At 60.3% G+C, this 57,671-nt stretch carries 48 protein-coding genes, 1 other RNA gene, 1 pseudogene and 1 riboswitch (2 of these 51 only partly in view); of the genes and pseudogenes, 21 read left to right on the top strand and 29 right to left on the bottom strand.

Features of this window, described 5'->3' with window-relative positions; genetic code table 11:
* Together HDE79_RS03950 and HDE79_RS03955 are read right to left on the bottom strand one after the other, a co-directional pair.
* Window positions 1-816, bottom strand: the 5' portion of a protein-coding gene (locus tag HDE79_RS03950) for an ectonucleotide pyrophosphatase/phosphodiesterase (RefSeq protein ID WP_184600596.1). 549 nt of this gene lie to the left of the window's left edge; only the first 816 of its 1,365 coding nucleotides appear in the window; its start codon is at window positions 814-816; the stop codon falls past the left edge of the window.
* Between the two features lie 115 nt (window positions 817-931).
* Window positions 932-2,866 (bottom strand): ATP-binding cassette domain-containing protein, encoded by a 1,935-nt coding sequence (locus HDE79_RS03955; protein WP_184600597.1) that lies wholly within the window; start codon window positions 2,864-2,866, stop codon window positions 932-934.
* A gap of 146 nt (window positions 2,867-3,012) precedes the next feature.
* Between HDE79_RS03955 and HDE79_RS03960 the strand changes: the two are divergent.
* From HDE79_RS03960 to HDE79_RS03970, 3 genes and pseudogenes are all read left to right on the top strand, one after another.
* Window positions 3,013-4,164: pseudogene (locus HDE79_RS03960) on the top strand (Fic family protein).
* Between the two features lie 118 nt (window positions 4,165-4,282).
* Window positions 4,283-4,831 (top strand): hypothetical protein, encoded by a 549-nt coding sequence (locus HDE79_RS03965; protein WP_184600598.1) that lies wholly within the window; start codon window positions 4,283-4,285, stop codon window positions 4,829-4,831.
* A 225-nt stretch (window positions 4,832-5,056) separates the two neighbouring features.
* Window positions 5,057-6,274: a D-alanyl-D-alanine carboxypeptidase family protein gene (locus tag HDE79_RS03970; protein ID WP_255488229.1), complete on the top strand. Its 1,218-nt coding sequence runs from the start codon at window positions 5,057-5,059 to the stop codon at window positions 6,272-6,274.
* A 123-nt stretch (window positions 6,275-6,397) separates the two neighbouring features.
* Here the strand turns inward: HDE79_RS03970 and metK are convergent, their stop codons facing one another.
* The 4 genes from metK to dusB all read right to left on the bottom strand — a co-directional run bounded on the left by metK (window position 6,398) and on the right by dusB (window position 12,703).
* Window positions 6,398-7,624 carry a methionine adenosyltransferase gene (gene metK, locus HDE79_RS03975; RefSeq protein WP_184600599.1) on the bottom strand — a complete coding sequence of 409 codons (1,227 nt, stop codon included), beginning with the start codon at window positions 7,622-7,624 and terminating at the stop codon, window positions 6,398-6,400.
* A 292-nt stretch (window positions 7,625-7,916) separates the two neighbouring features.
* Window positions 7,917-10,208: a 5-methyltetrahydropteroyltriglutamate--homocysteine S-methyltransferase gene (gene metE / locus HDE79_RS03980; RefSeq protein ID WP_184600600.1), complete on the bottom strand. Its 2,292-nt coding sequence runs from the start codon at window positions 10,206-10,208 to the stop codon at window positions 7,917-7,919.
* 193 nt (window positions 10,209-10,401) lie between these two features.
* Window positions 10,402-10,613, bottom strand: a riboswitch (cobalamin riboswitch).
* 46 nt (window positions 10,614-10,659) lie between these two features.
* Window positions 10,660-11,619 carry an alpha/beta hydrolase gene (locus HDE79_RS03985; protein WP_184600601.1) on the bottom strand — a complete coding sequence of 320 codons (960 nt, stop codon included), beginning with the start codon at window positions 11,617-11,619 and terminating at the stop codon, window positions 10,660-10,662.
* 97 nt (window positions 11,620-11,716) lie between these two features.
* Entirely contained in the window at window positions 11,717-12,703 is a 987-nt protein-coding gene (gene dusB, locus HDE79_RS03990) for a tRNA dihydrouridine synthase DusB (protein ID WP_184600602.1), read from the bottom strand.
* A gap of 177 nt (window positions 12,704-12,880) precedes the next feature.
* Here dusB and HDE79_RS03995 point away from each other — a divergent pair, with 177 nt between their 5' ends.
* Complete coding sequence (locus tag HDE79_RS03995) at window positions 12,881-14,593, top strand: GGDEF domain-containing protein (protein WP_184600603.1); 1,713 nt, start codon at window positions 12,881-12,883, stop codon at window positions 14,591-14,593.
* Between the two features lie 27 nt (window positions 14,594-14,620).
* Window positions 14,621-15,223 carry a flagellar basal body-associated protein FliL gene (locus HDE79_RS04000; RefSeq protein WP_221439998.1) on the top strand — a complete coding sequence of 201 codons (603 nt, stop codon included), beginning with the start codon at window positions 14,621-14,623 and terminating at the stop codon, window positions 15,221-15,223.
* An 8-nt stretch (window positions 15,224-15,231) separates the two neighbouring features.
* Here the strand turns inward: HDE79_RS04000 and HDE79_RS04005 are convergent, their stop codons facing one another.
* From HDE79_RS04005 to HDE79_RS04120, 23 genes are all read right to left on the bottom strand, one after another.
* Window positions 15,232-16,509, bottom strand: coding sequence for a nucleoside permease (locus HDE79_RS04005; RefSeq protein WP_184600604.1), 1,278 nt, complete (start codon window positions 16,507-16,509; stop codon window positions 15,232-15,234).
* Between the two features lie 178 nt (window positions 16,510-16,687).
* A complete protein-coding gene (locus HDE79_RS04010; RefSeq protein WP_184600605.1) occupies window positions 16,688-18,373 on the bottom strand; it encodes a type IV secretory system conjugative DNA transfer family protein in 1,686 nt (561 codons plus the stop codon).
* Between the two features lie 248 nt (window positions 18,374-18,621).
* Window positions 18,622-20,118: an XVIPCD domain-containing protein gene (locus HDE79_RS04015; protein WP_184600606.1), complete on the bottom strand. Its 1,497-nt coding sequence runs from the start codon at window positions 20,116-20,118 to the stop codon at window positions 18,622-18,624.
* Complete coding sequence (locus HDE79_RS04020) at window positions 20,115-20,750, bottom strand: hypothetical protein (protein ID WP_184600607.1); 636 nt, start codon at window positions 20,748-20,750, stop codon at window positions 20,115-20,117. Before HDE79_RS04020 ends, HDE79_RS04015 begins: the two co-directional genes overlap by 4 nt.
* 162 nt (window positions 20,751-20,912) lie before the next feature.
* Window positions 20,913-22,187 (bottom strand): peptidoglycan-binding protein, encoded by a 1,275-nt coding sequence (locus HDE79_RS04025; RefSeq protein WP_184600608.1) that lies wholly within the window; start codon window positions 22,185-22,187, stop codon window positions 20,913-20,915.
* A gap of 99 nt (window positions 22,188-22,286) precedes the next feature.
* The gene (locus HDE79_RS04030; protein ID WP_184600609.1) at window positions 22,287-22,865 is read right to left on the bottom strand and encodes a hypothetical protein; all 579 of its coding nucleotides are present in this window, start codon (window positions 22,863-22,865) and stop codon (window positions 22,287-22,289) included.
* A gap of 1,052 nt (window positions 22,866-23,917) precedes the next feature.
* On the bottom strand, window positions 23,918-24,271 hold the full coding sequence (locus HDE79_RS04040) for a hypothetical protein (protein ID WP_184600611.1): 354 nt from the start codon (window positions 24,269-24,271) through the stop codon (window positions 23,918-23,920).
* Between the two features lie 39 nt (window positions 24,272-24,310).
* Window positions 24,311-25,375 carry an XVIPCD domain-containing protein gene (locus HDE79_RS04045; protein ID WP_184600612.1) on the bottom strand — a complete coding sequence of 355 codons (1,065 nt, stop codon included), beginning with the start codon at window positions 25,373-25,375 and terminating at the stop codon, window positions 24,311-24,313.
* Between the two features lie 39 nt (window positions 25,376-25,414).
* The gene (locus HDE79_RS04050) at window positions 25,415-25,873 is read right to left on the bottom strand and encodes a hypothetical protein (protein WP_184600613.1); all 459 of its coding nucleotides are present in this window, start codon (window positions 25,871-25,873) and stop codon (window positions 25,415-25,417) included.
* Between the two features lie 122 nt (window positions 25,874-25,995).
* Window positions 25,996-26,502: a DUF4189 domain-containing protein gene (locus tag HDE79_RS04055; RefSeq protein WP_184600614.1), complete on the bottom strand. Its 507-nt coding sequence runs from the start codon at window positions 26,500-26,502 to the stop codon at window positions 25,996-25,998.
* Window positions 26,499-27,644, bottom strand: a complete 1,146-nt coding sequence (locus HDE79_RS04060; RefSeq protein WP_255488230.1) for a type IV secretion system protein — start codon at window positions 27,642-27,644, stop codon at window positions 26,499-26,501. Before HDE79_RS04060 ends, HDE79_RS04055 begins: the two co-directional genes overlap by 4 nt.
* 144 nt (window positions 27,645-27,788) lie before the next feature.
* The gene (locus tag HDE79_RS04065; protein WP_184600615.1) at window positions 27,789-28,598 is read right to left on the bottom strand and encodes a hypothetical protein; all 810 of its coding nucleotides are present in this window, start codon (window positions 28,596-28,598) and stop codon (window positions 27,789-27,791) included.
* A 30-nt stretch (window positions 28,599-28,628) separates the two neighbouring features.
* The gene (locus HDE79_RS04070) at window positions 28,629-31,100 is read right to left on the bottom strand and encodes a VirB4 family type IV secretion/conjugal transfer ATPase (protein WP_184600616.1); all 2,472 of its coding nucleotides are present in this window, start codon (window positions 31,098-31,100) and stop codon (window positions 28,629-28,631) included.
* A gap of 59 nt (window positions 31,101-31,159) precedes the next feature.
* On the bottom strand, window positions 31,160-31,465 hold the full coding sequence (locus HDE79_RS04075) for a VirB3 family type IV secretion system protein (RefSeq protein WP_184600617.1): 306 nt from the start codon (window positions 31,463-31,465) through the stop codon (window positions 31,160-31,162).
* A gap of 18 nt (window positions 31,466-31,483) precedes the next feature.
* Window positions 31,484-31,831 (bottom strand): TrbC/VirB2 family protein, encoded by a 348-nt coding sequence (locus HDE79_RS04080; RefSeq protein ID WP_184600618.1) that lies wholly within the window; start codon window positions 31,829-31,831, stop codon window positions 31,484-31,486.
* 409 nt (window positions 31,832-32,240) lie between these two features.
* A complete protein-coding gene (locus tag HDE79_RS22205; RefSeq protein WP_184601102.1) occupies window positions 32,241-33,158 on the bottom strand; it encodes a lytic transglycosylase domain-containing protein in 918 nt (305 codons plus the stop codon).
* A 49-nt stretch (window positions 33,159-33,207) separates the two neighbouring features.
* Window positions 33,208-34,251, bottom strand: coding sequence for a P-type DNA transfer ATPase VirB11 (gene virB11 / locus HDE79_RS04090; protein ID WP_184600619.1), 1,044 nt, complete (start codon window positions 34,249-34,251; stop codon window positions 33,208-33,210).
* A gap of 35 nt (window positions 34,252-34,286) precedes the next feature.
* Window positions 34,287-35,315 (bottom strand): TrbI/VirB10 family protein, encoded by a 1,029-nt coding sequence (locus tag HDE79_RS04095; RefSeq protein ID WP_255488232.1) that lies wholly within the window; start codon window positions 35,313-35,315, stop codon window positions 34,287-34,289.
* A 146-nt stretch (window positions 35,316-35,461) separates the two neighbouring features.
* Window positions 35,462-36,172: a TrbG/VirB9 family P-type conjugative transfer protein gene (locus HDE79_RS04100; RefSeq protein WP_255488293.1), complete on the bottom strand. Its 711-nt coding sequence runs from the start codon at window positions 36,170-36,172 to the stop codon at window positions 35,462-35,464.
* Window positions 36,173-36,225: 53 nt separating this feature from the next.
* Window positions 36,226-37,185: a type IV secretion system protein gene (locus HDE79_RS04105; RefSeq protein WP_184600622.1), complete on the bottom strand. Its 960-nt coding sequence runs from the start codon at window positions 37,183-37,185 to the stop codon at window positions 36,226-36,228.
* A gap of 43 nt (window positions 37,186-37,228) precedes the next feature.
* Entirely contained in the window at window positions 37,229-37,681 is a 453-nt protein-coding gene (locus tag HDE79_RS04110; RefSeq protein ID WP_255488294.1) for a toxin co-regulated pilus biosynthesis Q family protein, read from the bottom strand.
* A gap of 489 nt (window positions 37,682-38,170) precedes the next feature.
* Entirely contained in the window at window positions 38,171-38,527 is a 357-nt protein-coding gene (locus tag HDE79_RS04115) for a YraN family protein (RefSeq protein ID WP_184600623.1), read from the bottom strand.
* Window positions 38,527-40,407, bottom strand: a complete 1,881-nt coding sequence (locus HDE79_RS04120) for a penicillin-binding protein activator (RefSeq protein ID WP_184600624.1) — start codon at window positions 40,405-40,407, stop codon at window positions 38,527-38,529. Before HDE79_RS04120 ends, HDE79_RS04115 begins: the two co-directional genes overlap by 1 nt.
* An 80-nt stretch (window positions 40,408-40,487) precedes the next feature.
* Here HDE79_RS04120 and rsmI point away from each other — a divergent pair, with 80 nt between their 5' ends.
* From rsmI to ftsZ, 16 genes are all read left to right on the top strand, one after another.
* Window positions 40,488-41,327 (top strand): 16S rRNA (cytidine(1402)-2'-O)-methyltransferase, encoded by an 840-nt coding sequence (gene rsmI, locus HDE79_RS04125; protein ID WP_184600625.1) that lies wholly within the window; start codon window positions 40,488-40,490, stop codon window positions 41,325-41,327.
* 155 nt (window positions 41,328-41,482) lie between these two features.
* Window positions 41,483-41,849, top strand: an RNA gene (rnpB, locus tag HDE79_RS04130) — RNase P RNA component class A.
* Between the two features lie 325 nt (window positions 41,850-42,174).
* A complete protein-coding gene (gene mraZ / locus HDE79_RS04135) occupies window positions 42,175-42,621 on the top strand; it encodes a division/cell wall cluster transcriptional repressor MraZ (RefSeq protein WP_184600626.1) in 447 nt (148 codons plus the stop codon).
* A gap of 41 nt (window positions 42,622-42,662) precedes the next feature.
* Entirely contained in the window at window positions 42,663-43,619 is a 957-nt protein-coding gene (gene rsmH / locus HDE79_RS04140; RefSeq protein WP_184600627.1) for a 16S rRNA (cytosine(1402)-N(4))-methyltransferase RsmH, read from the top strand.
* Between the two features lie 5 nt (window positions 43,620-43,624).
* Window positions 43,625-43,885, top strand: coding sequence for a cell division protein FtsL (gene ftsL / locus HDE79_RS04145; RefSeq protein ID WP_184601103.1), 261 nt, complete (start codon window positions 43,625-43,627; stop codon window positions 43,883-43,885).
* On the top strand, window positions 43,885-45,702 hold the full coding sequence (locus HDE79_RS04150; RefSeq protein WP_255488233.1) for a penicillin-binding protein 2: 1,818 nt from the start codon (window positions 43,885-43,887) through the stop codon (window positions 45,700-45,702). Before ftsL ends, HDE79_RS04150 begins: the two co-directional genes overlap by 1 nt.
* Complete coding sequence (locus tag HDE79_RS04155; protein WP_184600628.1) at window positions 45,699-47,204, top strand: UDP-N-acetylmuramoyl-L-alanyl-D-glutamate--2,6-diaminopimelate ligase; 1,506 nt, start codon at window positions 45,699-45,701, stop codon at window positions 47,202-47,204. Before HDE79_RS04150 ends, HDE79_RS04155 begins: the two co-directional genes overlap by 4 nt.
* Window positions 47,201-48,619: a UDP-N-acetylmuramoyl-tripeptide--D-alanyl-D-alanine ligase gene (murF, locus tag HDE79_RS04160; RefSeq protein WP_184600629.1), complete on the top strand. Its 1,419-nt coding sequence runs from the start codon at window positions 47,201-47,203 to the stop codon at window positions 48,617-48,619. Before HDE79_RS04155 ends, murF begins: the two co-directional genes overlap by 4 nt.
* Entirely contained in the window at window positions 48,609-49,709 is a 1,101-nt protein-coding gene (gene mraY, locus HDE79_RS04165; RefSeq protein ID WP_184600630.1) for a phospho-N-acetylmuramoyl-pentapeptide-transferase, read from the top strand. The genes murF and mraY overlap by 11 nt, the downstream gene beginning before the upstream one ends.
* Window positions 49,709-50,950: a putative lipid II flippase FtsW gene (gene ftsW, locus HDE79_RS04170; RefSeq protein WP_184600631.1), complete on the top strand. Its 1,242-nt coding sequence runs from the start codon at window positions 49,709-49,711 to the stop codon at window positions 50,948-50,950. Before mraY ends, ftsW begins: the two co-directional genes overlap by 1 nt.
* Window positions 50,947-52,020 carry an undecaprenyldiphospho-muramoylpentapeptide beta-N-acetylglucosaminyltransferase gene (gene murG, locus HDE79_RS04175; protein WP_184600632.1) on the top strand — a complete coding sequence of 358 codons (1,074 nt, stop codon included), beginning with the start codon at window positions 50,947-50,949 and terminating at the stop codon, window positions 52,018-52,020. The genes ftsW and murG overlap by 4 nt, the downstream gene beginning before the upstream one ends.
* Window positions 52,017-53,459 (top strand): UDP-N-acetylmuramate--L-alanine ligase, encoded by a 1,443-nt coding sequence (murC, locus tag HDE79_RS04180; RefSeq protein WP_184600633.1) that lies wholly within the window; start codon window positions 52,017-52,019, stop codon window positions 53,457-53,459. Before murG ends, murC begins: the two co-directional genes overlap by 4 nt.
* A gap of 14 nt (window positions 53,460-53,473) precedes the next feature.
* Window positions 53,474-54,427 carry a D-alanine--D-alanine ligase gene (locus tag HDE79_RS04185; RefSeq protein ID WP_184600634.1) on the top strand — a complete coding sequence of 318 codons (954 nt, stop codon included), beginning with the start codon at window positions 53,474-53,476 and terminating at the stop codon, window positions 54,425-54,427.
* Window positions 54,424-55,161, top strand: a complete 738-nt coding sequence (locus HDE79_RS04190; protein WP_184600635.1) for a cell division protein FtsQ/DivIB — start codon at window positions 54,424-54,426, stop codon at window positions 55,159-55,161. Before HDE79_RS04185 ends, HDE79_RS04190 begins: the two co-directional genes overlap by 4 nt.
* Before the next feature lie 10 nt (window positions 55,162-55,171).
* On the top strand, window positions 55,172-56,404 hold the full coding sequence (gene ftsA, locus HDE79_RS04195; RefSeq protein ID WP_184600636.1) for a cell division protein FtsA: 1,233 nt from the start codon (window positions 55,172-55,174) through the stop codon (window positions 56,402-56,404).
* Between the two features lie 165 nt (window positions 56,405-56,569).
* Window positions 56,570-57,671: the 5' portion of a cell division protein FtsZ gene (ftsZ, locus tag HDE79_RS04200; RefSeq protein WP_184600637.1), read on the top strand. Its footprint extends 89 nt past the window's final position; 1,102 of the gene's 1,191 nt are visible here — the first part of the coding sequence; the start codon lies at window positions 56,570-56,572; its stop codon lies off the right edge, out of view.

The raw sequence follows: 57,671 nt of genomic DNA on the forward strand, positions 1-57,671 counted from the left end.
CGCGAAACCATGATCGGAGACGATCACGACCACGGCGTGCGGATCGTTCTGAGTTACCGCGCGACGCAGCTGCCCAATGACCTGGTCGAGTCGGGTCAAGTCCGCATTCGCCTGCGCGCTGCCAGGGCCGTATTCGTGTTCGACGGAATCGAGCGAGTTGAGGTGAAGGGTCAGCAGCTGCGGATGTTTGTGTTGCCAGATCCAGGCGGCGTATTCGGCACGGCGCGCGTCGTCCTCGGCGGTATAGGACTTCACTTGCGGGTAGACACCCAGTGCCTGGTCGGCCTCGTCCAGCAGGCCAGGCGTGGAAACCGCGCGCAGCAGCTTGCGGTCGTCATCGGCACCGGAGCGCCACAGCTCCGGCAGGTTGTAATCAATCGGGGCGCCGACGCTCACTGGCCACATCAGGCTGGCCGTCTTGCCGCCCTTGTCGTGTACGGCCTGCCACAAGGTGGTGACATGGATGTCCTGCGCGTACCAGTTCCAGCCGTGATCGTTTTTCCACTCGGGGTCGAAAGCGTAGTTCGAGTAAATGCCGTGCACCGCTGGCGCCACGCCAGTGACCAGGGTGGTATGGCTCGGATACGTGACGGTTGGCGTTACACCGGTAACACCAGTGGCATAGCTGCCCTCGTGCAGGAAGGCGCTCAATGCCGGCAAGTTCAGCCCACGCTGTTTGGCCTGCAACACATCATTGGCGCGCAGGCCGTCGATCGACACCATCAGCACGGGAGTGTCGGCGATGGCGGCGGTGCTGACGGCAACACCGACAACGGCGAGCAGGGGCAGAAGACGGCGATAGCAGCGTAGATGCATGTGAATTCCGTGACGGGTGGTCAGATTGCCGGCTCGCATAGTGTGCGTGACGGCCAAACGGCTATTGCATCAAACGCATGTGACAAGGCGGTGAAGCCACGCTGCTTTGGCGTCTCTAGCTATCCAGTTCTGTCCACCGCGCATAGGCCGTTTCCAACTCGGCCTGCAACTTGGCAACGGCCTCGTTGGCCTTGGTAATCGTGCCTGCATCCTGCTTGAAGAACTCCGGGGCGTTCATCGCTTCACCGCGCCCGGCGATGTCGGTCTCCAACTGTTCGATGCGCAGGGGAAGCTGTTCCAGTTCGCGTTGATCCTTGAAGCTCAGTTTGCGCTTGGGTTTTGCAGGCTCGTCATTCCCGCGCGCGCCGGAACCCGGTGTCGCTGATGTTCCGTTATCGGCTGAAGGGTCAGTCGCCGAATCCCTGCTCTCGCCTCCTTTCAGGGGGGCGCCGAGGCGACGGTTCTCTGGACGCTGACGCAGCCAGTCACTGTAGCCGCCGACGTATTCGCCGATCTGGCCGTTGCCTTCCAACACCAAGGTGCTGGACACCACGTTGTCGAGAAACGCGCGGTCATGCGATACGAGCAGCAGGGTGCCTTGGTATTCGGTGAGAAGTTCTTCCAGCAACTCGAGTGTTTCCACATCCAGGTCATTGGTCGGCTCATCCATGATCAGCAGGTTGGACGGCTGCGCGAACAGCTTGGCCAGCAACAGACGGTTGCGCTCACCACCGGACAGGCGCGTGATCGGTGCGCGCGCACGCTCGGGTGAAAAGAGGAAATCCTGCAGATAGCCGACGATGTGCTTGCGCTGTCCGTTGAGCTCGATGAACTCGCGACCCTCGGCCACGTTGTCCAGCGCGTTGAGCTGGTCGTTGAGCTGCACGCGATGCTGGTCGAAGTAGGCGATCTGCAGATTGGTGCCCAGTTCGGCCGTGCCGCCCATGGGTTTCAGATCGCCCAGCATGATCTTCAGCAACGTGCTCTTGCCGGCGCCGTTGGGGCCGATGATGCCAATGCGATCGCCGCGCATGATCGTGGTGCTCAGGTCTTCGATCAGCACACGGCCGCCGAAGGCCTGATGCACGTGTTCCAGATCGATGACCTTCTTGCCGGATGACTGGCCGGTGGCCAGCGCCATCTTGGCGTTGCCGGTGAGATTGCGTCGCTCGGCGCGCTCGTTGCGCAAAGCCTTCAATGCACGCACGCGGCCTTCATTGCGGGTGCGGCGGGCCTTGATGCCCTGACGGATCCACACTTCTTCCTGCGCCAGTTTCTTGTCGAACAGCGCGTTGGCCTGCGACTCAGCATGCAGACGTTCCTCGCGGCGGCGCAAATAGTTGTCGTAATCGCCCGGCCAGTCGGTGAGCGCACCGCGATCGATTTCGACGATTCGGGTAGCCAGCGCACGAAGAAAACTGCGGTCATGCGTGACGAAAATGATGCTGCCGGCGAACTGCTTGAGGAAACTTTCCAGCCAGCCGATTGCCTCGATGTCCAGATGGTTGGTCGGCTCGTCCAATAGCAACACGTCGGGCTTGCGTACCAGTGCCTGCGCCAGCAGCACACGGCGCTTCATGCCGCCGGACAGCGCAGAAAAATCGGTATCCGCCGGCAGTTCGAGCTTGGTCAGCACCTCGGTCACACGGCGGTCCAGATCCCAACCATGCTGCGCCTCGATCTGTGTCTGCACTTCACCCAGCGCATCGAAGTCGGCCTGCGTGTTCAGCTCGTGCAACAGATGGTGGTAGCGGGCCAGCAGATGGCCGAGATCGCCCAGTCCCTCCGCCACCACGTCGAACACGTTGCCGGCGGTGTTCTGCGGTACTTCCTGCGCCATGCGCGCGATGACCACGCCGCTCTGCGCGCGGACTTCGCCGTCGTCGGCATGCAGCTCGCCGGCGATCAGCTTCATCAGGGTGGATTTGCCTTCGCCGTTGCGACCGACGATGCAGACACGCTCGTTCGCCTCGATCGACAGATCGACGTGTTCGAGCAGGAGAGGGCCGCCGATGCTGAAGTCGACGCGTTGCAATTGGATAAGAGACATCCGCCTATTGTAACGGTGCGAGTGACCTTGCATTCGGAAAGCGGGCGAAACTTTCCCAGCTCTTTGCTTGACCCATCTTAGGAAAAAAATATTGCCGTAAGTTTCCCAAGAATCTACACTCGCGACGTTGGGAAAGGGAGACCGCCATGGAACGAAAGACTGGTGATTACGTGGAAGGCAGTCTTTCCGGCAGCCACTACCAGGCCTTCGTGCCGCAGGCCTTGCCGCCGGACCGGCCCTCGTCTACACCCCTCCACTGATCGCTCAGCTCGAGCGCGCCAATCAGGCGCTCGGCCGCCTCGACGGCATTACCCTGATGCTTCCCGACCCGGCCCTGTTCCTTTATCAGTACGTGCGCAAAGAGGCGTTGCTATCCTCGCAGATCGAAGGGACCCAGTCCTCGCTGTCTGACCTGCTGCTCTACGAACTGGCCTGTACCCAACGACGACGTTGAAGAGGTCTCCAACTATGTTGCCGCGCTGGCGCATGGTTTGAAGCGCCTGCGCGAGGATAACTTTCCGCTCTCGCTGCGATTGATTCGGGAGATCCATGGTGTGCTGCTTCGTGGTGGGCGCGGCGCTGGCAAAGACCCGGGCGAATTCCGCACCAGTCAGAACTGGATCGGCGGCAAATCACCGGTGCTGGCCACTTTTGTGCCGCCACCGCCATCGCATCTGACCGAATGCCTGCACGCCTTCGAGAGCTTCCTGCACACCGATCGCGACGCCATGCCAGCGCTGATCAAGGCTGCGCTAGCGCATGTGCAGTTCGAGACCATCCACCCGTTCAACGACGGCAATGGCCGCGTGGGACGTCTGCTGATCGCGCTGATCCTTTGCACCGAAGGCGTGTTGCGAGAGCCCTCGCTGTATCTCAGCCTCTACTTCAAGACGCGCCGTCAGCAGTATTACCAGCAACTCGATGCCGTGCGCCGCAGCGGTGACTGGGAAGCGTGGTTGCTGTTTTTCCTGAAAGGTGTGGAAACCACGTCGCAACAGGCGGTGGATACTGCCCAGCGTATCCTGGCCCTTTTTGCCGAAGACCGTGAAAAAGTGCGCGGGCTGGGCCGACGCGCAGGTAATGCATTGCAGGTATTCGAGCAGTTCGTGCGTCGACCAATACTGGACGCGCCGACCATCCACAAGACGCTCAGCGTAGCCGCGCCCACCGTGCGCTCGGCCATCGCCGCACTGCATGATCTGGGTCTGCTTAACGAAATCACTGGTCAGCGTCGCAACCGCATCTGGATCTACCAGAGCTATTACGCGTTACTCAGCGAAGGGACCGCGCCGCTGTGAGCTGCTCAGCTTACCGTTTCGCCGACTACAAGAATCACGTGATAGACCTGTTGTGCCGCGTCACCCGCGTCAGCGTGGAAACTCAGCGCATAGTCGAGGCGATGCGGGAATTGCCACGATGACCGCCTTCCGCTGCACTGCCAAACTGCTCAAGGCCATGAAAGCCAAGCCAGTAGCCGAGCCCGCGCCGCCAATGAACCGGCTGGGCGAATGGACGGCCAATCTGATTCGAGTCGGGCGCATCCAGTTGGTGCTGGCGGTGAGCGAGCCGACCCGCTTTGCGGTGGTTCTGGATGCGGCGCCGTATGCGACGGTGACCGAGCGTTTCAGCCAGGCGTTGTTCAAAGCGCTGCTGAATCTGGATATTCCGGCCGACATGGCAGCGGCGGAGGCCGAGGCGGTCAGGCCGCTGCAGCTGGCGAAAAGCAATTCGAACTCGGTACTCGGAACGCTCAATCAGTTTGCGTTTCAGATCGAAAGCTATGTCTGGCACGGCAGTGCGAATTCCGCCGCCGAGCTGACCCGGTTGCTAGCCGACACGGTGGTGATCCAGCCAAAGCACATTGGGTTTCCTGCCCATCGGGTGCGGGAAGCTTTTGGCCTGCCGTCGGGCGACCATCGTGAGTGGATGGGCTCACTAGCGCCGGCGGGAACGGTATTGCATTAAAGCCCTGCGAGAGAAACCTTCAAGAGCCCTTTTGTCAGCTGCAACCCTACGCTGTTACACGGGTCTGGCCGGCGCTGTCTGTTCAGATTGCTTTCGGCAGAAGATTATATTTAACATGGACTTAACTGATCTATCTAAGATATTGCTTCTGGATATTGCGCGCGCTTGCCTATACAGTTGCGTCACGCGGGAATTTGCCGCGGTTCCTTCAGTGGGGAAGCCACGTTGTCCATCGCATCCGAAAAATCAGGCCAGTTGTTGAATCGGCTGCGGGGAATGATTGCGGCGTCGGCATTTGTTGCCCTCGCCATCGTTTCCAGTGTGGTTCATGCTGGGGGCTACGGCGCCATCGTCATTGATGCGACCACCGGCAAGGTCGTGGAGTCGGTCAATCCCGATGAGCAGATCCATCCTGCTTCGCTGACCAAGATGATGACGCTTTACCTGACCTTTCAGGCGCTGCACAGCGGCAAGCTGCAGATCGATCAGCAGATGCCAGTCTCAGGATGGGCGGCCAACAAGGCGCCAACCAAGCTCGGGCTGCGTAACGGACAAACCGTCTCGGTGCAGGACTGCATCCTGGGCATGGTCACCAAATCGGCCAATGATGCCGCGACGGTGATGGCCGAAGGCCTTGGTGGTTCCGAGGCTCACTTTGCTGAAATGATGACCGCCCAGGCGCGTCTGCTCGGCATGACCGACACGTATTTCAACAATGCCTCCGGTCTGCCTGATCCCGATCAGCTGACGACGGCAAGCGACATGGTGAAGCTGGCGATGGCGCTGTATCGTGACTTCCCCCAGGACTCGCATTACTTCGCGACCAAGGAATTCGTCTTCCGGGGTCAGCTGGTACGCGGCCACAATCACCTGATGGATCGCTATCCGGGCATGGATGGGCTGAAAACCGGTTTCACCGATGCCTCGGGCTTCAATCTCGCGTCGACTGCCGTCAGGGACGGCCACCGCCTTTTCGGCGTGGTGCTGGGTAGCCGCACCGCGGCCATGCGTGATCAGCTGATGGCTCGCCTGCTGGACGATGGTTTTGAGAATCAGCAGACACCCGCCGTGCTGGTCGCCCAGGCGGCCGGCGTGAGGGAGAGCGCGGCGCTGAAGGTGCTGGCTGCGTTGTCGCCCATCGCCACGGCGCAGGCCGATACCTTGCCAGCGACGCGGCCGATGCCGAGGCGCAACCACCGCAACATCAAGAATGCCCCTGTTGTTGCCGTTGCTCGGCGTGATCGCCACAACGGAAAGGGTGCTCCTGTTGTCCTCGCTCGTCGTAATCGTCACAACAGCAAGAGTGCCCCAGTTGTTGCCCGTCGTGCCGGCACATGCCCACGTCCTGGCGCGCATGTCGGCGCCTGCCCACACCGCAGTCGGGCGACGAAACTCGCTGACCGAACCGGTAGCAAGAAACCGCCAAGTTTGGCCCCGGCGTGAACTGATAATCGTCGGCTTTGTGTCGATTGCAGCCGGATAGGATGATCGAATTCAGAAGGCTGAAATAACAAAAAACCCGCGGGCAACCGCGGGGTTTTGTTTTGGCGCTCTTGCTGGGGACGATTACTTGCGGCGGGCGACCGCGGCTTTCTTGTCCAGACCGCTGTCCGCGCGCAGGGCGTCGGCCTTGTCGGTCTTCTCCCACGAGAACGTGGTGTAGCTTTCGCCGTTGGCACCCTTGACCAGCTGCGGGATGCGGCCGAAGTGGCCATTGCTGGCGGTCTGCTGGTACATCGGGTGGATCAGATCGAGCATCTTGATGATGCCGTACGGACGCAGGTCGAAATGCTTGCGGATCAGCTTCTCGATCTTGTCGTCGCCGATCTTGCCGGTGCCGAAGGTGGTGACTGAGATCGAGGTGGGCTCGGCCACGCCGATGGCGTAGCTGACCTGGATTTCGCAGCGATCGGCCAGGCCGGCAGCGACAATGTTCTTGGCCACGTAGCGAGCGGCATAGGCTGCCGAACGATCAACCTTGGACGGATCCTTGCCCGAGAATGCGCCGCCGCCGTGGCGGGCCCAGCCGCCGTAGGTGTCGACGATGATCTTGCGGCCGGTCAGGCCGCAATCGCCCACCGGTCCACCGATGACGAACTTGCCGGTCGGGTTGATGTGGAACTTGGTGCCCTTGTGCAGCAGCTTGGCCGGCAGCACCGGCTTCAGGATCAGCTCGCGCACGCCTTCGATCAGGTCCTTCTGCTTGACGCTTGGGTCGTGCTGGGTCGACAGCACCACGGCGTCGATGGCTACGGCCACGTCGTTCTCATAGCGCAGGGTGACCTGGCTCTTGGCGTCCGGTCGCAGCCACGGCAGCGGGGAATTCTTCTTCTTGCGGACCTTGGTCTGCTGCTCCACCAGGCGATGCGCGTAGTGAATCGCGGCTGGCATGTATTCGCTGGTTTCGTTGGTGGCGTAGCCAAACATCAGGCCCTGGTCGCCGGCGCCCTGCTCTTCGGGCTTCTTGCGATCCACGCCCTGGTTGATGTCGGGTGACTGCTTGCCGATCAGGTTGAGCACGCCGCAGGTCTCGCCGTCGAAGCCCACCTCGGACGAGTCATAGCCGATGTCGACGATCACCTTGCGGGTCAGTGCTTCGAGGTCAATCCACGCGCTGGTAGTGATCTCGCCGGCGACGATCGCCACGCCAGTCTTCACCATGGTTTCGCAGGCAACACGGGCGCGCGGGTCCTGCGCGAGGATCGCGTCGAGCACGGCGTCGGAGATCTGGTCGGCTACTTTGTCCGGATGGCCTTCGGAGACCGATTCGGAGGTGAACAGGTGGCTGGACATCGGATTTATATCCTTTCGTTCGGATAGAGAGATAAAAGAAGTCGGGCATCATACAACGCCGCTTCCCTTTTTGCAGCCCGATGCCGTTTTCGGGGCGGCGGGATTGGGCGCGTGTTCAGCCGTTTGGACGGCTGTTTAGCGTTTTGAAGGTATATCGCGGAAGCCATCCGCGAAACAATAAGCGGCTTTGATGACAAGCTTTGCATCAAGCATTTTGCCATGCCACCCGCTGCGGGACGTTAAAAGAGCCCTCCCACCGATGCGGCTGGCGAGAGGGTCGCATCAGTTTCAATTACACCAAGAGTTTCAGCTCGGCACGCAGCTGTTGAGCGCTGGTCACCATGTGCTGCAACGCCTGTTCCACCTCAGGCCAGCCCCGCGTCTTGAGGCCGCAATCGGGGTTGATCCAAAGCTGCTCCGGCTGCAGCACGTCCAGCGCCTTGTGCAGCAGATCGAGCATTTCCGAGGAATCCGGCACACGCGGAGAGTGGATGTCGTAAACGCCCGGGCCGATGCCGTTGGGGTAGCGGAAGCGGGCGAACGCATCGAGCAGTTCCATGCGTGAACGGCTCGTCTCGATCGAGATCACGTCGGCATCCATGGCCGCTACAGCCTCGATGATGTCGTTGAATTCCGAATAACACATGTGGGTATGGATCTGCGTCGCGTCGCGCACGCCGCCGGCAGTGATGCGGAAACACTCGACTGCCCATGCCAGATAGCTGGGCCAGTCGGCACGACGCAGCGGCAGGCCTTCGCGTAGTGCTGGTTCGTCGATCTGGATCACGCGAATGCCGGCTGCTTCAAGGTCGTGTACCTCGTCGCGCAGTGCCAGGGCGATCTGTCGGCAGACGGTTTCGCGCGGGAGATCATCACGCACGAACGACCACTGCAGCATGGTTACTGGCCCGGTCAGCATGCCCTTCATCGGCTTGTCGGTCAGCGATTGTGCGTAGCGCGACCAGCGTACCGTCATCGGTGCAGGGCGGGCGATGTCGCCAAAAATCACTGGCGGCTTCACGCAGCGCGAACCGTAGCTCTGCACCCAGCCGAGCTTGGTGAACAGATAGCCGTCTAATTGTTCGCCGAAGTATTCGACCATATCGTTGCGTTCGGGCTCGCCGTGCACCAGCACATCCAGGCCGATGTGCTCCTGGAAACGGACGACGCGTTCAACCTCTGCTTCAAGCACCGCGTCGTAGCCGGCGTCATCCAGCTGGCCGGCGCGGTGCGCGGCGCGCGCCTTGCGCAGCGCGTCGGTCTGCGGGAAGGAGCCGATCGTGGTGGTTGGCACCGACGGCAACACCAGCGTTTCGGACTGGACGATGCTGCGCGTGGCGTACGCAGATCGGCGCAGTGGAGCCTGCGGCCCGAGTGCACGCAACCGGGCGCGCACGCTGGCATCGACAATGCCAGGCGCTTGCGACTGCGCCTTCAGCAACGACTGTTGTGCGGCGAGCGCGGCATTGGCTTCCGCTACGCCGACCAGTGCATCGGCATAGACGCGCAGCTCCTCGAGCTTCTGCCGCGCAAAGGCCATGGCGGCGCGGCGCGGCGGATCGAGCGCGTTTTCGGCGTTTAGATCGATCGGCACGTGCAGCAGCGAGCACGAGGGAGCGATCCACAAACGTTCGCTGCCGATGCGAGCGTGCGCTTTTTTGAGAAGCGCGGTCACGCGATCGGGTCGGCTGCGCCAGATGTTGCGACCATCGACCACGCCAGCGCTGAGTACTTGCCCTTCCGGCAGCGCATCGAGCACAGCATCGAGCTGTTCCGGTGCACGTACAAGGTCGATATGTAGGCCATCCACCGGCAAGCTGGTCGCCAGCTTCAGGTTGTCGCCCAGTGCGCCGAAATAGCTGGCCAGCAGCAGATGTGGCGTGCGTGCGGCGGCCAGGGTCGCATAAGCCTGGCGATAGGCGGCGTGGTCGTCAGCATCGAGATCGAGTACCAGGCATGGCTCGTCCAACTGCACCCATTCCGCGCCGGCATCGGCGAGTTGCCCAAGCAGCTCGATATAGGCGAGGACCAAGGCGTCGAGCAAGGCCAGGCGATCGCTGCCATCGACGCTTTTTGAAAGCAGCAAAAACGACACAGGACCAAGCAGAACCGGGCGCGCCTTGTGACCCTGGGCCTGTGCTTCGTAGAATTCGGCCAGCGGCTTGTTGGCATTCAGGGCGAAGCGCTGGCCAGCTTCGAGTTCCGGTACCAGATAGTGGTAGTTGGTGTCGAACCACTTGGTCATTTCCAGCGCATGCAGATCATGGCCTCCGCGCTTGTGGCCGCGGGCCATCGCGAAATAGCCGTCCAGATGATTTTCATCGAATACCGGTCGGTAGCGCGATGGTATGGCGTCGAAAAGCACGGCGGTATCCAGCACGTGGTCATACAGGCTGAAGTCGTTGCACGGCACCACATCGGCGCCGGCATCCACCGCCAGCTGCCAGTGTCGTCGCCGCAGCATTGCGGCCGTGTCGAGTAGTGCCTCGGCGCTGGTGTCGCCGCGCCAGTGCGATTCGAGCGAGCGTTTCAGCTCGCGTTTGAGTCCGATGCGTGGAAAACCGGAGTAGGTAACGAGTGACATAAAAATTCCTCTTGCATGATGGGCAAAGAGGAACGAAGGGTGGCCAGCACCATCGCTGCGCCGTTGACCTTCGCCCCCGCGGGCGAACCGGCGCTTTCGCGGGACGCGCAGAATCATTGCGCCGACCTTGGACAGGGCGACGCAATGGTTCCGGTGCTTCCCCGCGGAAACGCCAGGTCGGACGGAAACGCGTTACCGCGCTTCCGGCTGAGGCAGGTATTCGGGCTCGTGGACGTTGAGCTTGCATCTACTGTCCGTCGCTTCCCAGGGTGTTTGCCCAGTGCCTGTGACGGAGGTCGTTTCCACATACCGCTGCGGGGCAGCGCCGGCTTGATACCGGCTTCCCATTTCATTCCATCTTTCTATTCGCATAGAAAGATGGAAACCTTCAGCGAGGCTGAAGTTAGCCCTGTGGAGGACTCAAGTCAACGGCGTTTCTGGTTTGGTGAGGTCAGGAATGCTTGCCGGGATGGATCAACGGCGGGTCCCGGTCGTCTATGGGCTCGTGGTCCTGGATGAAGCTGAGGATGTCTGCCAGCGTTGGCGCGTGGTCGCGCAGTGGTCGCGACATCGCGAACAGCAGCGGCGAGTGGCCGATTCCGGGGTAGAGCTTGAGCGTGACATCTTCATGCCGGGCCAGCATGGCCTTGTCCAGCGAAAGCGCGTTGGAGGGATCGACTTCATGGTCGCCGGTGCCCTGCAGCAGCAGCATCGGCGGCTCGTAGCCGCTGACGAACAGGACGGGCTGCGCCTGCGCCTGGTCGGCAGAGGCGCGCCCGAACGTGCCCAGCATGTCCTTTTCGTAGGCCGGAATCGGCATGAAGTCGTAAACCCCCGCCAGCCCGATAAAGCCGGCCAGATCGTGCGGTTTCATGCCGTACGGCGACAACCACCGAGGGTCGGTCGCCAATAGCGCCGCAATCTGGCCGCCGGCGGAGTGGCCCATCACGAAGATGTCGCACGGGTCGCTGCCCAGAGCAACCGCATGCGCGTGGGCCCATGCTACGGCGCGCGCGCCATCCTGCATAAAGCCGTTCATCCTTACCAGCGGGTATTTGCGGTAGTCCGGTATCACCACGATCACACCTCGAGCGGCCAGCGCTGTGCCGACGAAGCGATACCACTGGCGCTTGCCGTGGGTCCAGTCACCGCCGTAGAAGAAGACCACAATCGGAGCTTGGGCCGTGGTCGGATGTCCGTCGTGCTCCGGCAGATAGACATCGAGCGCCAGATCGTGCGTGGCGTCGAACACGATATTGCGCTGCTGCGCGATGCCACGGTGCTGGTCGGTGCTGTTGAGCCCGGCGAATAACGTGGCCCGGCAGCCGCCGAGCAACACAATGCTTGCCAGGAGCAGGCCGCCAAGCAGGTATTGCGCAACGAGTGGGGAGGGCGTCCGGCGCAACGTCATCGTTTTCCGGCGTCAAAGGCACAACGGCAAGAGTGAACACCGATGATGCGCCGATCCCGTCGCAAGTGGTTGCGATGGCCGTTGTTTGACGCTTCGTCTAGGCGGCCAAACGCACGCCGGCACTCAACGCCGCAAAGTAGTCATGGGTAAGCTGCAGCTGCGTCTCGGCCGATTCGGCGCGATTGACCACTTGCCGAAATGCCATGTTCTCCGGCCGGTCCTTCGCATACCAGCCCAGATGCTTGCGCGCGATGCGCACGCCGGCCAGTTCGCCGTAAAACGCGTAGAGCTGTTCCAGATGGCCGATCAAGATTGCGCTGACCTCCGCCGGCGCAGGTTCGGGCAACAGCTCGCCGGTGGCGAGGTAATGCGCGATCTCGCGGAAGATCCAGGGTCGCCCCTGGGCGCCGCGGCCGATCATCACCGCATCGGCTCCAGTGAGGTCGAGTACATGTCGAGCCTGTTGCGGTGTCGTCACGTCACCGTTGGCCAGCACGGGAATACGCACGGCGGCTTTCACCGCGGTGATGGTGTCGTACTCGGCATTGCCTTCATATTTGTCCGCGCGTGTGCGCCCATGCACGGCGAGCGCGGCGATGCCGCTGTCTTCGGCGATGCGGGCAATCGTCAGCGCGTTTTTGTTCTGGCGATCCCAGCCGGTGCGTATCTTCAGGGTTACGGGTACGTCGACCGCCTCGACCACGGCCCTGACGATGCGCGCCACCAACGGCTCATCTTGCAGCAGCGCAGAACCGGACCACACGTTGCATACTTTCTTCGCCGGGCAACCCATGTTGATGTCGATCAGCTGGGCACCGTTGGCGACGTTGAAACGCGCTGCTTCGGCCAGCATCACCGGGTCGTAGCCGGCGATCTGCACGCTGACGGGTTCGGGTTCGCCGACGTGATCCATCCGCTGCAGGGACTTGCGCGTGTGCCACAGCCGCGGATCCGCGTTGGTCATTTCCGACACAGCCAAACCCGCGCCCAGCCGTTTGCACAGCAGGCGGAAAGGCTTGTCGGTGACGCCGGCCATCGGGGCGAGTACCACCAGCGGGTCGATGCGGAAGGGGCCGATCTGCATGGGGGTATTGTAACGGCCACGGCCATGCCAGTCTGAAAACGTTATGATGAAATCGATCGGTATCTACGGTTCGATTGGCAGCCAGGGGCTGAGTGGCCGATGTCGCGGGGATTGACGGGAATAGTACTTCTGCTTTTGCTGTTGGCATGGCCAGTGGCGGGTATGACCGCGTCGCCGATGAACGCGCTGCGTGGTCGTGCGGTAACCGATCCGCATGGCCTGATTGCAGACGTTCGACAACAACTGGATCAGGCCGGTGCACGTCTATCGCCCGAACAGGAGCGCGCCCTGCTCTGGGGTATGGGTACGGCGGCAATCAATGCCAATGATGCTGCTGCATTTGCCGAATCCACGCTGCGCCTCGATGGTCTGGCAAGTGCCAGCAAGGATCCTGCGGCGGCCGCGGCGGCGGGTTTCCTGCGCGCACGGCACGATATCGCCAACGGTATAGGGGATGGTTTGGGCGAAGCTCTTCGTGCCGCGGACAAGGTGCTGGGCAATGCGGATTCGCAGCTGGTCGCCTGGGCACGCTTCCAGTTATGCGATGCCTATACCTTGGACGAAAAGGCGGATCGCGCGCTGCCGCTGTGTCGTCAGGTCGAGACCAACTATCTCGCTCTGGGTGACGAATGGGGCATCGCCGATGCCGAAAATGATGAAGGTATTGCCCTGGCTACGCTCAATCGCATCAGCGAAGCAACCGAAGTCTACGAGCGTTCACGCCAGCACTTCACCCACGTCGGCGCATCCAGGATGGCTGTGTCGGTGGGCGACAACCTGTCGCAGATGTATCTGAAGCAGGGTCGTGCGCGTGAAGCGTTGCAGCTCTCGCAGACGTCGCTGAAGCAAGAAACGTCCGATGGGCGCATCAGCGATGCCATTGGCTCCAGCACCGATATCGCCCGTGCGCAGGCCGCGCTGGGTCAGCACCGGAAAGCCTATGCGCTGATGCGTGCCACCGTGGCCAAGGCGCGCGCCGCCGGCATGAACGGCCAGCTGAGTGATCTGCTCGATGTGGAAAGCACGTTGGCCGAGCAGGCCGGTGACCTGCATCAGGCGCTCGCCGACGAACGCGAAATCGTGACGCTTGAAAGCGCCACCAACACGCCTGCACTACGTGTAATCGAAGCGGAACTCGAACAGCGCTATGCCGCGCGTGAAAAGGAGCTGCGCATCGACGATCTGGAGCGTACCAATCGCGACCAGAATCTCGAACTGAAAGCTGCGCAATCCGAGGCCGCCCGACGCGATGAAGAGCAGCAACGGCAGAAGCTGGCCAATCTCGTTGTCACGGTGCTGGCGGTCGGACTCGTTCTGGTTGCCTGTCTGTTGTTTCTTCTGCTGAAGTCGCAGCGACGACATGCAGCTGAACTCAGTGCGCAGGCATTGTGTGATCCGCTGACCGGCATCGAGAACCGGCGTGCATTCCAGCAGCGCGCCATGGCATTACTGACCTGTCAACGCGATATGCGAGATCCACTGCATGTGCTGATGCTGATCGATTTCGATCACTTCAAGCGCATCAACGACAGCGTTGGTCACCAGCAGGGTGATCGCGTACTGGTGATTATCACCGACTATTTGCGTCTTGCGATTGGCGAGACATGCCATATCGCGCGCATCGGTGGCGAAGAATTCATCGTGCTTTGTCCGCAGCTGGGAGCGGAGGACGGTATGCGACTGGCTGAAACCTTGCGCGCGGGTGTCGCTGCACTCGTGTTGCCGGCCGAACTGGAAGTCGCGCAGATTACGGTCAGCATTGGCGTTGCGCTGTTCGACGGCGAGCGTTGCCACGATCTGACTAGCTGGATGCGTGCTGCCGATACCGCGCTGTATTCCGCCAAATCCTATGGCCGTGATCGAGTGGTGGCAAGCGCGCTGGTATCCTGACGTCCCTCATTCTGTGGATGTCTGATCATGCTGCTGCGCAAGTTCTTTTGCGGTTTGCTTTTGCTGCCCGCGCTGGCCTCGGCGCATCACTCGCAAAAACATGATGGGGAAGGAGATGTACGTGGCCTGCGCAACGTCACCGTGCTTATCGTCCGCCATGCGGAAAAGCCAGATGACGGTAGTGGCCTCACACCGCGAGGCGAAGCGCGCGCAGAGGCTTACGCAACGTATTTCGATCCGCTTCGACTTGATGGCGAGACGCTGCAGCCGCAGCGTCTGATCGCGACCAGCGATAGCAAATCCAGCGAGCGGCCGCGACTCACGCTGACCCCGCTGGCCGCGCGCCTGCAACTGCCGTTGGAGCAACCGTTCGCCGACAAGCAGGTGGACAAACTGGTCGAATCACTGCGCGAGCAGAATCAGGCGAGCGTCGTGCTCATCGCATGGCACCACGGCCATATCAACGATCTGATCAGCGCATTCGGCGGTGATACCAACGCCTTGCTGGGTCGCGACAAATGGCCGGGTGATGTCTATAACTGGCTAGTCGTGTTGCACTTCGATGATCGTGGCCAGTTGATTCCTTCAAGCAGTCACCTGGTGCAGGAGCATCTGCTGCCGGGCGACTGATCAGTCGTTCACAATGCGCGTTTATCGCGAATGCCGTGGGAATGTGCAATGGCACCGCGCTCATGCCGGTGCTTGAACAGAAGCATGAAGAGTATTGCCACCACTAGTGAGTAGAGCGCAAAGGTCGTCCAGATGCCTTGCCAGTCCTTGCTGCCGTCGGCGCGAATAAACCAATGATCGATGATCAGGCCGCTGAGCGAACTGCCCAGCACGGCGCCGATGCCGTTGGTCATCAGCATGAACAGGCCCTGCGCGCTGGCACGGATCGCCGGGTCACTCTGCCCCTCGACAAACAACGAGCCAGAGATGTTGAAAAAGTCGAACGCCATGCCATAGACAATGCACGACAGCACGATCATCCACAGCTCGGGCCCGGGATTGCCGTAAGCAAACAGGCCGAAGCGCAGCGTCCATGCCAGCATGCTGATCAGCATCACCGCCTTGATGCCAAAGCGCTTCAGGAAAAACGGAATCGCCAGAATGAACAGCGTTTCCGAAATCTGCGAGATCGACATGATGATCGCCGGATAACGTACCGCCATCGTGCCCTTGTACGCGTCCACCGTGGCGAAGTCGTGCAAAAAGGTATCGCCATACGCATTGGTCAATTGCAACGACGCGCCCAGCAGCATCGCGAACAGAAAAAAGATCGCCATCTTGCGGTCGCGAAACAGGCTGAATGACGTCAGCCCCAGCGTATCGAGAAGCGATCGTCCCTTCAGTTGGTCAAGCTTGGGTGGGCATGGCGGCAGAGTGAAAGCGTACAGGCCCAACACGAGTGCTGCGCCCGAGGCCACGTAAAACTGGCCGGCGGTGGTTTCCAGATGCAGCAGGCTAACGACCCATAGCGCCACAATAAAGCCGACCGTCCCCCATACGCGAATGGGCGGGTAATCGATCACCACATCGCGGCCTTCGCCCTTTAGTGCCGCATACGCCACCGTAATCGACAGCGAGATGGTCGGCATGTAGCACATCATGTTGAGCAACATCACCCAGAAAAACGTGGTTGGGTTGTTGATCATCGGCGTTGCAAAAAGCACGGCTGCGCCGCCTAGATGCAGCAGGCCGTAAAGCTTTTCTGCGTTGATCCACTTGTCGGCGATCATGCCCATCAGCGATGGCATGAACAGCGAGGCAATGCCCATCGTCGAAAAGATCGCGCCGAACTGGGCGCCCGACCAGTGCCGGTTCTGAAACCAGTACGCACCGATGGTGATCAGCCACGAACCCCATACGAAAAACTGCAGAAAGTTCATGGCTATCAGGCGCGACTTGATGCTCATCGATTCCTCATGGTGGCTGGTCTGTCTCGCTGCGCTTGCGCTGCATGCATCTGAGGCAGGCAAGCAGACGAGCTGGCTTTAGCGCAGGTTAGAGTGTGTGGCCGGCAACAGCAACCTGCGGCGCACGATGCCCATATCGAGCTGATGAGAGAGACTGCTTGCGCAGAAACGTGCAGGCTTAAATCGATAACTTGGGTATGTCGACCTTCGGCAGCAGGCGCGCGGTGAAGTGGCGGTCCTGGTAGTAGCGGATCTTTTCGCACATCACCGGATACTGAATTCCCTCGTAGAGGAACACCTCTTTCTCCGTGCCCAGTGCTTTCAGTTCCTGTGGAAGCATCAGCGCGCGTCGCTCTTCGGAACGGCTGCGCGACACGTCGCTTCGTTTTCGTCCACGCGTGATGTTTTCCTTGCGTACCGTGGTGTAGCCCAGCATGTCTGAATAATCGTTCGCGTCCTGTTGTTCGCGGGGGGCGAAGACAATCTGTAATGCATGGTTGGTGATCATCGTGCGCGAAACGTCTTTGCCGTAAGTGGCATCGAGCTGCGCCATGCTCTGGATAATCGGCAGCAGGCGAATGTTATAGCCGGACATGTACGAAACGGCGTGCGCGATGATCTCCACCTTGCCGATCGAGGTGAACTCGTCCATCAACAGCAGGCACTGGTATTTCAGCGCGGGGTTGTTCTGCGGCAACTCCTTGGTGTTCAAGTTGATCAGCTGACTGAAGAACAGGTTCACGATCAGGCGGCTCTCGGCCAGCTTGTTCGGCTGGATGCCGATGTAGATCGTCATCTTCTTCTTGCGCACGTCGGTCAGCAGGAAATCGTCATCGCCGGTTGCGGCGTCGAGTATGGGATTGATCCAGGCATTCAGCGGCTCCTTGAATGTGCCGAGAATCGAGGCAAACGTCTCGTTTGCCTGCGACAGCAGGTTGGCAAAGGCGGAAAGCGCATTGCCGCTGAGAAATTTCTGCTGGGACAGCATCTGGTAGAACTGTTTCAGATCGGTGCCATCGCCGGAGGACAGTCGATAGACGGCGCCGAGGGTTGGTTTATCGCGTAATTGCAGCGGTATCCCGCGTCGTTCATCGTCGTCCCACTTTTCGAACAGAAACAGCGTAAAGGCCATGAACGCATTGCGTGCCTGGCTGACCCAGAATTTTTGATCGTCGGCACCGTCTGGATAAAGCATTGCCGCGATGCTCATCAAGTCCGATACGCGAAAGGCGGGATCGTTCGAGATATAGCTGAGCGGATTCCAGCGATGCGTGCGACGGTCTTCGGCAAAGGGATTGAACAGATACACCGCCTGTCCCTGGCTCGCGCGCCAGCCGCTGGTCAGTTCGTAGTTCTCCTGCTTGATATCCAGAACAACGGTCGACTCCTGATATTCGAGCAAGTTGGGGATAACCACACCAACACCTTTGCCCGAGCGCGTAGGCGCGGCGAGTATCACAAACTGCTGTCCGCTCAGCCGAACCAGATCGCCCTTGAACCTGCCCACGAGGATGCCGTTGTCCGAAGCCTTGAACATGCCGTGTTTGCTGAGGTCGGATGCCTTGGCGAAGCGTGCATCACCGTGCAGGGATTGGGCCTTTTTCCTCGCGATGAAATACCAGATCGTCAGCCAGATGATTGCCGGCAACCCGAAACCGACATAACCAGCGGCCTTGATCCGGCCGAGATAAGGTTGAACCTGCGGTAGGTCGAACGCACGCAAGTAACTCAGGTAGGTATCCCATTTCAGCTGGCCTGTTCCCAGCTTGAGAAAGGCGAGGGTCAAAAAGCCGGAGAAAAATTCGCCTGCAACCACGGCAACCAGAAATAGTCCAACCACCCAAAACCACTTGGCCTTGCTCATGTAGATCTACCCTGATCGGTGGTTATAACGCGATAGTTATTTGCTTATTGAGAATCTTAGAGTGCGTTTGTTTCAACGGCTTTATCGGCGGCGCGTTAAGATTAGTTTCCTGCCGCCATCGTGTCCAACATCTCTTTCGGGTCGTCGCACGCTTTTCCGAATCGTCGTTGGACAGGGGGGAGGCCTTGATACCTGCGCTTGGCCGTCAAGCAAGCCGATGGTATGGAGCAGTGTCAGCCGTCGCGCCGCTACGGTGTTGGCGAAAATCCTGTTTCGTGACGAGCCTGCTGCTGTTGGGCCTGCTGTGCCAATAGCGGTGCCTCGGCAGGCTGTGCTTGTTTCGACGAGGCAGTTTGCGCCCACGCCGCGCTGCTCTGATCGATGGGCGTATGCACGGCCTCAGTGGTCGCGACGCTGGCGATGCGCTTGGTCGGCGAGTTCACATCGCCTTGGACGGCGAAGGTCTGCGAGGCATCATCGCTCAGCACGACGTGATGGACCTGGCTTAACCCATCGCGCCGGGCCGCTGCCGTGAGCGCGGCGGTCAGATTCTCGCTGTGCTGATCAGGAATACGCTGCTGCTGCGCATCGAGTCGATGCACGGCGTTGCGCGTCTGTTGAAACAGCGCGTAATCGGGGTGCGTTGGATCGTCCAGCCGCTGTGGAGCTTTCACTATGGGTTTGCCGTCTAGCCATGAGCCTGGGTGGCTTAATGAACTGAATGCCTTCGCAGCCTCGTTTTCTACCGACTGCGCGGCATGCTCCGCGATTCGCACACCTTGTGCCAAATCCCTTCTACCTGCGTCGTATGCACTGAGTGCTTCATTAGCGACTACATGCGTGGCATGTTCCACCGCGTGGACGCCCTGTTCAGCAACGCGTTCGGCTGTGTGCGCCAGAGCTACGCCACCGTCGATTGCCGCCTTGGGTATTTCCCAACCAACGGAGAGTACGACACGGGCATCGCCAATATCGTTGCGATAGCGGTCAATCATGCCGCTGTTTGCGCGATAGCGCGCTTCGTTTTCGGGACTCATGATCGAGTGACCCAACGTCTTGCTGTCAGGTACAAAGTTGTCGATGCCATGCGCGCTGATATCGGTGGCCTCGATCACGTTGCGTGGACTCAGCAGTCCACTGTCATTGCGGTAGCCGGCCTTGCTCAGTCGTTCGATATCTTGCGGGGCAGCGTAGATACGTACTTCGCCAAACTGGGGGCTGGCTGCACTGATGGGGTCGCCAGCACGGATGTTGTCGATGACCTGATCACCGCCCTGTGGCACGCCTTGCAGCAAACCAGCCGCACCGTAGGCATTGAAGGTTTCACCGTGCAGGCCGAATTTGGCGGCGCTGATCTCGGCCAGCGTGCCGCCGAGGGAATGTCCGGTAACGGTAATGTCGACAGGTTGATTCTTGTCTCCGGCGCTGCGTTTGGTTTCCGCGATGACCTTTTCGGTGAAAGCCAGGGCATCGGGCGTTTGGGCGTTGACGCCAACGAGAACCATGCCGACATCGACGGCGCCATCCTGTAGAGGTGCCCGGCTGAAGTCGCTGCCGCGATAGGCAATGACCACGTCATGGGTATCCACGCGCTCATAAGCGGTCGCCTGAAAGCCGTTCAGTGGGTTATTGGCAAAGTCGATCGTGCGATAGGTGACGCCATCGAGCACAACGTTCTTGTTAAGTTGAGGGGGCTGATACGCATCCTGTGAGAGCAGGGCGTAATCGGTGGCGCGCAGCGTCATTGAAAGGCCTCCTTGGCGGAGAGCGTGATCGAAAACAGCTGCCCTTGAAGTTCCGGCTTGTACGCCGACGTGCTCGACTCGCCGGTATCCACAGGGAGTATGTCGGTCGAGCCTTTTTCAGCAGAGAGGTAACTCCGATTCGAAAAAAAACGGGTCACCGATTTTTGCGCCACGATCTCGTCCAGCGATATTGCCGGACTGAAACTCACGGCGTTGATCTTGAACGTCGCTGCTGCCGCCACAGCCAACCAATGGCAGACCCCCATGCCGTAATAGTCTTCGTCCTGCATCAGGTCGGCGTAGATCGTGCCCGTGTAGACATGTTCACTGACGCGGGTGAGGGCTATGGCGGCATGGTTTTCGGGGGCGACGGTGGCGCCGCTGATCGGCGTTAACGGAACGCAGTGACCGTTACTGACTTTGTAATCCACCGATCCGCTCACGGCGTCGAACGGCCCCGGTGCTCTATCGACCGTCACGGTAAGTGCGTAACGCATCGTCGGGCGTGCGTTCTGTTTGATGTCGGGTTTTTTCATGGGGGCACCAAGAGCGGCGGTGATCACGGCAGCAAAGAGAATCAGTGTGGACGTCAAGCGTATCGACATGGCCGTTCGGTTCACCTCGTTCTCCATCGAAAGCGGCTTTTGCTGCGCGCCATGCGGGCGGCGTATTCGCTTGCATGACTATCGACGGCTGAAGCAGCTATCCCCGCCCGAGTTCGCCGCTTCAGCTTTTACACAGCCGCACCAAAATCGTCGGCAATGTGGAAGGACTCAAAGCTACCTTGTTGAGCATTAAACGTTGATGCCTGGGGAGGCTTGTTGTGGTGCTTGCGGCTGGTGTTGAATGTGCGTTGGAGACGGTTGTGCAGGTGCGGCTTGCTGCAGCGCCTGACTGCTTTGCGCTATCGACGTGTGCACCGCTTCGGCCGTTTGCACCTGGGCGGTTTGCTTGAACGCTCCGTTTTGAACCGCAAAAGCGCGTGAGCCGTCGTCGCTGAGCGCGACCTGATCGATCTTGGTCAGGCCTTCGTGTTTAGCTGCGACGGTCAGCGCCGCAGCGAGATTGTTGCTTTGCTGATCGGATGTGCGTCCCTGACGCGCATCCAGTTCATGCACGGCCTTTTGTGCCTGCAGATACAGCGCGTGATCGGGGTTCGCGGGACTATCCAGTCCGGGGGCCTTGCTAATCTGCGTCTGCTGCTGAATGGCATGCAGCGTCTTTGGGCCGGCGATGCCGTCTGCTGTGAGGTGATGATCGCGCTGAAAGGCCTCCACGGCATATTTCGTATTGGACCCGAAATCGCTATCGGGCTTGAGGGCATGGCCATGCGCATCGGTATAGCCCAGCTTGCTCAGGCTCTGCTGCAGCGTGTGAACTTCGGCGCTGTGATCGCCCTGTTTCAAGACGCCGTGCGTGTCGGCATTGGGATGCGCCGGCGTGTGTGTGGCCGACGGCGTCTGAGTCTTGGAAGGGCCTGCATCAGTGACAGCCTTCCATGCCGCGTCCGGCGACATGCCCTTGCCGATATCGGCCTGATACTGCGCCCGCATCTGATTCAGCGCGTCGCCTGATTGCGCGAGCGTAATGCTGGCTTCGTTCGGTGGTGGGTAATGGCTGCGGCCACCTTTGTCTGGATCACCAAAACTTGCCCATTCCTGCGCCAAACCACGTTGTGCTGCTTCGAGCGTTGTTCCTGGCTTGCCCGTGACGAAATCATGGACGTCTGGACGCTTATCAACAATCAAGTAGTCGGAAAAAACCTTGTCTTGCAAGGCTGGTGTAAATGGCTGGTTGCGATCCAGATGCAATTTGTCGATCGCGCCATCCATGGTTGCTGGAATGATCTGGTATTTGCCGATGGCAAACAGCCGGTTCGGATCGTCGCCTCTAAGATGTTGCCGATCGTGCACCTGCCCGACAGTCAGGCTGGAAAAGTCGATGGCCCCGTTGGCGCCGCGGATATGTGCACCACCGTTGGCATCAACATATGTGCCGCGATTATAGGCGTTGTAGCCAGCGGCGCCGGACTCGCCTTGAACCATTAGATCCAGCAAGGGATTACTCATGGAAATCTCCTTTTCATAGCCAACAAGTGGGCATGCTTTCTTTAATTGTGAAATTTCTTCGTTAAAACTTATACGTCAATGCGTGATCGAACACGTCGATCAATGAGAGGCTCCCGGTGAAACGGTCCAGCCGGTGACATCCAGTTGTGAATCTTTTCCATGAACATTTCTATCACCGATGTCGCCATACGTGCTGACTTCCATGCTCTGATTATCGGCAGCATGATGAAAATTCATCGCGCATACCGCATCGCCGCTACAGGCACTCAATTCGGGTAGCTCGTCACAGGCCTTGCACGAATCCGCGCCTTTGGCGCATAGCTCTTTATAAGCTCCGCCAACAACATTGGCTTTGCATTTCAGATCCACGACGGGTTGCCAGCCTTGGGCCAACACCGCTTTGCGGAAATCGGCGTACGCCATACCTTTATTTATCCCATTAAGCGACTTTGCCGCCACTGGTGGTGATTGCGCCGTTGATCCACTGTCCATTTTGTTCTTTTGCGCAAGTGTTGCAGCAGATAATGCTGTGGCGGCTTTCGCGATGCCCGCACTAGCTGTGGGGACGGGCAGATCCGCCGTTGCGCTCGGCGATGTTGAACCACCGGCATTGCAAGCAGATAGAAGCATGAGATAAGAAGCTAAAAAGATCGATGAGGACTTTAGGCACATAGTCATGGCAGTTCCTATTGAATCCGTACGGGCAGGCTGCAGGCGGAGTAGTAGACGTGGCAATTGGTATCGCCAGCATCGGTGCACATTTTGATCCCTTTCTGAATAGCTTCAGCCACTGTGGGCCCTAAAGCTATGGAGTAACCTGGATGGCCCACAATCATTGCGGCACATTGATTGCGGTAAGAGATTTCTATCTTGCAAGCTGTTCCACTCTTTGAGCGGCAATCTGCCAACGCTGCCTGTTCGGCCTGACTAGCGCTCGCCAAATCATTGACCGTTCCGAGAGATCCATTCGGCACATAAGTCGCAATAGCCCCCCAATGATCTTGCCAAAGCTCGGGCGGGCGCTGTGGTGCTTGCGGCTGTTGCCCTTGGGACGATGGCTGGGACGGGTTGATCGGGGCGCAGCCTGTCCAGCCTTGGCCTTGAATGGGGGCACAATCCACGCCAGGCTCCTGAGCGTGCAGCGCACCAGCGATCACGAACAAGCCGAAAAGGAACAAGATTTTCACGGTGCAGTGGCTCATGGCGCTTGATTGTTTGGCGGCGGAGTCGTGGGCGCATTACCAAGCTGCGGGTTCCTGCGGATGTCTGGATCGGCGGCTATCCTGGGGCTCAATGCTTCAAACCGCCGGCACTGCAAACGGTCGCTAGCAGAGATAGCGCCAATATTCCGAGGTAGTTGTACGAGTCATGGTGGATAGCTCCCTGCGTAGGTTTTGAGGCTCGGTTCCGAAAAAGATCGTGTGCAATTGTTTCGAGGTTATTGTGGCATCAAGTTTTTATGAACCGCACCGACGCGCTGCCATTGTCAATCGGTGTATTGAGCGAGGGCCGTTTCAGCACCACGCCGAACTTCTGCAAGAGCAATGCTGCTCTACACGGCGAACACGCGCTAACCGTTGTCCGTTCTGAGCAGGAGATTATCGATGCGTGTCATGCCTTTCTAAGGTGTAGCTCAGTGTCTTGAGAGCATCGTCCCGATCTATCGAGCTGAACGAGGAAGTGACGACGTAGTCGAAATCCAAGCCAGGATCAGCATCAAGATAAGTGGCTCACATGGGTACCAGCGAAGTGCCCCACATAAGCATGATGGTTTGCAGTATCGCGGCGTTGGTGCCGACATTGGCGGTGGGACACATTGTCATCAAATATGACTCCCGCACCCCGTAGGAGGCAAGTCCATCGAAGCCGCTTTCGTCGTAAACGGCCAAGCCGGCAGGAGTCGGGGCGTTCCACAAAGCAAGGGATGGAATACAGCCGGGACCGCCACTCGCGCCGACGCCAGAGATGCCGGCCATGCACATGTAGAGCGTACATGCGACCGCGTTCTGGGCGTGGGTGGGTGCGGTGATCAGGCCGACGGCAGTACCGAAGGCTAGGGTAGCGAAAACGGAGCGTAGTTTCATGGCATACCTCCAAAGTGTTGAATGAGTGATGGGTCGCGCTTACCGCGAATGGCCGGATGCGGCGGGTGTCGGTTGCTGCGATTCGATCTGCGGCGCAGCGTGCGCCTTGGCCAGAGTAGTTTCCTGCTGCTGATTCACCTGCGACAGCGCTGCGGTGCTCTGAGTAAGCGTTGTTGCGGTCGCGTCTTTCGTATCCACGAAAGCGAGCTTGTTGTTGACGTTTGGGATCGAGCTTTTCTGCTCGACAAAGGCGCGCTCGCCGTTATCGCTGAGCGCCACACCATTGATGCGTGTGATGTGTTCGGACTTGGCGGCGACCACCAGCGCGGCGGCCAGCCGTTCGCTATGCAGGCCTGGCGTGATGCCGTGCGCGGCCTCAGCCTTGTGTACGCCGACCAATGCCTGCTCGTATAAGCCGTGGTCTGGGTTACTGGCGTGGTCCAGGCGCGGCGCGGCAGCAGGGTGGCTGGGCGTATGGTGGCGCGTGTGCGAAGCGGAGTCAGGTCCGCCTGGCACATACCCATGCGTGAGCTTTTCATCCCAAGCGGCGGCAGCGGCCTTCCGCTCTTTCAAACCATTCTCGCCGCCGTTGATGTCGTGGCATGCCCCGGTGACATCCGTCTGGTGTTGATGCGGAACCACGCGGTCCTGCCAATACTGGATGGCGATCTTGGCAGCGATCTCGCGGTTTTCCGCCAGCTCAGGATGATGGACCAGATCCTGGCCGATTTCCTTGCCGATACGCTCGTAGGCGTCGCGGCCGGTCAACTGCACGTAACCGCGCCCGTGAAACTTCCAGCCGTCGCCGGGTTCGGTGTTACCTAAGTGCTTCTTGCCCCATTCGCCACCGTAAACGGCATTGGCCACGGCTTCAGGACCACCGGCAGCGATCGCGTTGGCCTGTGCGGTGGTGTGCAACCCGTTACGTCCAGGGAATACTTCGAGCAGCCGCTCACCCGAATAGTTCAGACCCTCACTCATGTGCCCGAACCCGCCGCATTCAACCTGCATCTGGCCCATGAAATTGCCCAGCTCTTTCTTGTCCGTGATGCCGGCACGAGTCGCGGCCTCCATCAGATAATCGGCATTTTCTTTGGATGACATGAGGCTTCTCCTTAAGTCAGCGCCCAAGGCATGGGCAGGTCAATGCACGCTAGGCAAGCCATGCGTTTCAAGATCGGTGTCGCTTTTCCATTGCTGTGTGGCGTTGATGACCTTGTCGTCGTCGGACTCGGTGATCTTTCCGCGCTGGCATTTCATGTCTCTCACTGCATCGGTTTGTCCGAGGTGCTGCACGAGCACGCCACCATCGTCAAACCCGGTGCCGGAAATCGAATAGACGATGTATTTGTAGCCGCCGTTGACAAACGAATACGCGGTACCGCCGCTGGCACCGCCGTAGACAAGATGCGCACGCGCGAAGGCGCCAGTGGTTACCTGGCCTTTGGGCGGATAAAGCAGTTCGGGCGACGAAGGGCGTCCGTAGGCGTAGTAAAAAGGCGGCTGCCCTTGGCCCGCGTTGCTGGCTGCGCACAGCGAGACGACTTTTTTCCCGTTACCCAGCGGACAGGAGAAAACGATGCTGTCGGTCTTGGCGCACATCGATGCAGATGCCGGTTGAGCGGCCCCGGCGAGAGGTGAGTGCACTAGCAAGAGACACGCAACCAGTGCAGTCAACACCGTGCTCCGCTTTATCCAAGGTTGTAGCTTGATCTGCACCATGGTTATTGAATCCTCACCGGCAGGCTGCAGGCTGAGTAGTAGACGTGGCAATTTGTAGTGTTCGCCATACACTTTTGAGTCGCTTGCCGGATGGCATCGCTCGCGGTTGCACCAGCGGAGAAGCTATACGTTTTATCGCCGAGCACCATCGCCATGCATTCATTGCGATATGAAATTAGCCGTGTGCAATTCAAGCCACCTTTGGCATGGCAATCTTCCTCTGCTGCTAGCCAAGCCCCTGCTTCGTTTACTTTATCAGTGGCAACGCCGAGCTTTCCTTGAGAGTCATCAGACACTAACGCCCCCCAATGATCGGTCCAGCGCTGAGGCGGGGGTTGCGGGGCTTGTTGCTGTTGCCCTTGTTGCTGCGAAGGGTACAGAGGCGCGCAGCCCGACCAGCCCTGTCCTTGAATGGGGGCACAATCCACGCCAGGCTCTTGAGCGCGCAGCGCACCGGCGATCAGGAACAAGCCGAAAAGAAACAAAATTTTCACGGTGCCTTGGCTCATGACGTTCGATTGTTCGGTGGCGGAGTCGTGGGCGCATTACCAAGCTGCGGGTTTGTGCGGACGCCCGGCTCGGCGCCTGCCGGTTGACGGGGCTGGCCAAGGTTGGGATTGTTATAACCGCCTGCAGATCGAGTATCTGCTGAAACTTGGTTAGTACCCGCCTGCGACGGCCCATGCCCGCCCCCGCCATACCTACCACCGCCATACGACCCCGCTGGCTGCCCCTGCGGGCCGGGACGGGCGGCGCTACCACTGAATGCGGAGTAGGCCATGAAGCTGCCCAGGGTGCCGTTGAAGAACTGGGCCGCCATGGGCGGGGCGGAGATGATGAGCATGGTCATGAGCAGGCCGATGCCGCCCTGTTCCATGGACTGGGTGGTGAGGCCCTCGCTGGTGGTACCGAGCAGGCTGGTGATGAAGCTGGACGCCCACAGGCCTTCGGCCACGGCCGAGGTGACCTTGAGCACCACGCTGGAGACGAAGCTGAGCATGCCCATGCCGAAGAGGGTGCCGATGCCATACATGAGCCATTTGTTGAACAGCGGTTTGGTTTGCTCAAAGAGCAGGCAGAGGATGAAGATGGGTCCGAGGCCGACGAACAGGGCGATGGCGAGATTGAACATCAGCAGCATGGCGCCGGCGGCCATGGGCGGGCTGGCGGTGCCGAAGATGGCGAAGTCGGAGGCGCGCGCCTTGCCGGCGGCGGTATCGGTGTCACCGGGCGCGCTCTGCACGGCATCGATGGCGGCCATGGCGAAGGCGGTTTTGGTGAGGTTGTCGTCGATGGCCTGGCTGATGCAGTTGGTGTCGTTGCTGGTGTCGCAGGTTTTGCCGGTGAAGAGTTGGTTGATATCGTTCTGCAGAGTGCTGGTGAACAGGGTGTGCAGGTCGGTGCCGAAGATGCCCAGGGTAGTAGCGAAGGAGACGATGAAGACCACGCGCATGCTGTTGGTCATGTGCGCCATCATCGAATCGCGCGACTGGCCGGTGACGATGCGATAGCCCTGGATCATGATCCAGATGGTCACCAGGATCAGCGCGATGCCGCTGGCCACGCCGATGACCTGAGTCTGGAGCATGGTCAGGAACTTATCGATCTCGTGCTGGATGTATTTGTAGACCAGTACATAGAAAACGAGCATGACTTTCCCCTGTCCCTACTTGATGTCGCAGTTATCCGTGGCTGCCGTTGGGCGGCAGGTTACGCACCGGGTGCGATGGGTCGGCATGGGGGCAGGCAACAGTCCCTATCATGCCGAACCCGACGCATCCGAGCGCGTTGTACTTTAATCGTTGATGGAAAGAGCGAGTTTCAGCGCGCCGGCCTGCACCGCATCGCCCAGGATGTTGGGATTGCCCCTGAGAGCTATCGCGGAGAGCGTGGATTGCTGCTGGTTCAAGGTCTCTATGAGCTTTTGATCCATTCCCACGCGAGTTTGCCATTCGGTGACCTGCTGCGAGTGCGCTTGTAGGACAGCGAGTGTTTGCGCTGAGGAGGAACTGGAATTACCCATGACGCCATTGAGTTGCTGCACCAAGCTTTGCACTTGGGTGTTGTCGCTTCGCAGTTGAGGCATCTGCTGATAGAGATCGACGGTAGCGTTGTACTCGTCGACTTGGGCGTAAACGATACTGCTGCAGATTGACTGTTGTGTCTGCGTGATATTGCCGCCGAAGCCGATGGATGAGACCGCCGACGAGATGCCCTGCAGGACGCCGCCGACGATACCGCCACTGGTGGCGCTATAGCACTTGCCCTGGATGAGCTGGTCTCTCGTCGAATCGCTCAATTCGCTCATGACGCTGTTGGGGGGGAGGATCGCGCCGAGGGGGTTGGAGGCGATGCTGCTTAAGGTGGACGTCAACTGCGTTAGCTGCGCAACGAAGTTGGCGTATTGCGTGCCTGTCTGGAATACATGCATTGCTGCACTTTCAGTTGCCGTTGTCGAGGCAGCAGTTTCAGTGGGTGTATCCGTGACAAATACCTGGGCGTGAGCACTGCCCATGGCAATGCAGGCAACAGCCAGCGCCGTGACGAGCGCTGCTTGGCGCGGTGCGCGACGGACCAGATTGGAATGTTTGTCTAGGTGTTGCATGGCGTTCTCCTTAGCTGAAGTTGCAGCGTGTCATATGGCGTTCGAGCGGACGGGCCGGGTGGAACGCGGTGGCGGGCTGGGTTTCTGCTTGCCACTGCCTTTGCGGTTTTCGTAGAAGGTTGCCAGCCACTGCTCGGGCGTGAGTTGGTCGACCGTGACGCCCTCGGCCTCTGCGCGCTCGGCCAGCACCTGGTGCATGATTTCGATGTTGTCGGTGGAGGCGGAGATCACCGCCAGGGCGTCGTCCATGCCGCGCAGGTTGAGCTGGCACACCGCCGCGGCGTGACCCTGTTTGACCAGGAAACAGCGTGAGCGCTCGTCCAGGGCGACGACGACGGCGTACTCGGCCTCGGTAAGCTTGAGGCCGTTGATGTAGTCGTCGCGGCTGGCGTTGGGATTGGGCAAGAGGATCATGGTGGCCGTCTGTTCGATCAGCGACGCGGCGATATCGCTGGCCAGCGCGTCTTCCGGGCTTTGCGTGGCGAAGATGCCCAGGCCGTTCTGCTTACGGATGGTCTTCTGCTTGTTCTTGGCGAACTCTTTCAGGCCGCCCTTGCCGTCGAGGATTTTCCAGAATTCGTCCATCACGTAGATCAGGGGGCGGCCGTCAATCAGCTCTTCCAGCCGGTGCAGCAGGTAGTTGATGACGGGCACACGGACCTCGGGGTTGTCGATGAGGTCGGTGTAGTCGAAGCCGATGATGTTGGCTTTGGAAAGGTCGATGGTGTCCACGGGGTTGTCGAACACCCAGCCGAGTGCGTTGCCCGCGGTCCACTTTTTCATGCGCACGTAGATGCCGTCGTCGCCCATGTTGGGCAGGCTTTTCATGAAATTGGTGATGTTGCGTAGATGGATCGGGGTGTCCAGGATGCTTTCCACCGCGCGGAAGATGTCCTCCTCTTCGCGTGAGGAATACACGCTTTTGCCGGCCATCACCTTGACCAGGTCGGACAGGAACTGCACGTTGGCTTCGGTGTACTCGCACTGGAACGGGTTGAATCCGGTGGGCTTGCCGTTGTCCAGCGCCAGGTAGTTGCCACCGCAGGCACGCACGAAAATTTCCGCGCCGCGGTCCTTGTCGAAGAAGAAGATGGTTGGCGTGGGCTTGAGCTTTTGCACCTGGCTGAGCAGAAAGTTGATCAGCGCGGTTTTGCCGGTGCCGGACTTGCCGATGACCATGGTGTTGGCGATGGCTTTTTCGCCGAGGGAGTTCTCTGACGGGTGTGTAGCGTGGAAGTTGAAGTAGTACGGCTGGCCGTTGGTGGCCTGCAAGGTGGTGACGCACTCGCCCCAGGGATTATTGTCCTTCTTGCCGGCGGCGAAGTTGTGCAGCGGCGACAGGCCCAGGAAGTTGAGCGAACTCAGGTTGGCTAGCCGGGTGCGGTATTTCCAGTTGCCGGGGAGCTGGGCATAGAACGCAGCGGCGACGGCTGTATCTTCTTTTACGGTGACGAAGCCGGCATTGGAGAGCTCCGCCCGGGTGGCGGCGATCTGCTGCGACAGCGTGGCCTGGTCCGGCGCGTAGATGGCGATGCTGAAGTGGTACTCGCCCAGCACGAAGTTGCCGGAGGCCAATTGGTCCATCGCATGGTCCAGCTCAGCGATCTGGCTGAAGGACTTGTCACCGGACGAGACCATCATGCCCTTGGTGCGCTCCAGTGCCTTGAGCGCATCGTGCCGGCCTTTCGGAGTAAAGGAATGGGTGATGACGTATTCGAAGTCCAGGTACTTGAGCCCGTTCAGGATGCCCGGATAGCTACCATCGGCAAATTCCTTGAGGTTGAGCAGGGCGCCGAAATGGTTGACCCCGGTAGGCGTGGTGATCACGTAGTCGCCGGTCTTGGCCGAGAAGCGCTGCTTGCTGATCGCCAGATAGCGGTACACCGGCGCATTGAGCACCGGTACCGGTTCGTCGATGCGGTTGAGCAGGTAGCCGAAGAATTCCAGGGTTTCAGAGAACACCACGCCGTTGGCGGCCTCATACATACCCATGCGATAGGGTGCATAGTCCTTCAGCACCGCCTCGACGTTGCCGGCCAGCTCCAGGATGGTGTTGACGGCCTGCTCTTGCTCGGCTTGCAACTGGGTTACGTCGGTGGATTTTTCGGCGAGGCGCTTGCCGCTGACCGTGGGGCGATAGAGCAGGGTCAGGTACAGCTCGTTCTGCATCAGCTTCTGTGTGGAGAGCGCGCCATAGTAGGCATCGGACATCTGCTGGTTGAAGGCATGCTGGAAATGGCTGTGGTCGGTGAACTTGCGGCGGCGGCGGACGTCGTGCACCCAAAACGCAACGTTAACGAAATCTGGCGCACGCAGGGTCTGTAGCAGGCGGTTGAAGGTGTTGTGTCTGTGTTCCAGCTCCCACTCATCGCGGCCGACAAAGGGCAGGCCGCCCATGCGCCAGCTGAGCATGAAATCGCCGCCGGTGGTCTTGATCACCGTTGGCGAGACGTGCGTGGACAGTGGCAGAAATTCGCTGATGGGGGTGTCGGGGCTGAACATGTTTCGGTACCGGTTAGTTCACATGAAATACCCCGGCTATACATGCCGGGGTCGCTTCGTCAAGGTTCCTGTTTGTGGCCGCGATAGCTGTTGGGGGTAAACACCCACATGCCATCGTTTTCTTGCAGGTTTTTCATTCTCAAGCGAAATTGCAAGCGCAGTCCGATCAGCCGGAAGATCATCTCATCGCGCTTGGCCATGGTTCGCATGATCAAGATGATCACCGGGATCAGAAAAAGAATGAAAAAACTGAAATAGAGCGCCATCAAAAAGCATCCGCCCACGCACACAAAAAAGGGCATATACGGCACCCCCAAAAACATGGGCGGGCGAGTACAGCCGCGGAATAATGCGTCTTTATGCATGGGCATTCTCCGAACGGATCAGCAACTACCAGTGGTAATAAACATGGTGGCGATCTCTCCCGCGGCACCGATCAAGACAGCGCCGATGAGGACGGGTGCTACCTCGGCGATGCGTTTGTGCGCGAAGGCGATCTGATAACCCGAAAAAATAACTGCAATGGTGACCACGGCAATGGAGATGGCCTTCAGCAAGGTCTGGACAGTGCCCATGTACTTGGTCATATCAGAACAAGCATCAGCTCCCTGAGCGAATGCCATGCAAGGCATCAGCAGCATGGCGATTACGACCATCTTGAAACAGGCGCTGAAAAGCGCGCGTCTGGATTCGATGCTTTCGGTGCCGCCGGCAAATAATTGAATTTTCATCTTGGATTCCTTTTAGGAAAGATTTAAACGAACGCGGACCGGTGCCGCATCCCTGAAGAAAGAGCTGTGTTGCGCACAGCTTACGACTGTTGCAAAGCACCTCGCTGATCCGAGGTGATACTGCGGCCCTGGTGAGAGCCATCGCAGCAGGCAACAGGATGCCTGCATGACGAATACTGCGCCGATCGATGGATCGGTATTGTCCTGATACGACGGCAATGCGTTTAAAACAATGCCGCTGATCCCTATACCCAATCGACAGGATCGGTGGTTTGGCCGACTACGACTGATAGTTACGATACGCCTTGCGCGATAGTGCGTTGAATAGCGAATGGCGAAATCGTGCTGGCTTTGCAATCGGCAATTATCTGATTCATGCATTGAGGCCGGACTTGGGGACCGCTTCCACTTAGAAGACGAAGGCATCGTCGCCTCCTTTCTGGCGCAGGTCGGTCGGATCGCCAGCTGGGTTGCGTGCGGTGGTTTGCGAGACGGCCTGCGTCGCTGGTGGTTTGGGTTGCTCGTTACTACTGTTGGGACTGTTTGGGGAAGCTTCCGGCGAATCGCCCAGATAGCTGACCTTGGGCACGAAGATGTCCGCGCTGGGCGCGCCAGCCTCGGTGGCCGAGATCGGTGCCGTCGCTGGCGCGGTTGCGGCGGCAATTTTCGGATCGGGTGCGCTGGCGGTGGGGACGGCAGCAGTGACGGCAGCAGTGACCAGTGGCGCGGCAATGGCATCCAGCACGCTGCTGCTGCGAAGGGAGACGCGATAGGCGGCGGTGTCCTGTCGCGCGGTGGGTGCATGTATGCCGCTGACGATGTCGGCGCGCGAGACAAGCCGGGCCCCGGTCGTGGCCCCCGCCTGTAACGGGATGGGTGCCGCACCGCTGCTGTCGGGCTGCGCGCTCTGGCTCATCGAGGCGAAAACTTTCTGCACATAGCCCTGGCGGAAGCCGGTGACAAAGTCGCCGGAGTAGTAGCAGCTGAAAGCCTTGCCCCAATCGCCACCCGAACTGTAGTAGCACTCGTTGAGGATGCGCGAGCCAACGGATAGATTGAGGCAGGGGTCGAAGGCTTTGGCATAGGTATCCAAACCGTATTTGGCCAGGTTGCTGCGATTCACCTGCGCCACACCGAGCGAGTAGTTGTAGCCCTTGGTTTCGAGCATCTGCGCGGTAGCGACAGCTTCATCAAGGCTCTGCGGCTGGCGCACCAGCTGACCGCCGACGACGCCGATGGCAAAGGGGTTGTAGCCGGATTCGACATGCACAATGTGGTGCATGACCTCGGCCGGCACGGCTTGGTTGGGGCACGACATCAACTCCATTCCGGTCAGCACGGGCTTGCCTTTCGGAGCTGCGAATTCGATAGAGTCATTATGCGGCCTCCTGCGACAAGTGCCGGTTGGGGTTGAAGTCGATACCGGTGATGTAGCGACTTCCAGCGTGCGACTTGATGTGCACGATGATGTCAATGGTCATCATCAGCAGGCGCTTGATGGTGGCAAATTCCAGGCCGGCGCCTTCGTTGGATGCTTTGACCATCAGCCCGAGTTGATCCCAGGTTTGCTCGGTACTGCCGGAGTGGCAGCTGCTGATGGAACCGGGATGGCCTGATGCGCAGTTGCGGATGAAGTAGAACGCTTCGTCGCCGCGCAACTCGGCCAGGATGATGCGATCGGGTTTCATGCGCAGACAGGCTTCCATACAGCTCTTGGCGGTGACATTGCTGGCGCTCTGGCCGCCCTTGGAGTACAGCAGATGCACGACGTTGGGCTGCTCGATGAACAGCTCGCGCGCGTCCTCGATGGTCACCAGCCGCTCATTGTCCGGAATGTGCTGGACCAGCGATTTCATGAAGGTAGTCTTGCCGCTGCCGGTGGCGCCGGAGACGACCACGTTCTTCTTGTACAAAACAGCTTTCTTGAAGAATTCTGCATAGTTGCGCTGGGCGCGGAGGTCCAGCAGCTCGCGGTCGTGGTCGCTGAGGTTGTGCGTGTCTTCGAGAATCTGATCGAAGAAACCGTCTTCCTTGTAATGGGCCAGGGTCTTGGTATGCCTGGAGGGTATGCGGATGGTGATCGAGACCTTGCCTGCCTCGACCGCCGGCGGCAGGACGAATTGCGCACGCTGGCCGGTAGGAAAGGTCAGCGATACGACCGGATCCATGTCGGTGATGCGCTGGCCGGTCTTGCTCTCGTTGACTACCGATGTACAGAACTGTCGAGCGCGCTCGAAGGTAAGGCTGGGCACCTCCACTCGCTGCCAGCCGCTGCGGTTCTCCAGATACAACTCGCCCGGGCGGTTGATGCAGATTTCGGTGACTTCGGGCGACGCCATGAAGTCCCGCACACCCAGCACTTGGTACTGGTAGTCCAGGAACTCGTTCGAGACTTCGGCGATGGGTGTAGCGTCGTCCATACAAATAGATGTTCCGTTACCGTGCGTTGAGTGGGTCAGAATTTGGATACGACACTGCTGAAATCCACGTCTTTGGCGACATAGACATCGATGATGGTGCCTTGATTGATGGTGACCGTGGCAGGCCGGTTGGCTGCTTTTTGCACCGCCTGTTGGGACAAATTTTGCAGGGTCTGCGCCGTATTGCTTTGGAACGGTGTTTCTACCGCGACACCGCTGCTGCCTGAAATGCTGGTGCTCTTCGGGCCGTGCTCAGCCGCTTCGTACGAGAACGCATCGCTGAGCATGCTGACTAACAGTGCGGCGCCGATGCGGCTCCCCCAGTGCGAATCGAGATAACCCGCATTGCCGGAACCGCCGAGATCATCGACACCTGGACTGGCCATGTTCACGTCGATGCCGGTCGGTGTGATGATACGGTCCCAGATCACAGCGAGGCGATTGCCGATGATTGGACTGGACCGGTATTTACCCAACACCTTTGATCCTTTGGGTAAAAGCAAGCGCTTTCCTGTGAACGAATAGACAGGCTCGGTAACAACACAAGAAGTAAAGCCTGGAAAGTCGCTGATGATCCGGGTTTGCAGCACGCAGCGAATGAAGGTGCCGCGAACCATGATGGTGTCTGGATTGCTCAGCGGCTGAGCGCTGGTCTTGGTGTCCTCCATGGCACCAAGTTCATCGCCTGGGCCTCTGGGTGGATTGGCGGTGGGTGCCGGCGGCGTTTCGGAAGTGGGAGTGCCTTGATTTTCCGCAAGGCGGCGTTCGAGCAAGCTCGGCCCCTGCGGTTTCGTGGGCTCAGGCCGCACGGTTTGGGTGACCATCGGCAAGGGTGGCGTCGGCGCTGTGTTGAGGGGAATAGCTTGAACCAACCGTGTAGTAGGCAACGGCGGTGAGGCTATAGGTGCCACAGGCACAGTAATGGTTTCTGCTTGCTTGGCAGCAGGTGCTTTGCTGGAAGGGCCCTTGATGAGCCAGAAGGCGATTGCGAGCAGCAGTACGACAATTGCCACCAGGTAGAAAAGCGCGCGGCGATTCATTCGGCGCAAATCATTGGATTTCAACGTCGGCGCATTGGCATCCAGGTCGTGAGCCGCACCTTGCTGATACTGATTGGAGTATGGGTTACTCGCCAGTGGATCGTTGCGGTCAGGTGACGGCGCGTTCTCGCGATCGAAGCCATCGCCGGGTTGGTTGGGAGTATTTGAGCTCACTTTTGAGTGTTCCTTCTCAGACCAACGACATTGTTGCCATGACGAATGACCAGGTAGGCGTAGGTGCCGTGGACGACGATGGTGTTGCCTTCCACGGTTGTGTTGACCAATACGTCTCCACCATGTCTGATTTCGCGCATATAGACAGTGGGAAAGTTACCGGTGGGAAACTGTTTCAGATCGCTCATCTTGATGTAGGTGAAGCGCCCGTCGTCATACACGGTGACAGGTACCAGCCAGGGTGCGGCCTTGCTGCGCGTGGCATAGCTGTAGTCGAAGTTGTAGTCGCGCTCTTTGACCAGAGACGTATTCAACTCGGGTACGTCAGCCGTTTTGCTGGTCGCAGCCGCGAAGCTGGTGGCCCCTGGATAAGTAAAGGTAATCTTGTACTGAACGCCAGCACGCTTGGCCTGCTCCAGTGTCTTCCAATCCGTAGCGACCACCTTTAGTTCGAAAATGTAGGAATGGGTCGCTGTACGAATCATCATGTTCGTGTCGACGTCAACATTCTTCGGCTTCAGATAGAAGACGTTTTCGCGCCGCGTCAGATCCCACCCACCGCTGAAGCCCGTGCTGTAGTCGAGAACTTTTTCGTTGGGGCTCAGTTCGATCTGGGTGGTGATGCCCAGTCCGGTGCGCACAGGGTAGATACGATCAGGTTGAAATTCGTATTGCTGCATAACTTGTGCATTGACGGAAAACGTCATGCCGGCCGCAGCCAGACAGACGGCACCAGCCAGACCCAGTTTGCTTGGTTGGTTCATCGGTGACCCACTCCATTGGCGGTATTGTTCGAGGCAGGCACACCCGGAGCCGTGACTTGGGGAGCTTCACGCTCTGGAATGGGTGGCTGCGAGGGCAAACCTGTTTGCATGGTTTGAGGCGTGATGGCTGTGGACGTGCTCGCCGGCAGGCCCGTGTTGGCGTTGGTCGCACTGGCTGGCTGAGTGTTGTTGGCAATCGGCGCACCCTGAACCGCGGTCGGTGCGGATGACTCATAATCGTTGTCGACGCGATAGTCGGTAACCTGAAAGCCGAGGGGATTCTCAATCCGATATTGGTCATCCATTCGCAGATCAGGCATGTATGTAAATTCCAAGGTCGCGATTTTGCTGTCCAATGGAGTGGTCAGACCGCTTGTCTTGTCGTAGACGCTTCTTTGGAAGCGTACAGTGGCGCTTTTGGGTGTTTGACCCACCCCAGCGCCATGCAAAGAGATGCTGAGAATGTTGATTCGCAGCGCCTTATCTTGCCCATATAACTTGGTGAGGCTATCGGGATTCGTCGTCGACTGGATTTGATTCTTGTATGCAGTGGCGACTTTGGGGGAAGACATGACGATAGATGTGATCCATCCATTCTGGTACGCCGTAGTCGAGCTGTCGTAAGACTCGCGTGCACTGATGTAGTGCGCTACGTTGCTCTTGTTGATCGCTTCGCTAGTGGTGATCTGACGGTTGGTGAAATCCTCGGTCAGGTGCGCGATGGAGCTGGTACCCGTATAGGCATCGGCCATGATGACGTACGGGACTTTTTCCTTGAGTGGCAACATGTAGAAGTAACCGCCCAGCAGAATCAGCGCCACGATGATCGCGGTAAAGGCGACCCACCATGCGCGCCGTTCGCTGCGCTTGGCGAAATCTGCAATGGTCAGCTCGAAATTGACCGATCGGTTGACCGTGTCGTCAATTTTTCGACTGGCTGTTTTCTTGTCCGCCATTAGCAAAAATCCAGATGGGTTGTTACAACGTCAATAGTCGTTTTCATCGTTTGATGCTCGCAGGCGCAGGCGGCTTGGTGGTGGTCGACGTTGGCTTGGTCTCCGACGCATCAGGTTTGGACACATCCGCTACTCCGACCAGAATCTGCTTGTCGTTGATGGTGATGAAAATCCCTTCCGCGGCGTAGATGGCATTCAACTCGGCGGCGGCGGATCGGATATCCCGTGTGTGAATTTGCGCTACCGGCTTGTAGAGCGTGTAGTCGGACATCAGCTGGTAGGACAACGTCATGCCCGAATCCGTCGACCAGCGCGTGAGCATGGTTTTCAGGGTGCCATCCATGGGCGAGGCATAAAACGTGTAGGCCTGCGCCAGCGGTATTTCGGTGGTTTGGTCCTGGAAGTGATTGACCGGTTTCCAGGAGCCGCCGAAATCCTTCGCCGGCGGCGTGCCGCATCCAGCGATCACGAAAGCCAAAAGCATGGGAACGCCCATCAGGGCGGTGTTTGAGAAGGCCTTATTCACATCGCACTCGCAAAATTTGTGGAAGGGAATGAGTCAGGATTAATAAAGAGTGTGGTGTCGCGGCATTTCAATACGATGGCGCGCCATAAAGCGCGCCATCCGAAATCGGTAGTGGCGGATAAGCGTAAGTGAATTGCTCCGCGTTCTCGTACAGCGAGGCTCGCCGGAGAGCGACAGAAAAAAGCCACAAGGTGTGTAGGCTTTTGCCTCAATCCCCGATAACTTTGCAGTGAGAGCCCCCGCTCCCACGATGTAGAAATTTCCGATTCCATTCCAAACCCCTAGCTCGGCACGCTATTTGATAGCCGCCACCAACTTCACAAAAACTATTGTGTTTTCGAAATCAGAGCGCCGTAACGCACTGTATTTCGGCGTCTACAGGGAAGATACCCTGAACAACGCATAACTTGATTCTGCCTCAACGAATTTTATAAAGCTAGTGTTACAAATTTGTTATATTCAATTAGCGTCGAATGCGTCACAAAGCCATGTGCCACGCGCATTTTCGGGCAGCCCGTCATAAGTGAGTATGTCGAATCGGCAAATTGAATTCGCGCGTTTGGGATTTTCTGCCAACCAGAATTCCGCTGCCTTGATCAATTTGGTGCGCTTACTCGCTGTCACCGACGCCGCGGCATCGCCATGCGCGGAGTGCTTTCGGTAGCGGACTTCGACGAAAACGATTGTGTTGCCGTCGAGCATTACGAGATCCAGCTCGCCGAATCGCGTGTTGTAATTGCGAGCCAGCAATTTCAAACCTGCGCGCTCGAGTTCGGCGCAGGCGCGTTGCTCGAAGGCATTCCCGATGGCGCGCATCAGTGGCCGGTTGGCTGATCGGTACTTGTAGGCGCGTTGCTGCTCGCAGAGCTGGCTGGCGCAATGGTGTCGGGTGGCGTGGATGTTGGATCGCCCGTAGGTGGCGCGCTGGCGGGAACGTCATCCATCTCCAAGCTGCCGCCGATCGGTCGTGCCAAACCGTCCTGAAATTTGGCCCAGATCAACACGCGGCGCACGCGGCCGAACTGATCCGCGGTCAGTTGTCCACTAGCGCCGGGCAGGTAGCTGCCGGGGTGGCTGCGCAGCCAGTCAAGATAGGGCACCAGATTCCACGCGTCCATGCCGAAGGCGAACAGTCGCGCGGCACTCCCTTGTGCGGCCGGCAGCTGGGTGGCGATATCGTCATGATTGGGCAGGCCCGGCTGGGCGTTAAACAGCCACGGCGCATCCGAAAATTCGACGCCTTCCAGGTCACGATTGGTCGCCGCGCTATCCATGCCCTCGTAAATATGCGAGGTGGCAAATACCGGCAAGTGCACGTTGGCAACAGCCAGCTGTGGAATCAGCAAGCGCGCATGGTTCGGCCGCATGCTGATAAAGATCCCCGCATCGCTGGCCGCGTTATCGAAACTGAGACCGGCAAGCGCGCTGGTAAATGTCGTCAAGGTAGTCATATGGACCAACTCGCCGCCACGCGCGGCAAATTCGGCCTTGAACGCACTGGCGGCGCGCTGCGCGAAGTCGTCGCCCGAGACCAGCACATAAGCATGCCGCACGCCGCGTTCGACCATATGGTCGGCGGCTTGTGCGCCTTCCGTTTCCGGGAGCAGGCCGAACTCGCTGGTGTCATTGCCGGGCAGTTGCTTGTCGTCTGGATGATTCAATGCCAGCAGCGGTACGGGGAGATTTTTCTGACTGAACACGGCGGCTACTTCGCCGCGGGTCAATGGGCCGACAACCAGTTGCGCACCATCAGTAACTGCTTGCTGGTAGCCCTTGACTGCACCATCGGTGGTGCCGTGGCTGTTGTAGACGCGCACGCTGGGACGCGGCGCGTGATTGTGTCCGGCATCGATATAGGCGGTGAAGAAACCCTCGCGCACCGATTCGCTGGCCGCTGCGAAATTGCCATCGCCGGGTAGCAGTAGCGCGATCTGCTGCGGCACCTTGTAACCCTCGCGCACGTTGGCGTCCGCGCCCGGCAGCAAGGTGCCGACCGGTTGCTGCAGCGACGGTTGCGGCCCGGACACGGTCACGCCAAGTTGAGTCAGTGCTTCGTTGACCCATGTGAGCATACGGTCGCTGGATTTCATCGCTGCTGCGCGCTGTTTGAGTGGGTCGACGCCCACTTTGCCGAGCAGGCTGAGTATCTGCTGGCGGTTCTGCGAATGATCGATGCCGCTCAGCTGATCGTCCATCTGCACACGAGTGCGCGCGGCCCCCCAGTAGTCGCCGCTGTCCGCTAACGCGCGCGCGCGCAGCTCCAGCAGGCGCAGCTGGAATTCCGGTGGAATCGTGGCATTGGTTTGCGCGGTGAGTTGCAATGCTGTTGCAGCGTCGTGCTGGCTCAGCGCGAGCTCGGCGCGCAGCAGATCGAGGCGCAGCGGCTCGTTGTCAGTCAGCCGGTCGCGCTTGATCAGTGCGAGTGTCGGCGCGGCGCGTTGTATTTGTCCTTCCTGCCGCCACGCTTCGGCGGCCAGCAGGCGATAGTGGTCGGCGTTGCCGGACGATTGCCCGGCCAGCGCGAGATATGCCTGTGCTGCCTGGTCGAACTGGCCCTGTCTGGCGAGCGCGTCGGCGCTTTGCTCGGCAGCAACATCAGCCGGCGAGCGTTGAACGTTGGTCGGCACGCAACTGCTCAGCGTCAATGAAAAAAGCAGTCCGATCGCTGCGGCTCGCGAATGGCGCATGAGGCGCATGAGAAATCCCTTGATCGTCATGGTCAGCAATGCGCGATCATAGCCGATCGACTTGCCGACTCGCGGCGCAGGAATTCACGATGTCATCAGTTCAGTCAGGCAGCCTGTGGGTGGTCGCCACCCCGATCGGTCATCGCGAGGATTTTTCCGCACGTGCCATCAATACATTGCGGACAGTCGCGGTGATCGCCGCCGAAGACACGCGGCACAGTCGCCCGCTGCTGGTCCATCACGGCATTGATACGCCGTTGATTGCGCTGCATGAACACAATGAGCGCGATGCGGTGGATGCCATCGTGCGGCGGTTGCTGGCGGGTGAATCGGTGGCGTTGATCTCCGATGCCGGCACGCCCTTGATCAGCGATCCGGGATTTCGTTTGGTGCGCGCGGCGCGCGCTGCCGGCATTCGCTGCATTCCGGTGCCCGGTGCCTGCGCGGCGATCGCGGCCTTGTCGGTGGCCGGTTTGCCCAGCGACCGGTTCGTGTTCGAAGGCTTTCTGCCGCCGAAGGCCGCGGCGCGACGCAGTCGACTGCAGGAATTGGCTGGAGATGCGCGTACGGTCATTTTCTACGAGTCATCGCATCGCGTGGCCGAGAGCCTTGCCGATATGCGCGATATTTTCGGTCGCGACCGCGAAGCTGTGCTGGCGCGCGAACTGACCAAGATGTTCGAGACGGTGCTGGGTGAACCGTTGAAAGATCTGGCGGCGCGGGTGGCGAACGATCCCGATCAGCAGCGCGGTGAACACGTGATTCTCCTCGCCGGCCGTGGTGAGGAAGCCGATGCGAAGCTTGCCGAAGGGCGGCGCATCTTCGCGATTTTGCGAGATGAATTGCCGCCCGCGAAGGCGGCCAAGTTGGCGGCGGTTATCAGTGGTGCGCCGCGAAAGCTGCTTTACCAGCCGGGGAATGAGGAGTAAGGAATGCGCGGAACCACGAACTGGCGCGTAGGTTGGCGGTGAGCGCAGCGAACCCCAACATTTTCGATGAAGGTGGAGTTTCGTTGGGGTTCGCTGGCGCTCACCGCCAACCTACGCGGCTCTGTTAGCGTGTCGCTTCCCCTATACTTCCACACGGAGTCGGCCGGACAGTCGCGTCGCGCGCAAGCGTATCGAGGAAAGTCCGGGCTCCACAGGGCAGAGTGCCAGGTAACCCCTGGGCAGCGTGAGCTGACGGCCAGTGCAACAGAGAGCAGACCGCCGAACGGCATCTTCGGATGTGCGTGGTAAGGGTGAAAGGGTGCGGTAAGAGCGCACCGCACGCGGGGCTAACGTCGCGTGGCACGGTAAACCCCACTCGGAGCAAGACCAAATAGGGGAACGATAACGCGGCCCGCGTTGTTCCCGGGTAGGTTGCTGGAGCCAGACGGTGACGTCTGGCCGAGAGGAATGACTGTCGCGTCGCAAGACGTACAGAACCCGGCTTACAGGCCGACTCCACCTCTTCAAAGCGTGTTTCACCACCGGTACGGCATTAGCCGCGCCGGTGGTGATGCGTGGGATCGGCTGGGCATGAACGCCGATTCATCGCGTTGAACCCGAACGCCATCGAATGGGCCGCTATCGCGTCGCCGAAAGCTTTGCTTGTTTCGCAAAAAAACTTGCGTATTCAAGCACCTTGCATGGGTTTGTGAGAAAGCGCTGGAAATACGAACACAATCTCGCCTTTCTCCTTGATTCACAAGCGAAATTTCCTTGACAGTCTCATGTGGCGAGACTATCGTGGGTTCACGTGTGAAATCGTGGGTTTTAGTGGAGTCTTTGCATCGTGTTCCAAGGCGAAACCGCCATCACTGTCGACGACAAGGGCCGCCTGGCCATCCCGACATCCTATCGGGAGCAGGTTGCGGGCGAGTGCGCGAATCGGCTGGTGATCACCTACAACCCCTTCGAGTCGGGCTGCCTGTGGCTGTTTCCGTACGCGGAGTGGGAGCAGGTGCGCGATCAGGTGAATGCGCTGCCCAAGGTCAAGGCGGCGCATCGCGATATGCAGATGAAACTGGTGGGTGCGGCGACCGAAGTCGAGCCGGATGGTGCGGCGCGAATTCTGCTGCCGGCCAGTCAGCGCGCGGCGGCGGGCATCGAGAAAAAAGCAGTGCTGCTGGGCATGGGCAACAAATTCGAGCTTTGGAGCGAACAGGCGCATCTCGCCAAGATTCGCCAAACCATTGGCGAGGACGAAATTACCGAACAGATGGCAGATCTGCGCCTTTAACCGGGTGCAGCAACAGACGCAGGATGGGAGCGGGAGTGCACATGGCCGAGCAGCAATTGCGGCACATCCCGGTGATGCTGGATGAAGCGGTGGAGGGACTGTCGGTGCAGTCTGGAGGGCGCTATCTCGACGGTACATTCGGACGCGGCGGCCACGCTCGCGCCGTGCTGTCGCGCCTCGACACCAGCGGTCGGTTGTTGCTGATGGACCGTGATCCACAGGCGATTGCCGCCGCCCAGGCCGAGTTCGCTGTCGATCCGCGCGTATCGATTCGCCATGCCAATTTTTCCACGATGGCCGAATGGGACGAAACCGCCGCAGGCCTCGATGGCATTCTGCTGGATCTGGGTGTGTCGTCGCCGCAGTTAGACGAGGCCGAACGCGGCTTCAGCTTCATGACCGATGCGCCGCTGGATATGCGCATGGACACCACGCAAGGCGAAAGTGTGGCCGACTTCCTTGCCAGCGCGACCGATCGTGAAATTGCCGATGTGCTGTGGACGTTTGGCGAAGAGCGCCACAGTCGCCGCATCGCGCGGGCGATCGTTGAAGATCGTGATGCCAAGCCGTTCACCCGCACGAGTCAACTGGCGTCGCTGATCGAACGCATTGTTGGCCGGCGTGAGCCGGGCAAGCATCCGGCCACACGCAGCTTTCAGGCGCTGCGCATTCATGTCAACGGCGAGCTGGATTCGCTGCAACAGGGCTTGAACGCCGCGTTGGAACGGCTGCGTCCGGGTGGCCGTCTGTCGGTGATCAGCTTCCATTCGCTGGAAGATCGTGCGGTGAAAATGTTCATCCGCGATCAGTCCGGCCGCGTGCAGAACAGCCGTCGTGGTCCGCCGGTGGCGGCCGCTGCCGCGCGACTGGTTGCAATCGGCAAGGCGCAGTTTCCTTCCAATGCCGAAATTGCAGTGAATCCGCGTTCGCGTTCTGCGGTGCTGCGTGTGGCGGAAAAGCTTTCCGAGCAAAAGCTGTCAGTCGAGGGCCATGCATGAAGGCGATCGGCGCACTCATCATGCTGATCCTGCTCGCGGCCGTGCTGGCCAGCGCGCTCGGCGTGGTGTGGACACGCCACGAGAGCCGCGTGCTGTTCGTCATTCTCACGACCCTGCAGAACCAGCGCGACGAGCTGAATATCGAATACGGCAAGCTCGAGCTGGAGCAGGCCACGTACGCCGAGCCACGCCGCATCGACGACCAGGCGCGTCAAAAACTGGGCATGCTCAACCCGCGCCCGCAAGACATCCGGTTGCTGCACTGATGGTTACGCGCAAGCCAACCCCATCATCGCGACAGGGCCGTCGGCATAGTGCCGGCCCCAGCGCCAGCAAGCGCATGACCGTGGTGGTCAGTCTGCTCGGGCTGGCGTCGCTCGGGTTGATGGCGCGTGCGTTCGATCTGCAGGTGGTCGGCAAGCAGTTCTATCAGCGCCAGGGCGATGCGCGCTTTTTGCGCGAGATGCCGATTCCGGTTTCGCGCGGGACGATCTTCGATCGCAACGGCGAGCCGCTGGCGGTATCCACGCCGGTGATGTCGATCTGGGCCAACCCGTCTGAAGTGCTTGAGAACGAAGACCGGATTCCGCAGCTGGCACAGGCGCTGGGTGCCGATGCCGAAGAACTGAAAGAGCGCCTTGAGCAACGTTCCGATCGCGAGTTTCTCTTTCTGCGTCGTCAGATGGCGCCGGAAGCCGCGCAGGCCGTGCTCGATCTGGGTATTCCTGGCGTCAATGGTCAACGCGAATTTCGCCGCTTCTATCCGTCCGGTGAGGTGACCTCGCACGTGCTTGGTTTTACCAATATCGATGATCACGGTCAGGAAGGTCTGGAGCTGGCCTACGACGACTGGCTGTCCGGCAAACCAGGCGAAAAGCGCGTGATCCGCGATCGCATGGGTCACATCGTGGAAGACGTCGAGCAGGTGCGTGCCCCGCAGCCCGGCCGCAACCTCACGCTGAGCATCGATCGCCGCGTGCAGTTTCTTGCCTACAGCGAGCTGAAGGCGGCGATCGAGAAGTCGAACGCCGACTCCGGCTCGATGGTGATTCTCGACGTCAAGACCGGCGAAGTGTTGGCGATGGTCAACCTGCCGACTTACAACCCGAACGCATTGGTGAGCACGGCGGCATCGGATCGCCGCAACCGCTCGATGACCGACGTATTCGAGCCGGGTTCGACGATCAAGCCGGTTCTGATGGCAGCGGCGCTATCCAGCGGCAAGTTCACGCCGACCAGCCCGTTGATCGACACCACGGGTGGACACTGGTTCTTTCTCGGACACGACATCCACGACACGCACAACTGGGGCGTACTCACGCCCACGGGCGTCATCACCAAGTCGAGCAACGTGGGCGCTGCACACATCGCGGCCGATCTCGACACCAGTCTGATGTACGACACCTACCGCGCGTTCGGTTTCGGTTCCAGCACCAACAGCGGTTTTCCCGGCGAAGCGTCCGGTCACATGAAATCTGGTAGCGGTTGGGGTCTGCGCGAAAAAGCCATTCTTGGCTACGGCTATGGGCTCAACGTCACCGTGCTGCAGCTCGCCAACGCGTACGCGACGATTGCCGATGGCGGCGTGATGCATCCGCCCACCTTTATCAAGGGTGGCGAAAACGATGCCAAGACGATCATCGAACCGCAGATATCCAAAGAGCTTATCGGCATGCTGGAAACCACCACCCAGCCGGGTGGCACCGCGGCGCCCTATGCGTGGATTGCCAACTACACGGTGGCCGGCAAAACCGGGACCGCGCATAAGGCCACCGTCGGCGGCTACTCCAAAGACAACTACGGCGCGGCGTTTGCGGGCTTCGTGCCGGCGACCAATCCGCGTCTTGTCGCCGCCGTGGTGATCGACAGTCCGAAGAAGGGCAGCTACTACGGTGGTCTGGTCTCCGGTCCGGTGTTCGCCAAGGTGATGGATGGCGCGCTGCGTTTGCTCGATATCCCGCCCGACAACATTGGCCGCTGGTATGTCGGCGGCCCCGTGCAGGACCAGAACGGATTGACCGGCAGCAAGCCACCGGAGGCGCCGAATATCGAGGAAGCGCCGGTTGACGAGGCGACGCCATGAGCACCGGCCAACTCGACCAGTTGCTGATGGGTATTGCCGATGCGCAAGTGGCGCGGGCACGAGGCGCGGCACGTATAGTTGTCTCCGGACTATCGCTCGACTCGCGCCGCGTGCGCCGCGGTGATGCTTTCTTTGCGCTGCGTGGAACCCAGGGCCATGGCATTGAATTCGCGGCTGGCGCCGTGCAGCGCGGCGCGCAGGTTGTGCTGGCCGAAGCGCCCGCTGTCGAGGTCGCGCCGCTCGATGTGCCGCTGCTGTGGATCGATGGACTGCGCGATCAGGTCGGCGAAATCGCTGCGCGCTTTTACGATCGTCCCACCGAGTCGATGCGTGTGGTCGGCATCACCGGTACGAATGGAAAGACCTCCTGCGTGCAGCTGTTGACACAGGCGCTGACGTTTCTCGGTCATCGCGCGGCAAGCATCGGCACGCTGGGTGCCGGCCTGCATGGCAAGCTGCTCGAAGGCGAGCGCACCACGCCAGACGCGATCACGGTGCAGCAGCAGTTGGCCGATTTTCGCGATGCCGGCGCCAGCCATGTAGCGATGGAAGTTTCCTCGCACGCGCTGGAACAGGGGCGCGTATCCGCCGTCGATTTCGAGGTGGCCGCTTTCACCAATCTCACTCGCGATCACCTGGATTATCACGGCAGCATGGAGGCTTATGGCGCAGCCAAAGCCAAGCTGTTTTCGTGGCTAGGTCTGCAGGTCGCCGTCATCAATATCGACGATGCGTACGGTGCGGATTTGCTGACCATGTTGCCTACAGGCGTGCAGGCGCTGCGGGTCAGTAGCACCGGTTTGGGTGATGCGGACATCATCGCCAGCGACATCGTTACCTCGTCCGAAGGCCTAGTGTTCCGGCTGCGCACGCCATGGGGTGCGCGCATGGTGAACAGTCATCTTCTGGGTCGTTTCAATGTGGCCAACCTGCTCACCGTGGTGGCCTGCCTCGGCGCGTTGGGTGAACCGTTCGAACGCATCATCGGTGCGGTCGAAAGCCTGCAGCCTGTGAATGGACGCATGAGCCGGCTGGGTGGATTGCATGGCATGCCGCTGGTAGTGGTCGATTACGCACATACGCCCGACGCGCTGGAGCAGGCGCTCACCGCATTGCGTGGGCACTGCGCTGGCCGACTGATCTGCGTGTTCGGATGCGGTGGTGAACGCGATGCCGGCAAGCGTCCGCTGATGGGCGGCATCGCAGCGCGGCTGGCCGACGTGGCGATTGTCACCGACGACAACCCGCGTGGCGAAGATGGCGACGTCATCGTGGCGCAGATCGTTGCCGGCATGGTTGCGTCACCATCGATGGCGGTGGAGCGTGATCGCGCAAAAGCGATCGGCGAAGCGCTGCAGCTCGCGCATTCCGGCGACGTCGTCCTGATTGCCGGCAAGGGGCACGAAACGTATCAGGAAGGTGCGACGGGCAAGCGCCCGTTCGACGATCTGGCCGTGGCGCACGCCGCGCTCGATCGGATGAGCCGGGAGCAGCGCGCATGATGCTGTTGAATACCATTGCGATGTGGACCCACGGCCATCTGCTCGGTGCGGATGCCGCGAGCACGGATATCAAAATCAGTGGCGTGGCCATCGATACGCGTAAGGTTGTGCCCGGGGATCTGTTTGTCGCTATCAAAGGCGAGCACGCCGACGGTCACGATTACCTCGCCGATGCTGCTGCACGCGGAGCCGTCGCTGCGCTGGTCACACGCACGATCGAGAGTGCGCTGCCGCAGGTGCTGGTGAAGGACGCCACACTGGCATTGGGCGATCTGGCCAGCGCTGTACGCGCGCAGCACCACGTGCGCGTGGTCGGCATCACCGGTTCCAACGGCAAGACTACGGTGAAGACGCTCACTGCATCGATCCTTTCACGCCACGGCCGCACTCACGTCAGCTCGGGCAATTACAACAACGAACTGGGCCTGCCGCTGACTCTGCTGTCGATGCCGCAGGACACGCAATTTGCGGTGCTCGAGATGGGCGCAGGCAAGCCGGGCGACATCGATTACCTCGCTGCCATTGCACGGCCCGATGTTGGCCTCGTCACTCTCATTGCGCCGGCGCATCTTGAGCGGATGGGCAGTATCGAAGGCGTGGCGGAAACCAAGGGTGCGCTGTATCAGGCGCTGCCCGCTGACGGCGTCGCGATCATCAATGCCGATGATGCCTTTGCCAGTTTCTTTGCCGGGCTGGTTGGCTCGCGCAAGGTGCTGCGCTTCGGGCTTGATCATAAGGCTGACGTTGGCGCCGACATTCTCGATCAGGGCATCGATGGCTCGCGCTTTGTACTCAGCACGCCGCAGGGCGATGTCGAAGTGTCGCTGACCCTCCCTGGCCGCCACAACATAGCCAACGCGCTGGCTGCTGCCGCTGTTGCTCTGGCGCTGGAGGTTCCGTTGGACACCATCGTCATCGGATTGGAGCAGGTCAGCGGTGTGTCAGGCCGGCTGCGGCGCATCACGACGCGCGGCGGCTGGACTTTGATTGACGATAGCTACAACGCCAATCCCAGTTCGATGATGGCGGCGATCGACACCTTGCTGCTGGCTCACGGCGAACGCTGGTTGGTGTTGGGCGACATGGCTGAACTCGGAACCGATGCCCGGGCGCTGCATGCGGGTATCGGCCAGCGCGCGCGCGACAGCGGTGTCGATCGCCTGTTTGCGGTGGGTCCTCTGAACGCAGCTACCGTTGAAGCATTTGGTGCGCAAGGCGAGCACTTCGCTGACAAGGTATCCCTGATCGCTGCACTCAAGAATCAACTGCACGACGGCGTGACCTGCCTGATCAAGGGTTCACGGTCCGCCGGTATGGAACAGGTCGTGGTCGCGCTGGGCGATCGCGCTGAGACCAGTGCCCAACACGCTCACACGGAAGACACCAACAAAGGGAGGGCATCCGATGTTGCTTGAACTATCGGATTGGATGGCCCGGCATTACACCGCCCCCCACCTTTTCCAATACATCACCTTCCGTACGATCATGGCTGCGCTTACCGCGCTGGCAACGTCACTGCTGTTCGGTCCGGCGCTGATCCGAAAACTGGCTGCGTTGAAGGCGGGGCAGGTGGTCCGCACCGACGGTCCGCAGACGCATCTGGTCAAGGCCGGTACGCCGACGATGGGTGGCGTGATGGTGCTGCTCTCAGTCGTTGTCGCCACCCTGTTATGGGCCGACTTGCACAATCGCTATGTGTGGACGGTGCTGGCGGTGATGCTGGCCTACGGTGCGATCGGTTTCTACGACGATTACCGTAAGCTGGTGCTGAAGGACAGCCGTGGCCTGGCCAGTCGCTGGAAGTATTTCTGGCAATCGGTGTTCGGTGTCGGTGCAGCGCTGTTCCTCTATTACAGCGCACCGCATGCGGTGGGCGCCTTGCCGGTTGCGGAGACCGCGCTGTACGTGCCGGTGTTCAAGCACGTAGTGATCCCGATGGGCTTGTTCTTCGTCGTGCTGACGTACTTCATGATCGTCGGTTTCTCCAACGCAGTGAACCTTACCGATGGTCTGGACGGTCTCGCGATCATGCCGACTGTGCTGGTGTCGGGCGCGTTGGGCGTATTCGCTTACCTCGCCGGTAACAAGCTATTTTCCGAATATCTCGGCATTCCGTCGATTCCGGGCGCCGGCGAGCTGGCCATCTTTTGCGGCGCACTGTCCGGTGCGGGCCTCGGGTTCCTTTGGTTCAACACGTATCCGGCGCAGGTGTTCATGGGTGATGTCGGCGCGCTGGCGATGGGTGCGGCGCTCGGCTGTGTGGCGGTGATCGTGCGGCAGGAAATCGTGCTGCTGATCATGGGTGGCGTGTTCGTGATGGAAACCGTGTCGGTGATGTTGCAGGTGGCCAGCTTCAAGATGACTGGCAAACGTATCTTCCGCATGGCGCCGATCCACCACCACTTCGAATTGAAGGGCTGGCCCGAGCCCCGCGTCATCGTGCGTTTCTGGATCATCAGCGTCGTGCTGGTACTCGTCGGTCTTGCCACGTTGAAGGTGCGCTGATGTTCGACTTCGACAACACCCAGGCAAAACGCCGCGAAGGTCCGCGCGGACGCTTCGACATGCTGCTTCTGATCGGTTTGATCGGACTCGCCAGCGTGGGTGTGGTGATGGTGACTTCGAGCTCGATCGCGGTAGCCGATAGCCAGCACTTGGGGCAGTTCTATTTCCTCAAGAAGCACCTGATCTTTCTCAGCCTCGGCATGCTGGCAGCCGGCATGGTGATGCGCACCGAGCTGAAGCTATTCGAGAAGTACGCGTTTCCGCTATTGGCCCTTGCCTTCGTCCTGTTGCTCGCTGTCTTCGTGCCGCACTTTGGCATGCGCATCAACGGCGCACGGCGCTGGTTGAATCTATTGGTGACCACCTTCCAGCCGGTGGAAGCAGTAAAGCTCATCCTGGTGATCTACATCGCCAGCTACCTGGTACGTCATCGCGAAAGCGTCGAGACGCGCTTCATGGGCCTGATCAAGCCGATCGCCGTTGCCGGCATCATCGTGCTGCTGCTACTCGCACAGCCGGACTTCGGCTCGGCTACATTGGTAATTGCGGTGAGCATCGCGATGGTGTGGCTGGGTGGCGCGCGTCCGGTCTTCCTGTTCTTGATGGGTCTTCCGCTGATGCCGCTGCTGTATGTCGCAGCGACTGGCGAAAGCTATCGCATGAAGCGGCTGACGACGTTCATGCATCCCTGGGATCATCCGTTTGACGACGGCTTTCAGCTGACCCAATCACTCATGGCGATCGGCCGTGGCGAATGGACCGGTGTCGGTCTGGGTTCCAGCGTGCTGAAACTGTCATACCTCCCGGAGGCGCACACCGACTTCATTTTCGCGGTGATCGGCGAGGAACTGGGCATGGCCGGCGTGGTGCTGGTGATGGGTCTGTTCGCGATAGTAGTGGGGCGCGGTCTGTATCTGGGGCTGAAGGGTGTCGAGATTGGCCAGCGGTTTGCGGGCTACGTGGCGTTTGGTATTTCGCTGATGATCGCGATGCAGGCCATCGTGTCGGTGGGCGTGAATCTCGGCGCGCTGCCAACCAAGGGGTTGACCTTGCCACTGATCAGCTACGGCGGCTCATCGATGGCGCTGACTTGCGCGATGGCTGGCGTGCTGCTGCGCGCGACGTTTGAGATCAATCGTGCGCTCGACGCGCGCGAAGTGCGCAATCGCATGTCATTGGCGGCGTCAGCACCTGACGCGAATGTCGCCGTCATTCACCCGGGCGAGGCAATGGCCGCATGACCGCCTCCGAGCCCGTGTTGATCATGGCCGGTGGCACCGGTGGCCACATTTTCCCCGGCCTCGCGGTGGCCGAGTGTCTGCGCGCGCAGGGCATACCGGTGGTGTGGCTCGGTGCGGTCGGCGGCATGGAGACGAAAGTCGTACCGGCACACCAGATCGAACTGCATACGGTGGCGGTCGGTGGCTTGCGGGGCAAAGGCTTGCGTACCCGATTGCTGGCACCGCTGATGTTGCTGCGCGCGCTGGGCGCCTCGCTGCGGGTGTTGAGCAAAACCAAACCTCGCAGCGTGCTTTCGATGGGTGGCTATGTCGCCGGCCCCGGTGGCCTCGCGGCATGGTTGTTGCGCCGGCCGCTGCTGGTGCATGAGCAGAATCGCGTGGCCGGATTCACTAATCGCAAGCTGGCGAGCTTGGCCAAGCGCGTGCTGGCGGGTTTCGCGGATGCGTTGCCGAATGCCGAGTGGGTGGGCAATCCGGTACGTGCTTCCATCGCATCGCTACCCGAACCGACGCAGCGTATCGGCGCCCGCACCAGCACGCCGCGATTGCTGGTACTTGGCGGCAGCCTCGGCGCACGTGCGCTGAATCTGGCGGTGCCGAAAGCGCTGGCGCAACTGACGCCGGCAGAACGTCCGGAAGTGTTGCATCAGTGCGGTAGCCGCGGTCTCGATGAGGCTCGCGCTGCGTATGCACAGGCCGGCGTCGAAGCCGAAGTCGTCCCCTTTATCGATGACATGGCAGGTAGCTACGGCTGGGCCGATCTGGCTGTCTGTCGTGCCGGCGCGCTGACGCTGGCTGAACTCACGGCTGCAGGACTGGGCGCAGTGCTGGTGCCGTTTCCGCACGCGGTGGATGACCACCAGACGCGCAATGCCGAAGCACTGGTTGCGATCGGTGCGGCCGAACTGATTCAGGAGCGTGATCTTGACGCACAGCAACTGGCGCAGCGACTTTCTGCGTTGCTGCATGACCGCGCTCGCGTGACTGCGATGGCTGTCGCCGCGCGCACGCTGGCCAAACCCGATGCAGCGCAAATGATCGCGCGTGCTTGCATGGAGGTCGCCGCATGACACTGCGTCGCCTGCATGCCCACGAGGATTTGATGAGCACGTTCCGCCGTGTGCATTTCATTGGCATTGGTGGTGTCGGCATGAGTGGTATCGCCGAGGTGCTGCACAATCTCGGCTATGCCGTGTCCGGCTCGGATCGGGCCAACTCGCCCACAGCGCAACGTCTGCAGCAGCTCGGCATCAGCGTGCATGTCGGACATGCCGCCGAACATATCGGTGATGCCGATGTGGTGGTGACCTCAAGCGCGATCAGCAAGGACAATCCCGAGCTGGTCGCTGCACGTGCCGCGCGTGTTCCGGTGATTCCGCGCGCGGAGATGCTGGGCGAACTGATGCGCTTCCGCCGTGGCATCGCGATTGCCGGTACGCATGGCAAGACCACCACCACCAGCCTCACCGCCAGCGTGCTTGCCGAAGCAGGCTACGACCCGACCTTCGTGATCGGCGGCCAGCTCAATGCGGCTGGTGCCAACGCACGGCTCGGTACTGGTCAGTATCTGGTGGCAGAAGCTGACGAGTCCGATGGCTCGTTCCTGCTGCTGTCGCCAGTGATTGCGGCGGTCACCAATATCGATGCCGATCATCTGGAAAATTACGGCGGCGACTTCGCGCAGGTGAAAAAAGCCTTCGCCGATTTTCTGCACCGGCTGCCGTTCTACGGTCTTGCCGTGTTGTGCGTCGATGACGAGGAAGTGGCTGAGCTGGCCAAGTCCACCACGCGTCGCGTGATGACTTATGGCATCGATACGCCCGACGCCGATGTGCGCGCCATCAACATCACCCAGCACGGTTTCGAGATGCACTTCGATGTGGTGTTGCCGGGCCGCGCTGATGCGCTGCCCATGAAGTTGAATCTGCCTGGTCGACACAATGTGTTGAACGCGCTGGCCGCGGTCACTATCGGCTGGCAGCTCGGTGTGGAAGCCGAGGCGATGGCGCACGCGCTGGAACATTTCCAGGGCGTCGGTCGACGCTTTCATGCTCGCGGCGAAATCGCGCTCGATCACGGCAGCGTGCTGCTGGTCGACGACTATGGTCACCACCCGCGTGAACTCGCCGCGGTGTTCGAGGCCGCGCGTGGTGGTTGGCCAAAGCGTCGCCTGGTGGTGGGTTTTCAGCCGCATCGTTACAGCCGCACGCGTGATCTGCTGGATGACTTTGCCAACGTACTGGCGGAAGCCGACGTGCTCGTGCTGACGGATGTCTATCCCGCTGGCGAGGTGCCGATCGCAGGCGCCGATGGCCGCGCGCTGGCGCGTGCGGTGCGCGCACGCGGCAAGGTTGATCCGGTGCTGATCGAGCATCCGCGCGAATTCAAGGACACATTACCGACCCTGTTGCGCGACGGTGATCTGCTGTTGTTGCTTGGCGCGGGCGACATCGGTGCCGCAGCACTGGAACTATCGCAGGCCGGTGAGCTGAGGACGCATAAATCATGAGTCAGTCAAACCCTATGTTTAATAAAATCCGGCCAAACAAGATCACCGACCCGGCTCAGTTCGGCCGTGTTGCCGTGGCGATGGGCGGGAGTTCGGCCGAGCGTGAGGTGTCGCTGGATTCCGGTCGCGGTGTGTTGGCCGCCCTGAAGGCGCGCGGTGTGGATGCACATGCCATCGACGGCATTCCGGCGTTGCTGGATGCGGTTCGCGCCGGTCACTTCGCACGCGTGTTCAATATCCTGCACGGTGCCGGCGGCGAGAACGGCGAGCTGCAGGGCGCGCTGCAGTCGCTCGGCGTGCCGTTTACCGGTTCGGGCGTGCTCGGTTCGGCGCTGTCGCTGGACAAGATTCGCGCCAAGCAGGTGTGGCAGGCGATCGGTCTGCCGACACCGCTCTTCAAGGCGTTACCACGCGGAGCCGACATGCATGCCGCGGCGCGCGAGATCGGTTTTCCGCTGGTGGTGAAACCGGCCTGGGAAGGCTCCAGCGTTGGCGTCACGCGCGTTTTTGACGAAAAGGATCTGGATGCGGCGGTGGCGCTGGCGGCGAAATATCCGGGCGACCTGATGATGGAAACGCTGATCGAAGGCGGCGGTGAATTCACCGTCGGCATTCTCGATCAGCAGGTACTTGCCAGCATCCGCATCGTGCCAAAGGGTGAGTACTACGACTACAACGCCAAATACATCGCCGACGATACGCAGTACATCTGCCCTGGCCTGGATGGCGCCGCCGAGCAGGCACTGCGCGAGTTGTCGCTGCGCGCCTTCGATGCGCTGGCCTGCGCAGGCTGGGGACGCGTCGATGTGATGCGTGATGCCGCCGGTCGTAACTGGCTGCTGGAAGTGAATACCGCGCCGGGCATGACCTCACACTCGCTGGTGCCCAAGGCTGCCGCCGAAGCGGGCATCGACTATCAAGAACTTTGTTGGCGCGTACTCGAGACCAGTTTCCGGGAGGACGCATGAGAGGCACCGTCCGCCTCATCGCCTGGTGCCTGGCCATCGCGCTGGTCGCGCTGCCGATCGTCGGCGTGCTGCGCGGATGGTTTGCGGCCAATCGGTGGCCCGTGACCCAGCTCACCGTGCAGGCGGAGTTCAAACACGTCACTGCGGATCAGTTGCGTGCGGTGGTGTTGCCACGACTTGGCAAGGGCTTTTTCGCGCTGGATCTCGACGCCGTGCAGAAAGCGGTCGCCGCGCTGCCTTGGGTCGAGTCAGTGGAGGCGCGCAAGCGCTGGCCCGACACCTTGTTGCTTCGTATCTATGAGCGTCAGCCATTTGCGCGCTGGAACGACAAGCAGCTGATCAGCCGACAGGGCCTGGTATTCGATGCGCCTGGTACGGATGACACCAGCGCGCTGCCGAACCTGCACGGGCCGGACGATCGGCTGGCCGAGGTGGTTAGCTTTTATGCCGAGACGCACAAGGCCTTCGCCGGTACGCATCTGGAAATCACCGGCGTTGCGCTGACCGAGCGCGGCAGCTGGAGCGTCACCACCGCCAGCGGTGCGCAGATCGTGATCGGCGATCGCGACCAGGCTGGCCGTCGGCTGCGCCGCTTCCTCGACGTCTATCCGCAGATGACGGCCGGTCATGCCGACGCCTTCGCCTACGCCGATCTTCGCTACACCAACGGATTTGCCGTGCGCTGGCCACAACCGCCGATCGCTACCCACGCTGGAGGCCCGACCCGCATATGAGTATCTCCTTATGAAGCCTCGCAACGACAAACAACTGGTCGTCGGCCTCGATATTGGCACCTCGAAAGTGGTGGCGATTGTCGGTGAGTACGAGCCAGGCGAGCCGATCACCGTGATCGGCATCGGCACCCATGTGTCGCGCGGCATGAAGCGCGGCTCGGTGGTCGACATCGAATCTACCGTGCATTCGATCCAGCGCGCGGTGGAAGAGGCCGAGCTGATGGCAGGCTGCGATATCCGCTCGGTGGTTGCATCGATCTCTGGCAGCCATCTGGAGACGCGCAACTCGCATGGCAACGCGGCGATTCGCGACCGCGAGGTCACCGCGGCTGATCTGGAGCAGGTGCTGGAGGCGGCCAGTGCGGTCGCGATCCCGGCCGATCGCAAGGTTCTATATAAGGAGTCGCAGGAATATCGCATCGACGGCCAGGACGGCATCCGCTCGCCAGTCGGCATGAGCGGTGTGCGGCTGGAGGCCAATGTGCATCTGGTCACCGGTGCAGCGGCGGCGGTGCAGAACATCACCAAGTGCATACAGCGCTGCGGGTTGTCCGTCGACGAGCTGGTGCCTTCGGCGCTGGCCAGTGCCAAGGCCGTGCTGACCGACGACGAGCGCGAGCTGGGCGTCTGCCTGGTCGATATCGGCGCCGGCACCACCGACATTGCGATCTACACGCAGGGCTCGATCCGTTTCACCGCCTCGCTGCCGATCGGCGGTGATCAGGTGACCAGCGACATTGCCTATGGCGTGCATACGCCAACGGCGCATGCCGAGGAAATCAAGATCAAGTACGCCTGCGCGCAGACCGGACTGGCGCATGCCGAGGAGACCATCCAGGTGCCCAGCGTGGGTGATCGTCCGCCGCGCCGGCTGGCCCGGCAGTCGCTCGCGCAAAGCGTGCAGGCGCGTTACGAGGAAATCTTCGAGATGGTGCAGGACCAGCTGCGTCGCTCCGGCTACGAGAGCCTGGTCGCCGCCGGCGTGGTGCTGACTGGTGGCGCTTCCAAGATGGAAGGCGCGCTGGAGCTGGCCGAAGAGATCTTCCACAAGATGGTGCGCATCGGCGTGCCGCAGCAGATCAGCGGTCTGGGCGAAGTCGTGGCCAGTCCGCTGCACGCTACCGGCGTCGGCTTGCTGCTGCATGGCGCGCGATCCGGCGGCATGCGCGTGAGCGGACCGGCCGGCGGCAGTGTCGGCGGCATCGTCGACAAGCTGCGTGGCTGGATCACCAAGAATTTCTGATTTCGAGCGACAAGGTTTTTGAACAACAGGTTTTTTTAACAGCAACGTTTTCGGGTGGCGCATGGAGTTGTCACCCAGGGCAGATGGAACCAGCCCACCACCATGGACCGACAAGGAGTCGCGTTACCTGGTTACAACGACAACAACTCTTTAGGAGGACGGGAAATGTTTGAACTCATCGATAAGCTCGCACCAAATGCAGTCATTAAAGTCATCGGCGTAGGCGGCGGCGGCGGCAATGCCGTGGCCCACATGCTCAATGCCAACATCGAAGGCGTCGAATTCATCGTCGCCAACACCGACGCGCAAGCCATGACCAGCTGCGGCTCGCGCACCCATTTGCAGCTGGGCGGCAATGTGACCAAGGGTCTCGGCGCCGGCGCCAATCCAGAGGTTGGCCGTCAGGCCGCGCTGGAAGATCGTGAACGCATCGAAGCGATGCTCGAAGGTGCCGACATGGTGTTCATCACCGCCGGCATGGGCGGCGGTACCGGCACTGGCGCGGCACCAGTGGTGGCGCAGCTGGCCAAGGAAAAGGGCATCCTCACCGTGGCCGTGGTCACCAAGCCATTCCCGTTCGAGGGTCGTCGGCGCATGCAGGTCGCCCTGAAGGGCATCGAGGACCTGTCGCAGCATGTGGACTCGCTGATCACCGTGCCGAACGAGAAGCTGCTCAGCGTGCTGGGTCGCGACGTGACCCTGCTGAATGCGTTCAAGGCAGCCAACGACGTCTTGCAGGGCGCCGTGCAGGGTATTGCGGACCTGATCACAGCTCCTGGCCTGATCAACGTCGACTTTGCCGACGTGCGCACCGTGATGTCCGAAATGGGCCTGGCGATGATGGGCTCGGGCACTGCCCGCGGCGATGACCGTGCGCAGGCGGCGGCGGAAGCGGCGATCAAGAATCCGCTGCTGGAAGATGTCAACCTCAACGGCGCCTGCGGCATCCTGGTCAATGTCACAGCCGGCACCAACCTGACCATGCGCGAGTTCGACGAAATCGGTCGGATCATCCACGACTTCGCCAGCGAAGACGCCACCGTGGTGATTGGTACTTCACTCGATCCGGACATGAAGGACGACGTGCGCGTCACTGTGGTCGCTACTGGCCTCAACCGTGCCGCCGCCTCGCGTCAGCCGATGCGCATGGTCGAAACCCAACAAGTGCAGATGCGTCCACGTCCGGTCGTGCTGCGTACCGGCACCGGTAACGAAGTGGTCGACTATGCCCAGCCGGAAGCGACGACGGTGAGCCATCATGCCCGCG

It is taken from the genome of Rhodanobacter sp. MP1X3 (assembly GCF_014207165.1).
Taxonomy (GTDB): domain Bacteria; phylum Pseudomonadota; class Gammaproteobacteria; order Xanthomonadales; family Rhodanobacteraceae; genus Rhodanobacter.

Excerpts from the sequence above, each read along its gene's own strand:
- HDE79_RS03955 (WP_184600597.1), bottom strand. The coding sequence starts at position 2,866 with ATGTCTCTTATCCAATTGCAACGCGTCGACTTCAGCATCGGCGGCCCT.
- HDE79_RS03965 (WP_184600598.1), top strand. The coding sequence starts at position 4,283 with ATGACCGCCTTCCGCTGCACTGCCAAACTGCTCAAGGCCATGAAAGCC.
- metK (WP_184600599.1), bottom strand. The coding sequence starts at position 7,624 with ATGTCCAGCCACCTGTTCACCTCCGAATCGGTCTCCGAAGGCCATCCG.
- metE (WP_184600600.1), bottom strand. The coding sequence starts at position 10,208 with ATGTCACTCGTTACCTACTCCGGTTTTCCACGCATCGGACTCAAACGC.
- HDE79_RS03985 (WP_184600601.1), bottom strand. The coding sequence starts at position 11,619 with ATGACGTTGCGCCGGACGCCCTCCCCACTCGTTGCGCAATACCTGCTT.
- dusB (WP_184600602.1), bottom strand. The coding sequence starts at position 12,703 with ATGCAGATCGGCCCCTTCCGCATCGACCCGCTGGTGGTACTCGCCCCG.
- HDE79_RS03995 (WP_184600603.1), top strand. The coding sequence starts at position 12,881 with ATGAACGCGCTGCGTGGTCGTGCGGTAACCGATCCGCATGGCCTGATT.
- HDE79_RS04000 (WP_221439998.1), top strand. The coding sequence starts at position 14,621 with ATGCTGCTGCGCAAGTTCTTTTGCGGTTTGCTTTTGCTGCCCGCGCTG.
- HDE79_RS04005 (WP_184600604.1), bottom strand. The coding sequence starts at position 16,509 with ATGAGCATCAAGTCGCGCCTGATAGCCATGAACTTTCTGCAGTTTTTC.
- HDE79_RS04010 (WP_184600605.1), bottom strand. The coding sequence starts at position 18,373 with ATGAGCAAGGCCAAGTGGTTTTGGGTGGTTGGACTATTTCTGGTTGCC.
- HDE79_RS04015 (WP_184600606.1), bottom strand. The coding sequence starts at position 20,118 with ATGACGCTGCGCGCCACCGATTACGCCCTGCTCTCACAGGATGCGTAT.
- HDE79_RS04020 (WP_184600607.1), bottom strand. The coding sequence starts at position 20,750 with ATGGAGAACGAGGTGAACCGAACGGCCATGTCGATACGCTTGACGTCC.
- HDE79_RS04025 (WP_184600608.1), bottom strand. The coding sequence starts at position 22,187 with ATGAGTAATCCCTTGCTGGATCTAATGGTTCAAGGCGAGTCCGGCGCC.
- HDE79_RS04030 (WP_184600609.1), bottom strand. The coding sequence starts at position 22,865 with ATGACTATGTGCCTAAAGTCCTCATCGATCTTTTTAGCTTCTTATCTC.
- HDE79_RS04040 (WP_184600611.1), bottom strand. The coding sequence starts at position 24,271 with ATGAAACTACGCTCCGTTTTCGCTACCCTAGCCTTCGGTACTGCCGTC.
- HDE79_RS04045 (WP_184600612.1), bottom strand. The coding sequence starts at position 25,375 with ATGTCATCCAAAGAAAATGCCGATTATCTGATGGAGGCCGCGACTCGT.
- HDE79_RS04050 (WP_184600613.1), bottom strand. The coding sequence starts at position 25,873 with ATGTGCGCCAAGACCGACAGCATCGTTTTCTCCTGTCCGCTGGGTAAC.
- HDE79_RS04055 (WP_184600614.1), bottom strand. The coding sequence starts at position 26,502 with ATGAGCCAAGGCACCGTGAAAATTTTGTTTCTTTTCGGCTTGTTCCTG.
- HDE79_RS04060 (WP_255488230.1), bottom strand. The coding sequence starts at position 27,644 with ATGCTCGTTTTCTATGTACTGGTCTACAAATACATCCAGCACGAGATC.
- HDE79_RS04065 (WP_184600615.1), bottom strand. The coding sequence starts at position 28,598 with ATGCAACACCTAGACAAACATTCCAATCTGGTCCGTCGCGCACCGCGC.
- HDE79_RS04070 (WP_184600616.1), bottom strand. The coding sequence starts at position 31,100 with ATGTTCAGCCCCGACACCCCCATCAGCGAATTTCTGCCACTGTCCACG.
- HDE79_RS04075 (WP_184600617.1), bottom strand. The coding sequence starts at position 31,465 with ATGCATAAAGACGCATTATTCCGCGGCTGTACTCGCCCGCCCATGTTT.
- HDE79_RS04080 (WP_184600618.1), bottom strand. The coding sequence starts at position 31,831 with ATGAAAATTCAATTATTTGCCGGCGGCACCGAAAGCATCGAATCCAGA.
- HDE79_RS22205 (WP_184601102.1), bottom strand. The coding sequence starts at position 33,158 with ATGGAGTTGATGTCGTGCCCCAACCAAGCCGTGCCGGCCGAGGTCATG.
- virB11 (WP_184600619.1), bottom strand. The coding sequence starts at position 34,251 with ATGGACGACGCTACACCCATCGCCGAAGTCTCGAACGAGTTCCTGGAC.
- HDE79_RS04100 (WP_255488293.1), bottom strand. The coding sequence starts at position 36,172 with ATGACGTTTTCCGTCAATGCACAAGTTATGCAGCAATACGAATTTCAA.
- HDE79_RS04105 (WP_184600622.1), bottom strand. The coding sequence starts at position 37,185 with ATGGCGGACAAGAAAACAGCCAGTCGAAAAATTGACGACACGGTCAAC.
- HDE79_RS04110 (WP_255488294.1), bottom strand. The coding sequence starts at position 37,681 with ATGGGCGTTCCCATGCTTTTGGCTTTCGTGATCGCTGGATGCGGCACG.
- HDE79_RS04115 (WP_184600623.1), bottom strand. The coding sequence starts at position 38,527 with ATGCGCGCCATCGGGAATGCCTTCGAGCAACGCGCCTGCGCCGAACTC.
- HDE79_RS04120 (WP_184600624.1), bottom strand. The coding sequence starts at position 40,407 with ATGCGCCTCATGCGCCATTCGCGAGCCGCAGCGATCGGACTGCTTTTT.
- rsmI (WP_184600625.1), top strand. The coding sequence starts at position 40,488 with ATGTCATCAGTTCAGTCAGGCAGCCTGTGGGTGGTCGCCACCCCGATC.
- rsmH (WP_184600627.1), top strand. The coding sequence starts at position 42,663 with ATGGCCGAGCAGCAATTGCGGCACATCCCGGTGATGCTGGATGAAGCG.
- HDE79_RS04150 (WP_255488233.1), top strand. The coding sequence starts at position 43,885 with ATGGTTACGCGCAAGCCAACCCCATCATCGCGACAGGGCCGTCGGCAT.
- HDE79_RS04155 (WP_184600628.1), top strand. The coding sequence starts at position 45,699 with ATGAGCACCGGCCAACTCGACCAGTTGCTGATGGGTATTGCCGATGCG.
- murF (WP_184600629.1), top strand. The coding sequence starts at position 47,201 with ATGATGCTGTTGAATACCATTGCGATGTGGACCCACGGCCATCTGCTC.
- mraY (WP_184600630.1), top strand. The coding sequence starts at position 48,609 with ATGTTGCTTGAACTATCGGATTGGATGGCCCGGCATTACACCGCCCCC.
- ftsW (WP_184600631.1), top strand. The coding sequence starts at position 49,709 with ATGTTCGACTTCGACAACACCCAGGCAAAACGCCGCGAAGGTCCGCGC.
- murG (WP_184600632.1), top strand. The coding sequence starts at position 50,947 with ATGACCGCCTCCGAGCCCGTGTTGATCATGGCCGGTGGCACCGGTGGC.
- murC (WP_184600633.1), top strand. The coding sequence starts at position 52,017 with ATGACACTGCGTCGCCTGCATGCCCACGAGGATTTGATGAGCACGTTC.
- HDE79_RS04185 (WP_184600634.1), top strand. The coding sequence starts at position 53,474 with ATGTTTAATAAAATCCGGCCAAACAAGATCACCGACCCGGCTCAGTTC.
- HDE79_RS04190 (WP_184600635.1), top strand. The coding sequence starts at position 54,424 with ATGAGAGGCACCGTCCGCCTCATCGCCTGGTGCCTGGCCATCGCGCTG.
- ftsA (WP_184600636.1), top strand. The coding sequence starts at position 55,172 with ATGAAGCCTCGCAACGACAAACAACTGGTCGTCGGCCTCGATATTGGC.